Below are 56,293 nucleotides of genomic sequence, written 5' to 3'. Positions count from 1 at the left end.
GCTTCTGCTCTTCGTCATAGCGGACTTCGGTGTAACCGGTGGTCGGGAAGTCCTTGCGTAGCGGGTGGCCACGGAAACCGTAGTCAGTCAGCAGGCGGCGCAGGTCGGGGTGACCAGAGAACAGGATCCCGAACATGTCGAAGACTTCACGCTCGAACCAGTTCGCGCTGGGATGCACCGGCGTGATCGAGGGCACAACGTCCTCTTCACGGGTCGCAACACGCACACGGATGCGGTGGTTCTCGTACATCGACAGGAAGTGGTAGACCACGTCGAAGCGCTTGGCGCGCTCGGGGTAGTCCACAGCCGTGATGTCGACCAGCGAGTTGAATTTGCAGGTCGCGTCAGTCTTGAGCCAGTCAACGAAAGCGACGATGTTCGACAGCGCCACATCAACGTTCAGCTCGCCGTAAGCGACATCCCAATCGAGAACACAGTCAGGACGCTGCATTTCGATGTGCGCACCAAGTTCTTTCAAAGCGTCGGACATGGGGCCTTACCTTTCGATCGTACCGGTGCGGCGGATTTTGCGCTGCAGCTGCAGGATGCCGTAAACGAGCGCCTCTGCGGTCGGAGGGCACCCGGGAACATAGACGTCCACAGGCACAACACGGTCACAGCCACGCACAACCGAATAGCTGTAGTGATAGTAGCCGCCACCGTTCGCGCAGGAGCCCATCGAGATCACGTAACGCGGCTCGGGCATCTGGTCGTAAACCTTGCGAAGCGCGGGCGCCATCTTGTTGGTCAGGGTGCCGGCCACAATCATCAGATCCGACTGGCGCGGGGATGCGCGGGGCGCAGTACCGAAACGTTCCAGATCGTAGCGGGGCATCGAGGTGTGCATCATCTCGACCGCGCAGCACGCCAGACCAAAGGTCATCCAGTGCAGCGAACCGGTACGGGCCCAGTTGATGATATCCTCGGTAGAGGTCAGCAGGAACCCTTTGTCCTGCAGCTCTTTGTTCAACTGCTGGGTTGCGACTTCACGGTCGAAACCTGCGGTGTTGGCTCCGGTCATCACTCCCATTCGAGTGCTCCCTTCTTCCATTCATAGGCAAAGCCGACGGTCAGCACGCCAAGGAACAACATCATGGACCAGAAGCCGACCATGCTGATGTCCTTGAAGGCGACGGCCCAAGGGAACAGGAAGGCGATTTCGAGGTCGAAAATGATGAACAGGATCGACACGAGGTAGAACCGGACGTCGAACTTCATGCGCGCATCGTCAAAGGCGTTGAAGCCACACTCGTATGCACTGACCTTTTCGGGGTCGGGGTTGCGGACTGCGATAATGGCTGCGGCTAGGATCAACACGATCCCGAGGCCGATTGCGACCGCCAGAAAGATGATAATGGGGAGATATTCCCGTAGCATCTCTTCCACGCGTGGCTCCTTTCCTGCGATAAACGCATTCACTGGCTGCTATGCTTGCTCAGTACTTACGCCTGAGCCCACAAAGGGTCAACAGAGACAGCCACTTATTCACGAATAGGAATGTGGGAAAAAGCCTTTGTGTACAGGTGTACACCGGAATTAATCTAGCCACTGGCAAAGGGTGTCATTTTGTCCAAGCCGCCGGACGCTTATCAAAGAAGGCGGCGATTCCCTCGGACGACTCAGTTCCGGCCCAAACCTCAGCTAATGCGGCCACTGAAGCATCCACCTGCGTCTGATCTGCTCCGCCTCCCAATTCGCGAACCAACGCCTTGGCTTTTGCGACTGCGCCTGGGGCAGCTGACAGATAGGGCGCAACCTCGGCTTCGACCGCCTCTTCCAGAGTATCGAGGGGGACTTCGCGCGCCAAAAGGCCCAAACGCACGGCCTCCTGAGCGTCAAAGACGCGCCCTTGAAAGAAAACCCGACGCGCACGCGCGGCGCCCATGCGCGCAATCACATAGGGACCGATGGTCGCGGGGATAAGCCCCAGCTTGACTTCTGTAAGACCCATATGAATGTGATCCGCCCCGATGGCGCAGTCGCAAACAGAGGCCAGACCGACCCCACCCCCAAACGCATTCCCTTGCAATCGGCCAATGAGCGGCTTCGGCAGGCGGTCCAAGGCCATCAACATATCCGCTAACCTGCGAGCTTCGCGAAGTCTTGTCGCAGCATCCGCGTCGAATTGATCGCGCATCCAGTCCAAATCACCGCCCGCACAGAAGCTTTTTCCCTCGGCCGAGAGAATCACGACACGCACAGAATTATCGTCACCAAGTGACGTGGCCGCATGGTGCAATTCATCCATCATGAGAGCCGACATGGCATTATGCTTTCCAGTTCGCGTCAGCCAGATGGTGGCCACCCCTCGGTCGTCTTGATCAATGCGGATCGTTTCAGGCATGTGTTGCCCCCCTGATCTGGTGCGCAAACTGCGCGGCTTGGTCGATGATGTCGGGGTTCAGGCCGGTGTGCACCCCCAGTTCAGTCAAACGCCGCTGAACGGCCTCGGTGGCGACATTTCCCGCGGCGCCCGGAGCATAGGGGCATCCCCCCAGACCGCCGACCGCCGCGTCGAACACCCGCAACCCTTTGTCCAAAGACAGCTCGATATTTCGGAGCGCCCTGCCCCCGGTATCATGGTAATGCCCTGCGAGTTTGTTCGCTGGGGTCACAGTGAGAACTGCGTCCAGCATCAGGGCCAAGCGCTCTGGTTTTGCCTGCCCAATCGTGTCACCGAGCGAGACCTCGTAACAGCCCAAGGTCAAAAGTCGCTCGGTCACGCGCGCCACAGCGGCAGGGTCAATTTGTCCGTCATAAGGGCAGTCGGTCACGCAGCTGACATAGCCTCGTACCGGCAGTCTGGCCCCCCGCGCGGCTTCCGCAACGGGGGCAAAACGGTCAAAGCTTTCGTCGATGGTGCAATTCAGGTTGGCCTTCGAAAACCCCTCGGATGCCGAGGCGAAAATCGCGATCTCATCTGCTTTGGCTGCGATCGCACCTTCTAATCCCCGCATGTTCGGGGTCAATGCGGCATAGGAAATCCCCTGCCCTCGCCTGATCCCCGCCAGCACATCAGCGCTGTCCGCCATCTGCGGCACCCATTTGGGACTGACGAAGCTGGCGACTTCGATCCTCCGGAACCCGGCGGTGCTCAGCAAATCGACCAGCGCAACTTTGTCCGCTGTCGGGATCAATCGCTTTTCGTTTTGCAGACCGTCCCTTGGGCCGACCTCAAAAATCTCTACCTGTTCCATACTGCCACCTCCCCGAGCGGTCCGGATCGGCTGAATTGAACAGATGTTCACTTAAGGCCGCAACCCCCTTTCTGACAGGCACAGAACATTCTCGACTTTACCGATATACATTCATATGTATTTATTTGTTTCGGGAGGATTTCACATGATCAGATTTTTCACCGCCGCGCTTCTAAGTGCGAGCGCCACCTTTGCCACAGCGAGCGAAGACATCCTGGACCAGTATCCGCAATCCGAACTTTACGCCAAACCGGTCGAAGTCATCCCACATGTCTTTTCCGCCATCGGCGCGACCGCTCCGCCGACCTATGAAAACTCCGGCCACAACAACAACCTGTCTTTCATTGTGACAGACGAAGGCGTGGTGGTGATCAATGGTGGCGCGTCCTATCGGCTGGCGGCAGCCCTGCACGAAGAAATCACGGCCGTTACGGACCAACCCGTTGTTCTGGTGATCAACGAGAATGGCCAAGGGCACGCGATGCTCGGCAATTCCTATTGGGCGGAGCAAGGCGTCGAGATTTTGGCCCATGTGGACGCGATTGCAGCATTTGAGGCAGAGGCCGATTTCATCCTTCAGGGAATGCAGCGGTACAATCAGGACAAAGCCGAAGGCACTACAATCGCCCTGCCCACGCGCAGCTTTTCGGACAATGAAACCGTGTCCTTGGGCGGCGTCGACATTCAGGTTCTGCATCTGGGCCCTGCGCACGATCCGGGTGACACACAAGTCTGGATTCCCCAGTGGGGCATAATGATCGCGGGCGACATCGCGTTCCATGAGCGCATGCTGCCGATTTTCCAAGGCACTTGCACCAAATGCTGGATCGAAACGTGGGACGAAAAGCTGGAGCCGCTGGCGCCAACCTACGTAATCCCCGGTCATGGGCACCCGACCAACTTTGACCAAGTGCGCCGCTACACCCGCGATTATCTGGTCGACCTGCGGGACAAGATCGGTGCGCATATAGATGAGGGCGGCGATTTGGCGGGCGCCTACTACGTGGATCAGGAGCGGTGGAAGCACCTCGACACGTTCGAAGAGCTCGCCACCAAGAACGCGGGCCGCGTCTATGAGGAGATGGAGTGGGAATAACCCACTCCTTTATCCTTTGGCGATCACGCCTGCGGCGGCGGCAACCGCTCCGCCCGTATGGGGGATTTGCAGGGCCTGTAGGCCCGCTTCCATCACACCAATCACACCCATCATGCCGTGAGCGTTCAGGTGACCCATGTGGCCGACGCGGAAAAATCCGTGCCATGCGGGATCACCCATCTCGACCATCCCAAGGCCGATCCCCAGCGTCACCCCCGCATTCGCGGAGACCCAGTCGCGCAGTGCGGTCGCATTCGGGCTTTCCAACCGCAATGACGTCACCGCGCGGCTCCGGCACACGGGGTCCGCGATGTTCAGCTCCATTGGACCATCCTGCCCCCAGACATCCGCGGCCGCCCACAGGGCGCGGGCCAGAACATCGTGACGCTTCCAAATCGCCTCGAGCCCCTCTTCACGCATCATGTTCAACGCTTCGCGCAGGGCAAACAGGTGGTGCGTCGGCGCGGTGCCCCCAAAGAATTCATAGAACATCTGCGGGAAGGCGCGCGCGTTCCAGTCCCAGTGGGGCGAGACCATCTTCATCCCCTCGCGGGCGGCCTGCGCCTTGGGCGAGAAGAAGATGAAAGCCATACCGGGCGGGGTCATCAGGCCTTTCTGGCTGGCGGTGATGGCCAGATCGACGCCCCAAGCGTCCATCTCGAACCGGTCACAGCCCATAGAGGCCACACAATCGGCCCAGAGCATCGCCGGATGGCCCAGATCGTCCATTAGTTTGCGCAGAGCCGGAATGTCGTTCAGCACCGAGGACGAGGTGTCCACGTGGGTCGCCAGAACGGCTTTGATCTTGTGACCCTTGTCCGCCTCGAGCGCGCGGCCCACGATCTCTAGGTCCATAGGCGCACGTTTGCCGAAATCGATCAACTCGACCTCGATCCCCATCCGTTTGGCGAATTCTGCCCATCCGTGACCGAACCGGCCACAGGACGGCACCAGTACCTTTTCCCCCGGCGCGACAGTATTCGCCAGCGCGGCCTCCCAAACGCCGTGCCCGTTACATATGTACATGGCGACGTGGTGCTCTGTGCCTGCGACCCATTTCAGATCTGGGACCAATCCGGCGGTCAGCTCGACCAAAGCGCCTTCGTAGATATTCGGAGCAGGTTGGTGCATCGCCTGCAGCACGCGGTCCGGCATGATCGAGGGACCGGGGATAGCTAGATGGGAACGACCGTTCGCAAGACTCATGACAGGCTCCGTTAAAGATGTCCCGCGACCTTAGTCCCAGAAGTGACAACGTCAATTCCCCCCAACCTCTTGCCTCGACACAGGTAAGGCGATAGGGCAACGTGGCTTGAAATTCAGGACGGTAAAGAATGTTGAAAAAGATCAAAGACTGGATCTTCGACCTCGAGGTGCGGTTCCGCAATTCCTTTGGGGACGACATCTCGACGCCGTACAAGCGGTTCACGGCGCACATGCACTTGCAGTTCATTGACCATATGTTCCTGCGTTACCTGTGGACCAACGAGTTCGAAATCGCCCCGGGTGTTTGGCGCTCGAACCAGCCGGACCCTTACCGCCTGAAGAAGTTCAAAAAGCGCGGCATTAATACGGTGCTGAACCTGCGCGGCGTGGACACCTACGCCCACTACCTGTTCGAAAAAGAGGCAACGGACAAGTTGGGGATGACCCTGATCGACCGCAAACTCTATGCCCGCAAGGCCCCCCGCCCCGAGCGGATCATGGAAGTTCTAGAAACCTTTGACACGATAGAAAAGCCGTTTGTCATGCACTGCAAATCCGGTGCGGACCGCGCAGGCTTTGCCAGTGCGATCTACCTGTTGGATCAGGAAAACGCGCCCGTCGCCGACGCCAAAAAGATGCTGGCTTGGAAATACTTCCACCAGCGCTATACCAAAACCGGCGTTCTGGATCATTTGCTGGATGCCTACGAAGAACGTCTGAACACGAAAGGCCACATTGCCTTTCGCGATTGGGTCCAGACCGAGTACGATTACAAAGGCTTGCAAAAGAAGTTCAACGCGACCCCAATGTTCGAACGCTAGGGGCTTTTCCTCGGGGCGCTTTGTGCCTACCTCTGGCGCAAAGGAGTTTCCATGCCAGAGCACGCCCGCAAGATTTTTGAAATCACAGGCCCCGACGCCCGCGACTTTTTGCAGAACATTGTGACAAACGATATGGCCCGTCTGAAAGACGGTGCGATGTACACCGCTATTCTGACCCCTCAGGGAAAATATCTTGCCGACTTCCTGCTGGTGCCGCATGGGGATGCAATCCTACTGGATGTTGTAGAACCCTTGGCCGCTGGTCTGGTGCAGCGTTTAAACATGTACAAACTGCGTGCCGATGCGCAGATCACCGAAAGCGATCTGAAATTGCAGCGTGGCACTGGCGATGCGCCAGAGGGCGCCGTCGAGGATCCCCGTCACCCTGCCCTTGGCTGGCGTCTTTACGGCGAGACCGAAGGCGACGACGGCTCTGACTGGGACGCAATCCGCGTGGCGCATTGCATTCCCGAAAGCGGGATTGAGCTGACCGGTGATACTTTCATCCTCGAAGCGGGTTTCGAACGGCTGAACGGCGTCGACTTCAAAAAGGGCTGCTATGTGGGCCAAGAGGTCACCGCCCGCATGAAGCACAAGACAGAACTCCGCAAAGGTCTGGTGACAGTGGCGATTGAGGGCGACGCTCCGACAGGCACCGAAATCACGACCGAAGACGGTAAAGCTGCGGGGACGCTCTTCACGCAGTCAGGCAGCCAAGCCATCGCATTTCTGCGGTTTGACCGAGCAAATGGCCCTCTGAACGCCCAAACCGCTCGGATTTCTATGCCACAGTCTGCGGGATAAAGTTCGCGGCGGTTGTTCCTGTGTCTTAAGTCACTATAACGCGCGGCAAGTGCCTTGGCCCGTTAGCGCCAATCAACTGCCACCGTTCTGGCCCCCGCAGCGGGGCCGGACCAGAACAATCGGACACGAGATGAACTTGACCGCCTATCGCCAGCAATGGTTCGGCAATGTGCGCGCCGACCTTTTGTCGGGCCTTGTCGTTGCCCTTGCGCTGATCCCCGAAGCCATCGCCTTTTCCATTATCGCAGGTGTCGACCCCAAAGTGGGTCTCTATGCCTCTTTCTCGATCGCCGTTCTGACCGCCATCGTCGGCGGGCGCCCCGGCATGATCAGCGCCGCCACCGCCGCGACTGCGGTTCTGATGGTTACGCTGGTTCGCGATCACGGTCTCGAGTACCTGCTGGCCGCAACAATCTTGGCCGGTGTTCTACAGGTGGTCGCAGGCTTTGCCCGACTTGGTTTCGTGATGCGGTTCGTGTCACGGTCCGTCATGACGGGCTTTGTGAATGCGCTGGCGATCCTGATTTTCCTCGCGCAGTTGCCGGAGTTGGATCCGTCTAACGTGCCGTTCCTGACCTTCCCGCTGGTCGTTGCGGGCCTCGCGATCATCTACCTGTTCCCCTATGTGACCAAGGCTGTGCCATCGCCGCTGGTGAACATTCTGGTGCTGACAGCAGCCGCGATCCTCTTTGGATGGGACGTGCGTACCGTGTCCGACATGGGCGCCCTGCCCGACACGCTGCCCGTCTTCCTGCTACCTGATGTTCCGCTGAACCTGGAAACCCTGCAGATCGTGTTCCCCTATGCAGCCGCAGTGGCGGCTGTGGGTCTACTGGAATCGCTCATGACCCAGAACTTGGTGGATGATCTGACCGACACCACCTCGGACCGCAATCAGGAATGCATCGGCCAAGGCGTCGCGAACTTCTGCACCGGCTTTATCGGCGGCATGGCGGGCTGCGCAATGATCGGTCAGTCGATGATCAACGTCAAATCCGGTGGTCGTGGCCGTCTGTCCTGTGCCTTTGCCGGTGTGATGCTGCTGATCTTCTGTGTGGTGCTTGGCGACTGGGTCGGCCTGATCCCGATGCCCGCCCTCGTGGCGATCATGATCATGGTGTCCGTCGGTACATTCAGCTGGTCCTCGCTCAAGGATCTGCGGGAACACCCTGCCTCATCCTCGATCGTGATGGTTGCAACCGTTGTTGTCGTGGTCTGGACCCACAACCTAGCGATTGGCGTGCTGACCGGTGTGCTGCTGTCGGGCATCTTCTTTGCGTGGAAGATTTCGCAGCTGTTCCGCGTTCGCTCCGAGCTGTCCGCAGATGGCCGCGCCCGCACCTACCACGTCGAAGGACAGCTGTTCTTTGCCTCTGCCGAAGACTTCATGAAGGCGTTCGACTTCCGAGAAGCGCTGGAAAAAGTCACCATCGACGTCACACATGCCCACATCTGGGACATTTCGTCGGTTGCGGTGCTGGACATGGCTGTGCTCAAGTTCCGCCGTGAGGGCGCAGAGGTCGAAATCCTTGGCCTGAATGACGCCTCGCAAACCATCGTTGACCGTCTGGCGCTGCACGACAAACCGGGCGGCATGGACAAGTTGATGTCGCACTAAGGAGCGGACCAGATGAGCAATTCAAACATCCTCGCCCTGATCGACGGCTCTGCCTATTCCGAGAGTCTGTGCCATTATGTGGGTTGGATCGCAGCCCGCAGCGCGGCCTCGGTCGAACTGACACACGTGCTTGGCCGCCGCGAGGGCGGCGCCGAGCAGGACCTGTCCGGCTCGATCCGTCTGGGGGCCCGCACTGCCCTGCTCGAAGAGCTGAGCTCACTGGACGCGCAGCGCAACAAGCTGGCGCAAGCCACGGGCCGCGCCATCCTAGAGGACGGCAAAGCCATCGTGGAACAGCACGGTGAAATCACAGTCAGCACCCGCCTGCGTAGTGGTGACCTGATCGATACTGTCTCAGAGCGCGAGGCCAGCGCCTCAATGCTGGCGATCGGCAAACGCGGAGAGGCCGCAGATTTCGCCAAACTGCACCTTGGCTCGAACCTAGAGCGGATCGTGCGTGCGACCTCGAAGCCCGTTTTCGTCGCCAACCGCGCCTACACAGAGCCCAAGAAGGTCCTCATTGCCTATGATGGCGGCGTTTCCTCGATGAAGGCGATTGACACAGTTGCGCGCGACCCGCTGTTTGCGGGCCTCGACGTGACCGTCGTGACTGTCGGCACCGAGAGCGATAGCCTGCGCGCCGATCTGGACAGCGCTGCGGCCACACTGGCCGCTGGTGGCCACACAGCGACCACCAAGATCGTGCAGGGCAGCCCTGACCACGTGCTTGGCGATATGACCGACCACGAGGGCTACGATCTGCTGGTAATGGGCGCCTATGGCCACTCGCGCATTCGCAGCATGATCATTGGCTCGACCACCACCGAAATGATCCGCAGCTGCAAAGTGCCGATCGTTCTGATGAAATAAGAAAGACCCGCCTGAGCACTTCAGGCGGGTCTCACTTATCTAAATGCGTTCAGAGCGGCCCCGAAACGGGCCGCTTTTCTTATGCGCGTTCGACGTATTCAAAGGTCTCGGTGTTGACGATGATGTCTTCGTCCTGACCAACGAAGGGGGGCACCATCACCTTGACGCCATTGTCGAGGATCGCAGGCTTGAAGCTGTTCGCAGCTGTCTGGCCTTTGACGACCGGCTCGGTCTCAACGATTTTGCACTGGACCTTCTGGGGCACAGTCGCGTTCAGCGCTTCGCTTTCGTAGAATTCTACAACGATGGTCATGCCATCCTGAAGGAAGGGACGACGATCCCCCAGCAGGTCTGCGGGCAGTTCAATCTGGTCATAGGTCTCGGCGTCCATGAACACCAACATGCCGTCGGACTCATACAAGAACTGCTGGTCTTTCTGCTCCAGGCGCACGCGCTCGACCTTGTCGGCGCTGCGGAAACGTTCATTCAGCTTAGAGCCGTTGCGCAGGTTCTTCATCTCGACCTGAGCGAATGCGCCGCCCTTGCCGGGTTTGACGTGATCGACTTTGACAGCGCCCCAGAGGCCGCCGTTGTGTTCCAGAACATAGCCGGGACGGATTTCGTTACCGTTGATCTTGGGCATAAGACTACCTTGCAGGACGGTTGATATTAGGATTTCGATCCCTATATCTGGGGCTCAAGACCAAAGCAAGCGTAGTAGCAGCGCCATACCCATGTTGAAGCTATGCATTAAATGCATAGCAGGCATTCAAAAACAGGTTGCCAGAATCGACATAATTACGTCATAAAGCGCGCCACGCCCCAAGACGCAAGATCGAAACAACAAGGACGAATCATGAAAGATTTCGTTGACGGCACGGCCTACAGTAATGAACAGGGCAACCGTGCACGCAAACTTTTTGCCGCTGTTGTGTTGGCGGCTCTAGATGATGCCATCGCCGATGATAAAAAATACGGCAATGGGCCCGAGCAAATCGCACGTTGGGCACGTTCGCGTGATGGGCGCGAAGTTCTGTCCTGCGCAGGGATCGACCCCAGCGAACGTGTCGTCTCTGGTCTGATGGACTTCGTTGCCAAGGGTGTTCGCACCTCTGTTGCGCTGTCGCGCGAAGAGAGCGAGCGTCGCAACGCCTCCATGCTTCATCTGGACGCCGCATAAGACGGCTTTCGGAACCTCTGATTAAAAAAGGGTGCGCACCGGGCGCGCCCTTTTTTGTTTTTGTGCCCTACCCTCTGACCACGGGACAATAAAAAAGAGCGCCGGAGCGCTCTTGATCATCATCCAGACAAGGAAACTTCAGGCGAGGTCTTGAATGGCCAGGGCCCGGTTGATTTCACGTCGGATCAGCTTGCGAACATTGCGCGTGATCCGTTCCCCCATTTCACCCTGAAGCTCTTCGCGTACGATCTGCACGACCATAGCGCGCAACATGTCCTCATTGATCGCTGTTTGCCCTACTTCCTCAACGGGCTGGTCATCCAACATGTCATCGTTAATCGCTTCACCGTTCAAATATGCGTCCTCCGCATCGTCGGTGTCGCCCGACAAAGGGTCATTGGGATGACTTTCGGCCCAAGGCAGAGGCGTGCGGCCAACACCACCAAACACATCCCCTTCTTCGGGCTCGTAATCGTCAACACTGCGGTTCACAGCAGCGCTAAGTTCAGAAATCTTTTGTTCGATCGGGCGCGCAAAACCAAAGCTGCGCTTCGAATTCAGCGGCGCGGCGTCGTCTTCATGCACAGGTGCTGCGTTGTCGGCAGGCACGGCATCTGATGTGTCAGCGGTCTCTGTCCCGGTCACACGCAGCGCTGGCGTCAAAACCAAGCGATCAGCGGCGCTTGCGGGGGAAACCTGATCCAACACGGCATCATGCGCCTCCTCGGACACGAGGCGGCGGATCGATGTCAGCACATCTTCGATATCAACACTGGTGGTTGGTTCAGACATTGCAACCCTCACGGACTAATAGGCCAAGGGTACCCGCTGGCAGGCGATCTCACAACCGTCTGCCAGCAAAGATATTAATTTTTGCCGATTGCGCGCAACACGTCATCCAGCTTCTCGCCACGGGTATTCAGAATGGCAGGCGCTGATTTGACAGTGTTATAATAGGCTTCGGGGTCATAGGTGGGTACGTTCAGCTTCAAGTACTCCACATTCAGAAGACCCATCGCAGAGAGCAAAGAGTAGGCAGCAATGTACTCGTTGGCCGCCGCTGTGATGCTGGACGCGCGCGCGTCGAGCAAATCCTGCTCTGCATCGAGGACGTCAAGCGTGGTACGCGCACCGAGAGACGCTTCCTCCCGGACACCGCTATATGCGACGTTGTTTGCGCGGATCGATTCCTCGGCTGCGCCACGGGCAGCACGCGCCTGTGTCAGGGCGGAATAGGCAACGCGAACCGCCTCTTCGACATCCAGTTTGGTCTGCAACAGCTCTGCGCGTGACGCGTCACGGGTCGCCATGGCCTGACGTACAGCAGAGCTGATTGCACCGCCGTAATAGATCGGGCCATTTACTTCCACGCCGACGGTCGCACCGTTGGTGTAGTTACCTTCGTTCAGAGTGGTATCTTCGGCCAGATAGCGCGTGTGTCCAATCGATGCACCGACAGTCACTTCTGGCTTACGAGCAGCCTGCGCAATCTTGACCCCCAGTTCCGCCTGAGACACCGCATGCTGTGCCGCCAACAATTCAGGGTGCCCGCGCATCGCAAAACGCAGTGCTTCTTCGACCGAGTTCACGGCGACAGGAAGAGCGCTGGGTGTAGACACGCTCCCAGCGGCCTCACCGACTGCGGTAATGTAGGCCGCGCGGGAATCCGCCAAATCGCCCTGCGCCGCAACGAGATCGCTATTCGAGCTGGCGCGCGCCGCTTCGGACAAGGCCACATCGGTGCGGGTGATCTCACCAACGTCAAAGCGTTCACGGGCCGCACGAAGCTGTTCGCTCAGGACCCGCAGGTTGTTCTGCTGAAGGCTGACGATCTGGCCAGACGCGACAACGCTCATGTAGGCCGAAACCGCGTTCAAAAGTACAGTCTGCTCCGCCGAGCGCAGGGTCTGGCGTGTCGCCAAGACAGCCTCTTTCGCGACATCGATCCCCATACGCGAGGCACCGCCATCATACAGCAGCATGCTCGCGGTCAGTTCCAATGTCCCGACGGTGGTTTCATCGATGCCATCAATCCGGTTCTGCGAGCTGCCCGAAACCGAATAGTTCCGGTTCATTGTCACACCGGCAGAATATGCGAGGATCGGGCGAAGCTCTGCCACCGCACCAGCGACATCTTCGTCAGCTGCACGCAGAAGCGCCCGGTTTTGTTCAAGCAAGCCGCTGTTCTTGTAAGCTTTCGCAAGAGCGTCACCCAAGGTATCCGCGCCTGCAGGCAAAACCGCTGCAACACTCAGAGCGACAGCGGCAACACCACTGCGCAGGTACTTTTTAAAATTCGCCATTTTCAAACTCCTTCGCCCCGAACGCATGGGACCTCTTCTTTAAAACCACCCATGCTTCCGCGATCAGAGCGCAAAGCTTGGTTGTTTTGCAAATCCTTTCAGCACTGGCGCACCTGCATTGAATGCAAAACGCCAGTTGATCAGGCCATCCAACTTATAGCCAACCTTAACGGTGCCCAAAGCTCCCTCTTGGAAGATACATGCGATTCGACCGCCTTCTTTCAGCTGATCCGCGATCGCGGTAGGAAGCTCTTCAATGCCCCCTTCGATGACGATTACGTCGTAGGGACCGTGTTGTGCAGCACCGGCCGTCAGATCGCCTTCGACAATCGCGACATTATCAACCCCATGCTGTGCAAGGTTCGCTTCTGCTTCGCCTGCAAAATCGGCAATATCAACTGCGATAACGGCTTCGGCCAGATGAGCGATCACTGCGGCCGAATAACCGTAGCCGCACCCCAGGTCCAACACGAGTTCGTCGGGCTGTATATCCAGCGCATCCAGAAGTTTGCCGGTTGTCCGAGGCTCAAGAATGACGCGATCGTCAGAAAGATCGATGTTTTCGCCCATATAGGCCGCTTCTTTGCGCGATTCAGGGACATATGCCTCGCGTGGCACCGCCAGCATCGCCTCGATCACATTAAACTTGGTTACGTCCGAGGGGCGGACCTGCGTATCCACCATCATTGTGCGGCGTTGTGCGAAATCAGTCATAGACTAAACTCTCTCGTTCAGTGCGGTCTTTGGCGTCATGCCACATTACCACAGACACGGCAACGGTGGTATCACCGTTTCGGGGTAGAAGAGGGCTTGCAGCCCCCGATGGGATCAGCTAATCACCCTTCACCACACCACGGCGGCGAGTTGGCGGAGTGGTGACGCAGCGGATTGCAAATCCGTGTACACCGGTTCGATTCCGGTACTCGCCTCCACTTTTTCCAGACAGTATGCACTATCCAATTTAGCGGCCGCAGCTCTAGTCGTTGACTGCTGTTTCATGGACAGTGTGTCTCTGCTGGGTTTGCGGCAGTTTTAACACCAATCAAATTTCAAAACGCCGCACTGTTTTGCAAAGCGCAACAGCTATCCTTGCCTTTAGAAATAATATCCTCAGTATAGAAACAGCCGCGCCCTAGAGTAAAGATTGTCTCCGACAAGACAGGGCGCTCTCTCATGGCGGGAGCCCTTGATCGATCCGAATCTGGGATAAGAATCACGAAGCCCTGATGCAAAATGACGGTGGTTTTGACGGCGATCTGCACAAAAAATGTGAGCTCGGCAGCTTTTCGGCGGTGCACAAAAAATTGACCTAGTGCAACAGAGTGACAACGCGCGCTATCTGCAACGCAGCATGAGCGTCAGAATGACTTACATAAACAGCGACTGCTCCCCAAGGCCAACGTCTCCAAAGGGTCTCAAAATCTCAGGAAACCCTTATAAACCTTGGAGATTAAAGAATAAACTTTGCCACCCTTTTAAGCACAGCAGCTAAGAGATCACTCTATCATCGGGAGTGATGCCGCTTTGTGCAAATCCGCCGATAAGCAAAATTCTGCCATGCAGCGACAACTTTATCTCTTGCGAACAGTGCGCCGTTATTAAAATAAGGGAAGCAGTACTAACCCTGTTTTTTGCTGGAGTCGCTATTGTTTAAGATGCAGCAGCTTACTACCCCTTTCCACCAAGACCGCGTGTTCAACCGGCGCTCTTTCCTAGCCGGCCTTGCATGCTCTGCTGCCGCTTTTGCATTGACATCTGCAACCTATGCGAATGCACAGGAAGCCTTGGGTGAACCCTTCTCTTTCGACATCCTTTCGGAGCGTATGAAAGAGGCCGCCCAATCGCCTCTTCCCGAACCGGAAACAATCGGGGGCTTTCTGGCGGACCTGAACTACGATGCTTATCAGCGCATCCGCTTCCTGCCGGAGCGCGCACGCTGGCATGATCAGGGCCAGCATTTCCGGATGCACGCTTTCCATTTGGGGTGGTTGTTCAAGCAGCCCGTCCACATCAACGAAGTGGTGGCTGGCGAAGCCCGCCCCATGACCTTCTCGACCCGGGATTTCTACTACCCCGAGAGCCTTGGTGTGCCCGAAAATGCAGAGATGCCCGGTATCGCCGGTTTCCGCATCCACGCACCGATGAACCGTGCAGATATCTTTGATGAGCTGATCGTGTTCCTCGGCGCGAGTTATTTCCGCGCATTGGGACGTGATAACGTCTATGGTCTGAGCGCTCGCGGCTTGGCCGTGAACACCGGCCTGTCTGGCTCCGAAGAATTCCCGCGCTTCTCCGAGTTTTGGCTCGAACGCCCCGAACCCTATTCCGACACAGTGACCATCTGCGCGGCTCTGACCAGCAAATCCGTGACAGGCGCCTATCGCTTTGTCGTGAACCCCGGTGATGCAACCGTGGTCGATGTGACGGCACGGCTGTATATGCGCAACGATGTCGAGCAACTTGGTATTGCGCCCCTGACATCAATGTTCCTTTTTGCGGGGAACGACAAAGGTGACTTCGATGATTTTCGCGCTGCGGTGCACGACAGCGAAGCGCTGGTGCTGAACACCCGCAGCGGCGAGACTTTCTATCGCCCGCTCAAGAACCCAATGCGCTTGGCCAGCTCCTACCTTGGCGCAGAGAACCCCAAATCCTTTGGCCTCGTACAACGCAGCCGCGACTTCGACAGCTATCTCGATGCGCAGGCACACTACGAGAAACGCCCCTCGCTTATGATCGAACCCTTGGGCGATTGGGGCAAAGGCTCGGTTCGTTTGGTCGAAATCCCCTCGGATATGGAGACCAACGACAATATCGTGGCATTCTGGATCCCCGAGGCTCCGGCCAAGGCGGGTCAATCCATTGAACTTTCCTACCGGATGCACTGGGGCTTTACCCCCGAAGGTGACGGGTCTGCGACCCGTGCCCGGGTTGTGCGGACCCGTGTGGGCGAAGGCGGCGTCGCTGGCGTCGAAGAAAAAGCCGACACCCGTAAGTTCGTCGTCGATTTTCAGGGCGGCACCTTGTCGGAACTTCCAGCGGATGCAGACGTTGAACCTGCAGTCACAGTGAACCGAGGCGAAGTCGCCGAAGCCATCCTGAGCAAGATTAGCGGAACGGATATCTGGCGTTTGGTGATTGAAGTCAAAGCGACCTCGGACTCTGTCGTTGAATTGAAGGCAGCCGTTGAGGGCTACGAGCAAACTCTGACCGAAACATGGCTATATCAATGGATGAAGGAATGACCACTCAGACCCGCACCATGACCTCCCCTGACGCAACCGCCATGGGTATGGACAACTTCGCAGCGCCCCCTTCTGCACCTCTGGACATGCCCCAGCAGGTTTTGGAAACCCGCACCCAAGGCTTTTTTATTTTCAACATGATCCGCCTTCTGGTCCCGCGCCAGTGGGCCTGACCCTTCACACCTGACACATTATGAAACGCCTGCCACCGTTAGACAGTCGCACAGTTCTGTACCGTATCGCGACACTGGCGTTCGCCGCCGCAGCGGCAACAATCGCCACAGTGCTGATGGTGGACGCAACCATACAGGACGGCTTCGACATATGGGACGTGCTCAGGGGTTTTCTGATCCTGATCACGACCGCATGGTTGGCGTGGGGTGCAGCACAGGCCTGCTTGGGCCTAGGGGCGCGTCGGCGCCCTCTTCCCGCTCCTGATCTAGCATTGCCAGCACCTGCAACAGTGGTGCTGGTGCCCATCTGCAACGAAGATCCCGTCTCGACCTTTGCGCGCATTGCTGCAATGGACAGATCCTTGGCTGCTGCGGATATGCCTGCGGATATCGCCATCCTGTCGGACACCCGCGACCCTGAAAACGCGAGGATCGAAGAGCAGGTCTACTTGCGGCTCCTCGAGGAAACGGATGGTCGAGGTCGCATCTTCTACCGTCGCCGCGAGGACAACCGAGGTCGCAAAGCCGGCAATATCGAAGATTTCATCCGAAAATCGGGTGGCGCCTACGAGCTGGCCGTCATTCTGGACGCCGATAGCCTGATGGAAGGTGCCACGATCCGACGGATGGTCGCGCGAATGCAGGCGGACACGGATATCGGCCTACTTCAAACGCTTCCCAAGATTATTAACGGAAACTCTTTTTTCGGCCGCGCGATGCAGTTTGCGGCCAGTTTTCACAGCCCGATTTTCAGCCGAGGGCTCGCGCGGATGCAGGGCTCAACTGGACCGTTCTGGGGTCATAACGCGATCATTCGCGTCCAAGCTTTTGCCGAAAGCTGCGGACTGCCGGAACTTGCGGGCCCTCCGCCCTTCGGGGGTCACATCCTGAGTCACGACTATGTCGAGGCCGCGCTACTCGCGCGCAACGGTTGGAAGGTGTTGGTGGATGAAACCATCGAAGGTTCGTTCGAAGAGGGACCGGAAAACATCCTCTCCTATGCCCGCCGCGACCGCCGTTGGTGTCAGGGTAACCTACAGCATAGCCGCCTACTTCTTGCCCCCGGCTTGGCAGGGTGGAGCCGCTTTGTCTTCTTGCAAGGCATCTTTGCCTACATCGTCTCGCTCATCTGGGCCTGCTTTCTGGTGGCATCTGTGCTGGCCACGATCATGGCCCCCCTGCCCGACTACTTCCCAGAGGCCTATCAGCTCTTCCCGGTTTTTCCGGACGACCGGACCAAGGAAATCACCGCCCTGTTTCTGGGGATTGTCGGTCTGCTGATCGTGCCCAAGTTCCTGATCCTCACCTCGGTGGTGCGTGAAAACCGGATCGAAGGGTTTGGCGGGACCGTGCGCGCGGCCTTCTCGGTCGCAACAGAAATTTTGCTCTCCTCATTCCTTGCCCCGCTGATGTTGATGTACCAAAGCCGCGCCGTTGTGCAGGTCTTGCTTGGCAAAGACGGCGGATGGCCCGCCAACCAACGCGGTGAAGGCAAACTGACCCTCTGGCAGGGCATCGGAGCAGGCATGTGGATCACTGGCACAGGTGCGATTGCCCTGACCGTTGTGCATTACATCGCGCCTGATCTGACACTGTGGCTTCTGCCGGTTTGCGTGCCCATGCTCTTGGCACCTGCGCTGATCGCAATCACCTCACGGCCTTTGACGAATGCCCTATTCGTCACCCCCGAAGAGCGCGCCCCTTCACCCGTGGTGAGCGCCTATCATTCTATTCACGCCCGCTGGCAGCACGAGAACGTCTTTGACGTCGCCGCCCGCGAAGGAAAACCGGAACATGCCCCAGCCTGAAGCCAAGCTCGTGCCTTTCCCAAAGGCATCGGCCAGCCAAATTGCATCCGGCGCACGCCGTCCCCGCGACCCAAGACTCGACGTCTTTCGCGGTCTCGCGCTTGTGATGATTTTTATCAACCATGTGCCCGGCAACCCCTTCGAAGACTACACGAACCGCAACTTTGGGTTCTCCGACGCGGCAGAATCGTTCTTTGTTCTATCTGGCATGGCGGCAGGCTTGGCTTATTCGGGGCGGTTCATGGCCGCACAACGCGAGTCTAGCGGGCTCTGGTCCGCTGTGCGTCCAATGTGGGCGCGGGCATGGACACTGTACATGACGCAAATCCTGCTGACCGCGTGGGCGATCGCAATCTTTAGTGCGGGCGCCTTATGGTTCGGTGTCCCTGAAATGGTGACCAAGATTAACCTGACCCGCGTGTTCGGGCAGACGGCAGAGGCGTTGGTTGGTCTGCCGACGCTGGGGCACCAGTTGGGCTATGTGAATATCCTGCCAGCCTACTCGGTCCTCTTGATCACTGCCCCGATCGCAATCCTTGTGGGCTTGCGCAGCCCGGGACTGATGATGGCGTTGTCCGTTGGCTTCTGGTTCCTGACTGGTCTCTACCGATGGAATTTGCCCGCCTTTCCGAACCCTGGTGGTTGGTTCTTTAACCCGTTGGCATGGCAAGTTCTTTTTGTTGCGGGCCTGATGACCGGACTAAGCAAACGTCAGGGCAAACAGTTCATACCCTACAAGCCCATCCTGTTCTGGGGCTGCATCGTGTTCCTGCTCTTTGTGCTGGCATGGATGAAGATCCCGCCCCTTGGCACGACGATGAACAAAATGATGCTGATCATGGGGCGTGCAGGTGCGCCATTCCATCTGGTTGCACATGACAAAACCTTCGTATCTTTACCGCGCATGCTGCACATTATGGCGTTGGCCTATGTTCTATCTCATGCACGAATAGTCCTGACGCTCTGTGCACAAAACTGGACCCGACCGCTCGCTCTCATGGGCCGCCAGGGTCTGCTGGTCTTCGCATCAGGCACCCTGATGTCGTTGTCAGCTCAGGTCATCATGACAGCGATGGACAAGCCAGAGTGGCTGGGTTGGACCCTGCCGCCGCTCGGGATCGCGCTCATGATCTTGATTGCTTGGATCGCAGAGGCGATCAGTGGTCGTCCCAAGAGCCCCGGTGGCGTTGCCTCTGCACCACAAGAGCCGTCTCCAAAAGCTGAACCACCTGCGTCCAAAACCACCTCTGCAACCTGACTTTCCAGAGCGCTGCCCGCAATTGGATCGAAATCCATACTTACGTGTGTCCATCCCATACTTGCATCCCCGAATTGCTTAGGCGATTAGCCCAGAGGACACCTCCTTAATTGCAATCATCTCTGGCAGGACTGGGACATCGCCGAAAGGCACCCTTTCCAATGGATGGCCGACTTGCACCTGCCGCAGTGTCTCGAATTTTCGCAACCACAGCTTCCGGCCTACGTGGCGATCGGAACGCTTGCGGGCGTGTGTCTTGCCGGTCTTTGGGTGCTGAGCAGACGCAAGTTTCACGGTCAGTCTTTTTTCCTGATCGGCTATCTGGCGACGCAAGGCTGGCTGCTTTTTGTCCTCATGGAGCTGCTCAGTAGCACCGCAGCCTGCAAAATGTGGTGGGCTGAGGTCAGTTTCATCTTCATCACGACGCTGGCGACGGCGTGGTGCTACTTTCTATACGATTTCGCTCATGCACGGTCGGTCACGATCAGCTTGCCGCGATTGGCGTCTCTTTTGATATCGCCGACGGTGATCGTGTTGATGAGCACCACGAACAAGTACCACGGCTTGTTCTACCTGCCCGAGACAGGGTTTATCGACACGCCCCAAGGGCCTGCACTGAAATACGCCCATGGCCCCCTATTCTATGTTGCGGCATCCTATCTCTATGCTTTCATGGCAGGGGGTATCGTGATCGCAGCCCGCAGTGTGTTGCGTGCGCGCGCAGCCTATCGCGGGTTCTTTCTGACGCTTTTGCTGATTACGATCATCCCGTCCGCAGGCAATATCGCCTATGTGGTGTTCGGGATCGCCTTTTTTGGCTTTGATCCCACGCCGTTCATGTTTTCGTTTACCATCCTGTTGATTGTCCGAATGATCTTGTCCAACCGGATGTTCGACGTGGCCTCTGTGGCCAAAGGCGCGCTCTTTTTCGACGCCGAGCAGCCCGTCGCGGTCATTGACGAGACTGGCGAATTCACAATCACCAACCCCTCGTTCCAACAACTTCTCAAGGAAAGTGGCAATGATGGCGCAACGCGCCTGGCAGACTGGGAGGAGCTGAACACTCTGGCGTTTGACGCCACCCAGCCCAGTGGCACCCTCCTCGAAGTCTCGGGCCGCGCTTTTGAACTCCGGGTCATTCCCATCGACAAGCCGCTGCAAGGGGCAACAACCTGCATGGGGTGGACGCTGGTTCTCAAGGATGTGACAGAGATCCGCAGCTACAATGCCGAACTCAGCCGTGCTGTGCACAAGGCCGAAAGCGCCAACCGGATGAAGTCCCAGTTCATTGCCAATATGAGCCACGAAATCCGGACGCCACTGAATGGTATTCTGGGCATGGCCGAAGTTCTCTCCCACGAGGTCACCTCTCCCCGTCATGCCGAAATGGTCGAGACTATTCGCCAATCCGGCGACGTGCTCTTGAACGTGCTGAACGACATTCTGGACCTCTCCAAGATCGAAGCAGGCAAGCTGGCCCTGATGCCAGAGGATTTCGACCTGAACGAGATCATTCGCCGTGCCTCTGGTCTGCACCGCCTCGCGGCAGAGGCCAAACACATTGACCTGATTGTCGACACCAAAGGGTCCGGCCCTCTGCGCGTGGGTGATCCCATGCGGTTGATACAGGTGCTAAACAATCTGCTCAGCAACGCGATCAAGTTCACTGAAACCGGCAGCGTTACTCTAAAAATGTCTAACCCTGACGACGGTGATGTGGTCTTTTCCATCATCGATACGGGCATCGGCATGAACGAAGAGCAGGTGCAACGCATCTTCGAAGATTTCGAACAGGCAGATGGTGCAATCACGCGCCGCTACGGTGGTACCGGGCTGGGAATGTCGATCGTCCGCCGTTTGGTTTCGATGATGAATGGCAAGATTACCGTCACCAGCCGCAAAGGCGCCGGGACGCGGGTCGAATTACGCCTGCCCCTGCCCGTGGTCGTACAAGAGGCCGCTGTGGACAACCCACCGTCTAACAACGAGCCTCAAAAACCCGCTTCGGCGCTTGCTGGGTTGCGGGTGTTGGCGGCAGATGACAATGGCACCAACCGTTTGGTTCTGGGTAGCTTGCTCAAACGTGCCGGGATCAAGGCAGTTATGGTTCCCAATGGCCGCGAAGCTGTCGAACGTTTCTCCGAAATGGAGTGGGATGCGGTCTTGCTGGACATCTCCATGCCCGAAATGGACGGGCTGGCAGCCTTGGGCGCGATCGACGCCATCTCGCGCAAGACAGGCAAGACTCGTCCCCCGTGCATCGTTATTTCCGCCAATGTGATGGCCGATCAAGTCCGCGAATACCGTGCTGCAGGTTTCGACGCTTGCATCGGAAAACCCTTCCGAGGCACCGACGTTCTGCACACCCTGTCCAAAGAACTGGGCATCCCGACTTAATATGGCATCTCTTCTTTGATCGGGAGCCGGATTTCAAAGGTGGTTCCGCGCCCCTCTTTGCTATCGACTGTGATGGCCCCTCCTGCTCTTCGCAGAATATCACGGGTGATCGACAAGCCCAGCCCCGTCCCTTTGGCCCCTTTGGTCGAGAAAAAGGGATCAAAGATCTTGGCCTGCACTTCGTCCGACATTCCACTCCCGCTATCAGTGACCTCGATCACGATCATCGGGCGCGCCCATCCGTCATCGCGATGACTGCGCACTTGGATCACCCCGCCAGAGGGCATCGCCTGAACGCTATTTGTAATCAGGTTGACGATGACTTGCTGAAGTTCGGTCTCGTTCATCGCGACCTCCCCATCGGATTTTAGATCCAGATGCAAACGGACCTCGGATCGTGACAGTAGATGATCCACCAAAGGGACACTGGCGTGAATGACGTCATCCGGATTTGCACCGCCAAGGGGCTGATCGAATTCTTCGGGGCGCGAGAAACTAAGCAGCTTGGTCACCAGAATGCTGATCGCCTGAATTTGCTCTTGGATCAGCTTGAATTCGGTCCGGTATTCCAATGCCCTCTCGCCCATTAGGTCCTGAATGACGTCCAGATTGCCTTGGATCACGGCTAGGGGATTGTTGATCTCGTGGGCAACACCGGCGGTGATCTCGCCCAATGCGGCCAGCTTTTCGGACAGGATCAACTGGCGTGTCGTGATTTCCAGCTGGCGGTTCACCTCTTGCAGGTCAGAGGTCCGCGCGGTCACGCGTGTCTCGAGCTCTTCGGCCCAGTTGCGCAAACGGCGGTCCCGCTCTTGGATCTGGTCAAGCAGGCTATCAAGGTGGGCCGCCAACCGCGCAATCTCGTCATCCCTGCCCGAAATCTCGGACCGCGCACTGAGATCACCGCCTTCGACGCGGGCAATGGCATGGTTCATCCGTTCAAGGGGTACAAAGATCGAGCGCGCAAAAAAGAGCAGAACCGGCACAGTGACCGCGATGACCGCCAAGAAGCTAAACCAGATCACCATCTGGGTGCGCTGCTCGGCTTGGCGAAAGGGCTGTTCTAAGAAGCCAACATAAAGCATTCCGATCCGCCGATTGAAGCTGTCGCGGATCGGCTCGTAGGCCGAAATATACCAATCGTTCACCACAAAGGCGCGGGCCGTCCAAACATCCCCCGTTTGCAAGACGCGGTCGCGGACTTCGGCGGAGACGCGGGTACCAAGGGCGCGCTGCCCTTCGAACAGGCGCACATTGGTGCTGACCCGCACGTCGTCCAGAAACAGCGTGGCCGTACCGTCAGTGCCCCCTGTCAGGCTGCCCTCTGGGTAGACCAAATCGTTGATATCGTCGATGAACCCGAGGTTGCGGTTCAACAGAACACCGCCCACCAAGGCCCCACCCGGCGCGGGCGCCGCCGCGTGCACCACCATCCCGCGGGATTCAACCGCGCGATCCGAAGGAACAGCGCCTTGGGTCGGCAGTAGTTCAATGCGGGCCCGTGCAGCAAGATCGGGGGACAAGGACGCCAGATCGCTCTCTGCAAAGACGTCAATGGCCGCCCCGCTGCGCCCGTTCAATGCCGCGTTCACCACGGGCCAGTTGCGCGGGTCGGCAACCCCGCCGCTGCCGCCCGCCATAATCACATAGGCCCGCGGGGTAACGTAGTACAGGAAGTCGAGCCCCATTTGCCGCCGCTGACGTTCCAGAAAATCTGCCATATCCGTGCGGGCCTGATCGCGAAACAGGGCCGACCGACCCAACGCGTCAATGGCCGCGCTGCGATCCTCGACCAGCCCTTCCAGATGTTGACGGGCCACGGTCAATTCGCCAGACACTTTGGCGATCAGCACTTCATTCAATCGGTCGGACCAACTTTTGACCGCAGTGACCAAGAGCAAAGGCAGCAGGATCAGAATAGGCAACAGCGCGATCACCAAGAGGCGCGCGCGCACTGTGTTACGTAGGCTTACCGGAGTTGTGAGTCTGTCAGACATTCCACATGCTGCATTTACGGTCGATCGTCTTGCGGCTGACCCCAAGACGCCGCGCCGCCTCGGCACGGTTGCCGCCACAGGCTTCCAGCACGCTCAGGATGTGCCGACGTTCGACCGCATGCAAGCTTTCAACAGGCTCATTGTCGCTGTCTTCGGTGTTGCCTGCGAATTCCGGAGGAAATTCTCCAAGGATGAGAGAGCGTTCGATCAAGTTCTTCAGTTCTCTGACGTTGCCCTGCCAATCGTAGCGGGCCATATTGAGCAGAACGTGATCCGTCAGCACCAGCGGCTCCACCCCCAGCTGCCGCGAGAATTTGCCCATAAATAGCTCCGCTAATTCTGGGATATCTCCGACCCGTTCGCGCAAGGGGGGCATCTGAATGTTGACCACGTTGATCCGGTGATACAGGTCGCGGCGGAAGCGCCCGTCGTCCATCGCCTTGTCCAGATCGGCGTTGGTCGCAAAAACAAACCGCAGATTCAGGGGCATCTCTCGCTCTGACCCGTGGGGGCGTAGGCTGCCATCCTCTAGCACACGCAGAAGCTCGCCCTGCATCGGCAGGGGCAGCTCGGCCACTTCATCAAGGAAAATCGTGCCGCCGGACGCATGGACCAACAGACCATCTGATCCGGGCTGGTTCGGATCACCGAACAGGTCCTGCGACAGACGATCCGGTGAAATGCTGGCGCAGTTGATCGGGACAAAGGGCGCGTTGGCGCGGTCCGACATGGCGTGCAGCGTGCGGGCGCAGATTTCCTTGCCTGTACCGCTTTCGCCCGTGAACAGGACAGGCGTGGGCATCGGGGCGACCCGCTCCAGCGTCTTGCGCACGCTTTCGATCCCCGGAGAGGTGCCGATCAGACGTCCACGGGCGGCCAGACTATCGGCCTGCAGTTCGTACTTCAGCAGGAAGTTTTCACGGCGCAGGTACTTTTGCACCATGCAGCGATTGACCGCATTCAGAATTTGATTGGACCGGAACGGCTTCAAAACGAAATCCGAGGCCCCCACCCGCATCGCGTGGATGGCCGTTTCCAAATCGGCGTAGGCGGTCATCAGGATCGCTTCGGCGAACAGGCCGACACGGCGCTGTTCGGCCAACCAATCCAAACCAGATTGCCCAGGCATCACGTTGTCCAAGAGCACCAGATCGAAGTGATGCGCATCCAGCAATGCGCTCGCCTCTTCTGCGCTGGCGGCGGCCATGACTTTCTTGCAGCGGGGTTCCAGCGTGCGGGTCAGATAATTCCGCATCCCCGGCTCGTCGTCCACGACCAGAATGGACACGTGACGGATCGCTCGGTCGATATGAGACTGTGCAGCCCCCTCGGTGGGGGGCTGCACGGTGGGTTGAAGATTGCTGGTCATCTCTATCCGCTCTGACTGTTCGGCTTAGTCTAACCGAACCGACGGGGCAGACGTAACCTCGTCAATCGCGAAACCGGCGCGGTGCAGGACCTGATCCGCCACAATGGCAATCACGAAGATCCCGACAAAGGCAATGAACATCGCTTTCATACTGTGTGCTCCTTGCTCTTATTCCGCCGGATGGGCGTCTTTGTAGGCGGGCTTGCCGGTGACTTCTTCGTACCACAGGCCATGGTGTTCCTTGGCCCATTGTTCGTCCACCTGACCGCTGCCCATAGCGTCAAACGCACCTTCCATACCGATCGAACCGATATAGATGTGACCGATGATCAGCGCCATAAACAGGAAGCCAACGATCGCATGCCATGTCTGTGACAGCTGCATTTCCGTATGCGGCGCCAGATCGGTAGGCAGAGCCTCCATTCCGATCAGCTGCGGCAGGCCCAGATCGTTCATATGGGCAAAGGTGGCCGCGAACATGGACAATTCGAACGGGAACAGCAGCGACAGACCAGACACAGAGATCGAGACACCAAGGAAGATGACGCCCCAGAAGATGATCTTCTGACCGGCATTGAACTTCTTCGCGGGCGGGTGCACGCCCTTGGAGAAGAGACCGCCGCCAACCGCGAACCACTTGAGGTCCAACTTGTTGGGGATGTTATGTTTGACCCACATGACGGTGACCATCACTAGACCCAGCATGAATGCCCAAGAGACATTGTTGTGGATCCACTTGCCGCCAATCGCGACGGGGGCAAAGGCCTCGTGTCCAATGAGCGGGATGATGAAGAAACGGCCGAACAACTGCACCAGCCCCGTGATCGCCAACAGAACAAAGCTGCCCGCAAGGGTCCAGTGGGCGAACCGCTCGATCCCTTTGAAGCGCGTGATGGTTTTGCCCGACTTCTCGCCGTCAATCATGATACGACCGCGGAACAAGAAGAACACAGCGAGGATCGCATTAGTCCCCAAGAGCAGGTAGCCGCCGTAGTTTTTCAACGGTCCAGCACGGAAGTTGAGCCAGGTCATGCCGGTGTCCTGAATGACAACCTGTGTGACCGAGGTATCGCCCGACGGCCCCTTGGCCGAGGCACTGACATCCCCAAGCTCGTCCAGTTCGTTATAGCGGTAGGCCCGCCAGAATTCTGCGTCCGACACACCGCCCAAAGTGCCGAGCTGCCCAGTGGTGGGCGCAGCAGCATCTGGATTGCCGATGGCTTCACTGCGGAAGCTGTCGTCCATCTTTTGGTTTTCCTGCCGACGCAGGATGTCTTCTAGGGTCTGGGCCCCGCCTGTTTCGGCGCGGGGCTCTCCCTCTGCCGGTACGGTCTGGGCCGAAGCCGCGCTGGACAGCGCGATGAATGCCGCCGCCAGCAGGGTTAGAAATCTCGTAGAAATGCGCGCCATTCCCGAAGGTCCCTGATATGAGAAATGCGCCCGCAGACTTGGATGGTCCGCGGGCACCTTGTTTGCTATGCCGCGCCCGACTTGTACGGGCGCGGGCCATTAAGGATCAGTTCGCTTTCTGCTCGTAGGCGGTGCCCCAGCCCCAAGCGCCCGAACCGAAGCCACGTGCCACTACCCGCTCTCGGTAGATCGCCGACACGATGTCGCCGTCGCCTGCCAGCAGTGCCTTGGTCGAGCACATTTCGGCGCAGATCGGCAGCTTGCCTTCGGCGATACGGTTGCGACCGTATTTCTGGAACTCCTCGACCGAGTTGTCGGCCTCGGGGCCACCGGCGCAGAAGGTACACTTGTCCATCTTGCCGCGTGTGCCAAAGTTGCCTGCTTGCGGGTACTGCGGCGCGCCGAAGGGGCACGCGTAGAAGCAGTAGCCACAGCCGATGCACAGGTCCTTGGAGTGCAGCACCACACCGTCTTCGGTCTGGTAGAAGCAATCGGTCGGGCAAACGGCCATACAAGGCGCGTCCGAGCAGTGCATACAAGCGACCGAGATCGAACGCTCGCCGGGTTTGCCGTCGTTGATGGTGATCACACGGCGGCGGTTGATGCCCCACGGCACTTCGTGCTCGTTCTTACAGGCGGTGACGCAGGCGTTACACTCGATGCAGCGCTCGGCGTCGCAGAGAAATTTTGCTCTTGCCATATCCTTGTCTCCTTAGGCTGCGCTGATCTTGCAGAGGGTGGCTTTGGTTTCCTGCATGAGGGTCACCGAGTCATAGCCATAGGTCTGCGCGGTGTTGGTCGATTCACCCAAGACATAGGGGTCTGCACCATCGGGATATTTGTCCCGCAGATCCTCGCCTTGGAAGTGACCGCCAAAGTGGAACGGCATGAACGCCACGCCACTGCCCACACGTTCGGTGATCATGGCTTTCACCTTGACCTTGCCGCCTTCGGGGCCTTCGACCCAGACCATGCTGCCGTCCCGTACACCAAGGTTGTTGGCATCGCGCGGGTTCATTTCGACAAACATTTCCTGCTGAAGTTCAGCCAACCACGGGTTCGAGCGTGTCTCGTCGCCGCCACCTTCGTATTCGACCAGTCGGCCCGAGGTCAGAATGATCGGATAATCATTGCTGAAGTCGTTCTTCTGGATCGACGCATACATGGTCGGCAGACGGTACAGCTTGCGGTCTTCGTAGGTCGGATAGTCTTCGACCAGATCGCGGCGGTTGGTATAGAGCGGCTCGCGGTGGAGCGGCACCGGATCCGGGAAAGTCCAGACCACAGCACGGGCCTTGGCGTTCCCATAGGGTGCGCAACCATGCTTGATCGCGACGCGCTGGATACCACCCGATAGGTCGGTCTTCCAGTTCGTGCCCGGACCAGCCACAGCGTCGATGGACGCGCGCTCTTCGTCGGTCAGATCGCTATCCCACCCCAGATCCATCAGCATCTGCATGGTGAACTCGGGATAACCGTCCTGAATGTCCGCACCGGGGTTCGATACACCTTCGGCCAAGAGATTGTCACCGTTCCGCTCGACACCATAGCGCGCACGGAAGGGTAGACCGCCATCCGCCACAGGCTTGTTGATGTCATAGAGGTTGGGCGAGCCGGGATGCTTCATCTCGGGGGTGCCCCAGCAGGGCCACGGCATACCGTAGTAATCCCCGTCTGCGGGTCCACCAACAGCCTTGAGCGTCGTTTTGTCAAAGGTGTGCTGGTTCGCCATGTGCAGCTTGATGCGCTCGGGCGACTGGCCGGTGTAGCCAACAGTCCACATACCAGCGTTGAACTCGCGGGTGATGCTTTCGATGTTGGGCGTTTCCGCGTCTTCCATCTCGATGTTGCGGAACAGACGGTCGGCAAAGCCGAACTTGTTCGCGAATTTTGCGATGATGACGTGGTCGGGCTTCGATTCAAAAAGCGGGTCCACAACCTGATCGCGCCACTGGATCGAGCGGTTCGAGGCCGTCACAGAGCCACGGGTTTCGAACTGCGTGGTCGCGGGCAGCAGGTAGACGCCATCGGTGCGGTCATGCAGCACAGCCGAAACGGTGGGGAACGGGTCGATCACGACAAGCATGTCGAGCTTTTCCATCGCCGTTTTCATCTCGGTCATACGGGTCTGCGAGTTGGGCGCGTGGCCCCACAAAACCATGGCACGCACGTTGTCGGGCTGGTCGATATTTTCGGCATCTTCGAGAACACCGTCGATCCAGCGGGACACCGGAATACCGGTCCGCTCCATCAGGTTGACCTCTTTGCCGTCGGCATCGGTCTCGGACTGGAATTGGCCCTTGAGCCAGTCCATATCCTCGCCCCAGACACGGCCCCAGTGCGCCCATGCGCCCGAAGACAGGCCGTAATAGCCCGGCAGCGTGTGCGAGAGAACGCCAAGGTCGGTCGCGCCCTGCACATTGTCGTGGCCGCGGAAGATGTTGGTGCCGCCACCCGAGACGCCCATGTTGCCAAGGGCAAGCTGCAGAATGCAGTAGGCGCGCGTGTTGTTGTTACCGTTGGTGTGCTGAGTACCACCCATGCACCAGATCACGGTGCCGGGACGGCTGTTGACCAGCGTGCGAGCCACGCGTTCCAGCTGCGCACCGGGCGCGCCGGTGACACGCTCTGTCTCTTCGGGGTTCCACTTGGCGACTTCTTCCTTGATCTGGTCCATGCCCCAGACACGGGTACGGATGAACTCTTTGTCCTCCCAACCATTTTCAAAGATGTGCCACAGGATGCCCCAGACCAACGCAACGTCGGTGCCGGGACGGAAACGCACATATTCGTCCGCGTGGGCCGCAGTTCGGGTGAAGCGCGGATCGCAGACGATCAGGGGCGCGTTGTTTTCCTCTTTGGCCTTCAGCACGTGCAACAGCGAAACGGGGTGCGCCTCGGCGGGGTTGCCGCCGATGATGAAGATCGCCTTGGAGTTATGGATGTCGTTGTAGCTGTTGGTCATGGCGCCGTAGCCCCATGTGTTCGCAACGCCCGCAACGGTGGTCGAGTGACAGATACGTGCCTGGTGATCGACGTTGTTGGTGCCCCAGTAGGCCGCAAACTTGCGGAACAGGTAGGCCTGTTCATTGTTATGCTTGGCCGAACCCAGCCAGTAGACGCTGTCGGGGCCGCTTTCGTCGCGGATCGACATCATCTTGTCGCCGATCTCATCGATGGCCTGCTCCCAAGAGATGCGGGTCCACTCGCCGTTGACCTTCTTCATGGGGTACTTCAGGCGGCGTTCACCATGGGCGTGCTCGCGCACAGCCGCGCCTTTGGCACAGTGCGAGCCAAGGTTGAACGGGCTGTCATAACCGGGCTCCTGACCGATCCAGACGCCATTGTCCACTTCGGCCACGACGGTACAACCGACCGAGCAGTGGGTGCATACGGACTTCACGGTATCGACCGCACGCGCCACGCTCTCTTGCGCTTCGGCTTTGGTCACAGTGCCGCCGGTGACACCCAAGGCGGTCAGACCGCCGATCGCCAGACCAGACCCACGCAGGAATGCGCGGCGGTCGACGGATTTCTCCGCTGCTGCGGACAGGAGTGATGCGCGCTGTGTAGAGCGGGCGACTCCGTTCGTCTTTTTTCTTAGCATTTTTGCCTCCCCTTGCTTGCTAGGGCCGATGGCCCGTCGCTTGTGCTAGGTATTTCCAATCCGTTTAGACGGACCGTCCTTAGAAGCGGGCGGTCTGGTAATAAGCGCGGGTCTGCGCCGTATCTTTCATGCCCGAAGCGGGCTTGGCATCCGTGGCGGCCTCTGCGCTGGTTGCGCTCGTTGCCACGACGGCCACGGCAGCAGGCGCGCTGGTCGCTGCCAGTTTCAGAAAGTCTCGACGGCTGGACCCTTGGTCCTTGCGCGTGTCTGACATCGTTGGTGTCCTCCTGTTTCGCGGCCCCGTGGGGCCAGATGATGCCGCGGGCCCACATGGCCCGAAGCGATGGTCTCGAAGCTCAGTTTCCGGCGAGCCGGAACGCCTCGGTTTCAATTTGCATAAACACTTTGCCCACGGTCCCGACCGGCGCGTAGAGCACCGAGTTCTGAGCCTTTTCCAGATCCGCAAAGAACAGCGAAGCCCAGGGCGCGATGTGGCGATTAAAGAACGTCTGCTGCTGGCCAATGCTAGCGGGCGCGCCAAAGCGACCTTCGATCAGGCCTGCCATCATCTCCATTAGGCTGGCGATATTGTCCTCGGGTTCGTACACGTTGGGCGCACGGCGGATCTGCTGTTCAGCCATATCGCGGCGCAGACTGGCCAGCGGCTTTTCATTCAAAAAACCTGTCATGTAGTAGCTGGCATAAGGCAGAAGCTCGCCGCGACCGATGCCGATAAACAGGGTGTTGAACTCGCGCTCCGCAGCCTTTGCGTTGGTCTTGCCTGCCAGAGTGGCCAGCGTCTGGATGCCCTGCCCCAAATCGGTCTCGTCACCGGTCAGCTTCGCAGTATTGCGCAGCAGCCCTTCGGTCGGTGGGTTCGCCAGCAATGCAGCGAGAAAGTCATACAGTTCCGCCCGAAGCTTATCCTCGGGTGTGATCTGCGGGGTTTGTACAGCGGCCTGCGTCATGAGCGTCCTCAGTGGCTATCGGCAAAAACAAAGCGCATGTGACGCCGCGGCATCGGCTGCGCGCCGTCGTCGTGCGTGTCGTCTGGTGTGGTGTCCGGCGTCTCGGCGCGTGTTTCGAGTTGCTCGTCTTTGGCCGCGTCTGCTGACACGGCCTCTTCGACAGGCGCCTCGTCGGTGTTGGCGACCTCTTCGGGCATTTCACGCACACCGGCCAAGGCTTCGGCCTCGGCAGCCAGCTTCTGAACGTGGGCCATCATGCCCTTGCCGACCTGATAAGCGGTCTTCAGGTCAGGGATCACAACGGCAGAGTCACGAAAGTCGTCTGCGTAGTCGACCATGCCATCCACGTTGGCGAGCAGCGGATTCGACACCCACAGTTTTCGCAGCGCGCGTGTCCGCAAACGCTGAGGGACGGCTTTGGACATAAATGCCGAGAAGTCATCGCCCTGCTCCATGCTGTCCGGATCCGGCAGACCCAGTTCAGCAAGCAACTCTTCGTCCGTCTTGTCCGCTTCGCGCTTGGCGCGCGCTTCGGCCTCTTGCGCTTCGGTCAGACGCTGGCTCTCCAGCACCTCGGCCTCAGCTTCGGCCTGCACGGCAGCGCGGCGGCGGCTCCAGAAATCACGGGCCATCAGTTCACCCTCCCCGACGAATTACGAGGCGCACGGAACACGTCAGAGGTCTGGCGGATGCGGATATCGCCCTTGCCGTCCTCGACCAGATCAATCCGCTTTTTATCGCGGCGGCGTTTGATGAACTCTTCTTCGACGTGATGCTTTTCAATGAAATCGCGCAGCCATGCGATCATCGGCACAGGCATCGGGACCAGTTCCACCAAGCCTTCGCCGCTTTCGTTGTACCCTTGCCCCTCGAACGCGTTCACTGTGATCAGCTTGGGGGTCCAAGGGCATCCATTCACCGGATCCGCCGCATCGCTCATTACGACATACAGGCTTGGCGCGCGCGAGTTCAGGGTCGCGCGGTACGCGTCTGTGTCTGATGAGTAGATCGTCAGGTTCAGGGTCGCTGCATGATATTCCACAATATCACCGTCGCGGCGCAACTCACGCCACTCCGCCTCACCAGCGCCAGGGATCAGCCCGACAGGCTGCCATATCCACTTGACCCAGCGCGTAACGCCAGGCTGCTTACGAATGATCAGGCCGACAGGCATGGTGTCAGTGATCAGTGCCATCGCGGATATGTTCCCCCCTTCGTGTCGGTGTACCATCGCACACTCTTGCTTATTTGATGCCTTTGCTGGTCCGGTGCTGTCCAACCCAAACCGCATTCGGCACATCGCTTTTCAGTTTCGAGATAGCGCTAGGGACAAAATGTCCAGTTTCCCCAAAAGGTCGAAATTTTAGCCTAGACGATTTGTCCAGATTTACCTTTCCGTCTTTTTTAGTCGGGAATTTTGATGTGGAAATCCGCGCGAATCACTTCATTTCACGCTTTACGTTTGCGGGGGAAACATGCCTAGCTGCCCCCTGCGCCGACAGGCCGCGCCACCCAGCCAGTATCAGCCCGGGGAGAGGATGATGACTAAGCAACTGATTTTGTGCGATTGTTCAGGATCTCAGAAGATTGATCCGTCACGTATCGAAGGCGCGACCGGCCTGACATGTTCCAAGATCCATACGGCACTCTGCACCAAAGAGACTGAAAGCGCGGCCAAGGCCATTTCGTCCGGCAATGCCATCATCGCCTGTCAGCAAGAGGCCCAAAGGTTCGAAGAACTGGCAACTGAATTGTCAGCCGAGGTGCCACTTTTCATCGACATTCGCGACCGCGCGGGCTGGAATGATGAAAAAGACGCCAGCCCCAAAATGGCCGCCCTGGTGGCAGAGGCCCTACTGCCCGCCCCCGCAACCAAGACCATTGATGTGACGTCAGAGGGCATGTGTCTGATCATTGGCGCGGGCGCCGTGGCCTTGCCTGCGGCGGACAAGCTGTCCGAGACCTTGGCCGTGACTGTTCTGCTGACCGATGATGCGGAACTGCCGCTAACACGCGCCTATGAAGTTGTACGGGGCAAACTGGCCAAAGCGACTGGCAGCTTTGGCGACTTCAAGCTGCGGATTGATCAGTTTCAGATGATCGACCCATCGGGCCGTGGCGGCTTTGCCCTGACGGCGCCGCGCGACGGTGCTGAGACTCAGTGCGATGTGATCGTCGACCTTAGCGGTCAGACGTCGCTCTTTCCCGCGCCGCATAAACGCGATGGCTACCTGCGCGCTGATCCGGGCAGCCAACCTGCGGTGGCAGAGGTCGTGACGCAGGCACGCGATCTAGTCGGCACCTTTGAAAAAACACTCTACTTGTCGCTAGAGCCCCATCTGTGCGCCCACTCCCGCGCCGAGCAAACGGGCTGCACCCGCTGCTTGGATATCTGCCCGACTGGCGCAATCTTTCCTGCAGGCGAGCATGTAGACGTAGACCCGATGGTCTGCGCGGGATGCGGCGCCTGTGCGTCCCTGTGCCCATCCGGAGCGATCAAGTACGACGCCCCGCCTGTCAGCCACATTCTGACCCGCGTCCGCACGCTGGCCGAAACCTATGCCAAGGCAGGTGGCAAAGCGCCCCGCCTACTGGTCCATGATGATACCCACGGGGCCGAGATGATCAGTCTCGCTGCGCGGTTTGACCGTGGCCTGCCTGCTGACGTGATCCCCCTTTCGATTGCCGCGCTGGCCGAGTTTGGACACGCGGAAATGCTGGCCGCGCTGGTGAGCGGATTTGCGAGCGTTCAGATCCTGCCAAGCCCTCGTACCGAGCGTGATCCCATCGCGCGCGAGATCGCATTGGCGAACGCCATGGGCGGTGAGGATCGTCTCTCTATGATTGATGCAGATACACCGGACGACCTGAGCAGTGCCCTCTATGGCTCTGAAATCACACCCCTAGATGTCGCGCCAAAGTTGATGATGGGCGACCGCCGCCAGGTCGCGCGCGTGGCCGCGAAATCCCTACTGGACGGCGACGCGCCGGTCGCCTTGCCCGCCGGAGCGCCCTATGGCGCGACCGTCGTGAACAAGGACGCCTGTACCCTGTGCCTGTCCTGCGTCTCGCTCTGCCCTTCGGGCGCACTGGTGGACAACCCTGACAAACCCGAGCTGCGTTTCCAAGAGGACGCCTGCCTGCAATGCGGCATCTGCGCTACCATTTGCCCCGAGCAGGCGATCACGCTAGAGCCGCGCTTCAATCCTTCGGACGAGGCGATGAAGCTGGTCACCCTGAACGAAGAAGAGCCGTTCTGCTGCATTGAGTGCAACAAGCCCTTTGGCGTGAAATCCACGGTCGAAAAGATCATGCAAAAGCTCGAAGGCAAGCATTCTATGTTCGAAGGCAATGGCGCGGGACGCCTGATCCAGATGTGTGACACCTGCCGCATTCAGGCCCAGTATCACAACAAGTCAAATCCCTTTGCCTCGGCAGAGCGCCCACGCGTTCGCACGACTGACGACTACCTGAAGCGCCGCGATCACTGATGCGCCACCTCTGCCCCAAGGTCTGCAGGCGCGACGCTCTGCACATAGGCCAACAGGTCGTTCAACTCGTCCACGGTCATCTCGACCGGGACGAGCGACGGCGGCCTGCGCGGGTCAAACGGGGCGGTCATATCCTCGATCTGGATAAAGGACGGATGCGGGTTCAGCAGGTAGAACTGCGCAAACCGATCCGCCCAATCCGGGATCGCTTTCAGCGCCATGAAGGACGGCGTGGACCCAATTGTGCTCCGATCCTCGGGGGACACTTTGTGGCAACGGGTGCAATGGGCCGCAGCAACCACATGGCCTGCGTCGGCATCTCCTTCGAAGTAAATCACATCGGCCGCGACCTCTTGGTTTACGGCTGCAAAAGGTTCACCGCTTTGCTCGGCATAGGTCAGAATGGCCTTCTTTCCGACCTCGGACGTCAACCAATCCACAAATCGCGCGGCAGGATCGCTACCGGTCATCATCTCGATGCCGTAAATCGCATCACCATATTGGAAAATGGGTGCGCCTTGGCCCACCCCCAAGGCCACATCGGGGGCCAAGTCGGGGTCAACGCGCCTTCCGGTCTTGAGGGCAAAGCGCGGCAAGATATAGTCAAGCAAACCCGAGGTCTGCAGCGCCGTGTCGGCTTGCAAACCAAAGGTCCGCACCTCTTGGGCCATGGCGGGGCGCACCATCAGCGCCGCGAGCATCAGGCCAGCCAGTATACCAGTGGTCCGTTCCATGGACCAAGTATGGACCGCCGCGCCCTTGGGTCAACGGAAATTGAAACGAACAGGAGACGCCAATGGATGACGATCTGAACATGTCGATCCGCAAATTTCTCAAGCAGGTCGGTGTGACCTCGCAGCAGGCCATCGAAGAAGCCCTGCGCGCCGAGGGCGTAGATCCGTCAAAGGCACTGCAGATCAAGGTGGTCATGACCATCGAAGATCTGGGTGTTGAACATGTTGTCACTGGCGAAATCAAAGGAAAACAAGCATGAGCGTGACCCGCGAGGACGTTCTGAACGCCCTGAAAACCGTCAAAGATCCGGTCACTGGCAACGATCTGGTGGCCGCAGGTCTGGTCCGCGCGCTAACCGTGGACGATAACGGCGTACGCTTTGTCATGGAAATTGACCCCGCCAAAGCCGACCCAATGGAAAAGGCTCGGGCCGAAGCCGAGGCCAAACTGAAATCGCTGGGAATCGACAAGGTATCGGTCGCAATGACCGCCCACTCGGCCGCGCCGAAGCCGCCAGAACTCAAGGGCACCGCCCGTCCCAAACCCGCAGGTCCCGAACCCGTGCCCGGTGTGGCGCGCATCATCGCCATCGCCTCGGGCAAAGGCGGCGTGGGCAAATCCACCGTGTCCGCCAACATCGCCACCGCTCTGGCCGCCGAAGGGCGCAAAGTCGGGCTCTTGGATGCCGACGTCTATGGTCCCAGCCAGCCGCGGATGCTGGGGGTCACGGGCCGTCCGGCCTCGCCCGACAACAAAACCATCCTGCCCCTGCGCAACCACGGCGTCACCATGATGTCGCTGGGTCTGATGACCCAAGAGGACGAAGCCGTTGTCTGGCGTGGTCCGATGCTGATGGGCGCACTACAGCAGATGTTGTTCCAAGTGCAGTGGGGTGCCTTGGACGTCCTGATCGTGGACCTGCCACCGGGCACTGGTGACGTGCAAATGACCCTCGCGCAGAAGACGCATCTAAACGGCGCGATCATCGTCTCGACCCCACAAGACATTGCGCTGCTCGACGCCCGCAAGGGGATCGACATGTTCAACAAGCTGAACACGCCGATCTATGGCTTGATCGAGAATATGAGCACACACATCTGTTCGAACTGCGGCCACGAAGAGCACATCTTTGGCCATGGCGGCGTTGCCAAGCAAGCCGAGAAGATGGGCGTGCCCCTGCTGGCCGAAGTGCCGCTTCATCTCGACATCCGGACGGCCTCTGATGGCGGCGCTCCGATTGTGGTCAGCCAGCCCGACAGCCCGCAGGCCCAAGTCTTCCGCGGCATTGCCAAGCAACTGATTGCGGACGGCAACGCATGATCCGCGTCGCGCCTCAGTTTCCGCCACTGATCAAGGGGATGGCCGCAGGTCCGGCCAACCCTCTGACCATTGCCAGCGCCGAGGCGCAGCGCGGCACCGATGCGGGCCTTTTGGTTTGGTCATTGACAGATGACCGAATGCGGGCCGCGCTGGTGCTGGCCCCCGAAACGCCCCTGTCCCATGCCGCGTCCGCGCTGGTCGCTTGCGGCGTGGGTCTGCAAAATGCCCTTGGCGTGTTGGTCCCACCGGAAACCGCTGTCCATCTGGAGTGGGCGGGCGGCATCCGTCTTAACGGCGGGCACGCGGGCGGCATGCGACTCTATTCCAGCACTTTAAATGCCGACGACGTTCCCGACTGGATGATCGTCTCGCTCGAACTCACTCTCCGCCTGCCCGACAAGGCAGAGATAGAGCCTGGAGAAACACCGGACTGGACGGCCCTGGACCAAGAAGGCGCTGGAGAGGTTGATGCCATGGACCTGCTCGAAGGATGGTCCAAGCACGCGCTCCTTTGGCTTGGAGAGCTTGAACACCCGAACGGTTTGGCCACGCTCTACCGCGAATGGCGCGGGTTGGTCTGGCAGCTTGGCGAAGATACCGCCGTGACCCTGCCCGGAGAACGTATTGGCGGTCGTTTCCTTGGCGTTGATGAAAAATTCGGGATGATCCTGAAAGCAGGCGAAGACACCCGCCTGATCCCCCTGACCACACTGGCCGAAAGGGTTTAAAATGCACCTCGCTCGCGCGATCCACTTTGATGAAAGCGACCGCAACGTGTTCCATTCGCCCGCCCGTACCGGAGAATGGTGCATCTCGGGGGGCTTTGAGTTCTCGAACTGGGGCGAAGGCGATCTGGTCGGCAAAGCCCGCCAAGCCTTTGCCAACGGCTGGTTGGGGCTCGAGACGTATGGCCGTGTCACCTTTGTCGCCGTGACCCAGATAGAGCCGTCCGAATACGACGCCCTTTGCCAATCTTTGGCGCAGCATTTCGTGCAGGTGTATGGCGCACCTAGCGTCGAGGCCGCCTTGCCCGTCGCCCAAGAAGAGCTGGCCCAGATGGCAGAGCTTTGCGCCGATCATAGCCCGAATATCGTTCTGACGGTGGCGCGCTCCCTGACCGATGCGGGCGTGCGCGAAGAGTTCCGGTTCATCGAACCCAGTGATGCGGGGCTAGAGCAGTTCGCGATCCACGGCTCTTTGGATGACGACCACGGGCACAGCCACTAACGGCGGCGCAGGCAAGGTCGCCTGCTAATTTCCCCACACCTCCTCAGAGCCGAACACGGTACCGTTCGCATTCGCACAATAACTTTGGGAACAAATGCTGCGTGTGCACTGTTGCTTTATCTGAATGAACAACAGATCGGAGTACAGATGCCCCTTCAGGACACCCCCAGCCGATATGGCTTGATCTCGCGCGCCCTCCATTGGGGCATGGCCTTGCTTTTCTTGGCCCAATTCGCTTCTGCCGCAGTTCATTGGGCTTTGCCACGCGAAAACGCCCTGCGGGAAACGCTGTGGAGCTATCACGTCGATCTTGGGATTACGTTGTTCGTGCTTGTGCTCTTGCGCGGTATCTGGGGGCTGATCAATCTACAACGCCGTCCCGCGCACAGCGGCGCCCTGGGCGCTGCGGCTCAGGCAGGACACGCAGCACTGTACGCCCTGATGATTGTCGTGCCCGGCACGCGCATTCTGGCGGCGGCAGGCAGCGATCGTGGCCTAAGCTATTTGGGCATGACCGTCTTTGCCCCCCGCGAAGCTGAGATTGCTTGGATGCAGGCGCCGTCCGAGTGGCATGGCGAGCTGGGTTGGATTTTGGCGCTGATCATTCTGGGCCACATCGCGATGGCCGTGGGCTGGCACCATTTGATCCAACGCGACGGACAGTTGCAGCGGATGACCAGCTAAGTTTACACGCAAAAGCAGCGCCCACTGAGGCGCTGCTATCCTTTCCAGACCTGAACAGAGATCAATCGGCCGCGTTGTAGACGAACAGCTGCTGGCCTTCGATGGTGTAGGCGTTGATCAGCTCTGCCGCCTCATCGCTCAGCAACCATGCCTCAAGTTGGTTGACGAGGTCAGTTTTTACGTGCGGGTGCTTCTCAGGGTTCACAGGCAGATAGGCGTACTGATTGAACAGCACCGGATCGCCCTCAAAGACGATGCCCAGATCGCCCTTGTTCGCGAACTTCAGCCAGCTGGCGCGGTCCGACATGATGTAGGCGTTCATGCCTGATGCAGTGTTCAGCGCCGCGCCCATGCCTTGCCCCACCGCTTTGTACCAGTCGCCCTCGGGGGTCACGTCCGCGGCTTTCCACAAACGCAACTCCATTTTGTGGGTGCCGCTGTCATCGCCGCGGCTGACAAACGCGGCTTCTGCCCCAGCAATCGCTTGCAACGCCCCAGTCGCAGCCTCTGCCCCGCCAGCTTTGGCAGGGTCCGCCTGCGGGCCGACAAAGACAAAATCGTTATACATGATCTCGGTCCGGTGGGTGCCGTTGCCCGCAGCCAACCACTTTTCCTCGGCCGCTTTGGAGTGGACCAGAACCGCGTCCACATCACCCGCCGCGCCCAAAGCCAGCGCCTGACCCGTGCCGACGATCAAGAGCTGCACGTCGATGCCGGTATCTTCTTTGATCTCGGGCAGCAAAACATCCGCGAGACCAGAGTTCGCAAAGGACGTGGTCACCGCCATTTTCATCTCTTCGGCCATTGCGGCGGTCGAGGTCATCAGAGCGGCAACCGCCCCCAAAACGACTGTTTTGAATGTCATAGTAGGATCTCTCCCTTAAGATAGGCCTTTGCCTCGGCCGTTTGCGGGGCGCCAAAAAAGTCGTCCCCAATTGCTTGTTCCACCAACTTGCCCGCATGCAGGAACAGGACACTGTCCGCGAGCCGTCGTGCCTGTCCCAGATCGTGGGTGGACATCAGAATGCGGGTGCCGCTGGCTTTGATCCGCAGCAGGATCTCTTCGATTTCCTTGACCGAGCGGCCATCCAGATTGGCGCAGGGCTCGTCCAGAAACAGGATGCGCGGACGGCGCATCAGCGCGCGGGCCAAGGCCATCTTTTGCTTCTCTCCGCCCGACAGGAACATCACCGCCTGATCAAGATTGACGTTCAGCCCCACTTCATTGGCACGTGCGCGGGCCTGTTCGCGGGCCGCAGCCCGTTTCACTCCATCCAGCAACAGCGGATACGCGATGCAGTCCAGCACTGAGCGGCGCATCAACACGGGCGTCTGAAACACAAAACCTTGGTTCCGCCCCTCGGCGTCCTTTGGATCGGTCCAATGGATATCTCCGGTGCTCACACGCTCCAGCCCATGCAGGGCGCGCAGCAAAGTTGTCTTGCCCGCCCCGTTCGGCCCCATCAGGATCGACAGACCGCCCCCGTTCAGAGAGGCATCCAGCGGCCCCAGAATAGTCCGGCCACGGCGGCGCACAGACACGCCGCTCAGGGTCACCCAGCCACTCACCACCGTGCCCCCCGTTCTGTACGGCTGATAAAGTGCAGCCCCAAATTCACAAGGATCGCGAGCCCGATCAGCACAAAGCCCAAGGCCAGCGCCATATCGAACTCCCCTTTGCCGGTCTCCAACGCGATGGCAGTGGTCAGGACCCGTGTGGCATGGTCGATGTTCCCACCGACGATCATGATCGCCCCGACCTCTCCGATCGCGCGGCCAAATCCAGCCAATGACGCGGTCATCAAGGCGCGGCGCCCGTCCCAGAGCAGGGTTTTGATCCGCTGCAACCGCGTCGCCTGAAGCGAGATCAGCAAGTCATGATAATCCGCCCAAAGCTCGCGGATCGCCTGGTGCGCGACAGAGGCAATAATTGGCGTTATGATAATGACTTGCGCAATGACCATCGCGGTCGGCGTGAACAGCAGGCCCAGAACACCGAATGGCCCAGAGCGCGAGAAAAGCACGTAGACCATCAGGCCTACCACCACTGGCGGCAGTCCCATGAGCGCATTCAGGATCGCGATCACAATGCGGCGGGCGGGAAAGCGGTTCACCGCAAGCCACGCCCCCAGCGGTAGCCCAATCAAAGACGCAATGACTGTCGCGCCCAACGAGACGCGCAAGGACAGCGCCGTAATCTCGACCAGATCAGGGTCGAACGTCGCAACGAGTCGCGCCGCTTGCCACAATCCATCTCCGATCGAATTCATCTTGGGTCACACCGTGTCTGTTAAGTCAGGACGGGGTAACATCCCGCAAAACCGCGCTAAATGGACAAATTGGGGTTTCTGGAAAATCAGGTGGACAATTTGTCCACCCTAGCCGTCGATCTGGGTCCGCACCCAATCCATGACCGTCTCTGGCTCTGCGGGCAGTTCCTGCCCGAAGTCATCGGCAAAAGCGCGAAATCCCTTCACATTGCCGGGTGCGACGGCGGTCAGGACGGGGATACCACGCCCCAAAGCCTCTCCGATAACGGGGCGAAATCCGCGGCCGTCCAGCTCTTGTTTTCCGAATTTATTCAGGATCATCACCTGCGGGTCGGCCTCTAGCGCACTGGCCACAAGGCCCACTGCGCGCTCCAGCCCCTCGGGGTCCAGACGGCACCCCTGCGAGAGGGTCCCAAGGTCCTGAGAAATCCGTACAACGTCCGCACCCGTCAGAATATGCAGGTCCATCTGGCATTTGTAGGCGGGATCGGTCTCGATATTGAACTGCACCGCACCAGCCATGGTAACCCCTGCCTCGCGCAGCATCTCGGACACTTTGACCAGACAGCGATCCGCGTCCCCGCGCCCCTGACCGACAACATATCCCAGCATGCAGACCTCCCCCTTGCAAAACTTCGGTGCGGCATAAATGATGCCCCGAAATCAAAAAAAGCAACCACTTGCTGCGGAACCTCGCCCAATGGACCACGATCCCATACTGCCGAACCCATCGGACCCGCGCCTGACGCGGCGCGTGACGGGGCACGATCACACAGGGGCCGAGGTCGACGTCTCGGTTGTCGAGGAGCGCCCCCTGACCATCTACTTGAACAGTCAGGAAATCGTCACCGCCATGACCATCGGGGACTACCCCGAATATTTGGCGCTGGGCTTTCTACGCAATCAGGGGATGCTGCGGGATGACGACGTGGTCACCGGTATCGACTACGAGGAAGACATCGAAACGGTCGTGGTCCGCACCACCCGCCAGACCAGCTACGAGGAGAAGGTCAAGAAAAAGACCCGCACCTCTGGTTGCGCCGTGGGCACAGTGTTCGGTGACATGATGGAGGGGCTCGAGGGGCTGACCCTGCCTGCAACCCCAGTCCGCACCTCTTGGCTCTACTCACTGGCCAAAGAGATCAACACAACGCCTTCGCTATACCTAGAGGCTGGCGCGATCCACGGCACAGTCCTGTGCTGCGGCGACAAGCCCTTGGTGTATATGGAGGATGTGGGCCGCCACAACGCTGTCGACAAAATCTCGGGCTACATGTTCCAGCACGGCGTTTCGCCTGATGACAAAATCCTGTACACCACGGGCCGCCTGACCTCTGAAATGGTGATCAAGACCGCGATGATGGGCATTCCAGTGCTGGCGTCGCGCTCTGGTTTTACCGCGTGGGGCGTCGAGATCGCCCGCCAAGTAGGCCTGACCGTGATTGGCCGGATGCGCGGTCAGCGCTTTGTCTGCCTCTCGGGCGAGGAACGCCTGATCCGCGATGCCGATGTCTCTGTCGTGGGCGACGAGGACCGCAAGCACCGCCGCAAGGGAGTTGACCATGACTAAGCCCCCCGCAGTGATCCTTGCTGGCGGCAAAGCCACGCGCATGGGCGGCGGTGACAAGGGCCTGCGCACCATTGGCGGCAAGCCCCTGCTGGACCACGTTCTGGATCGTATGCGCCCCCAGTCTGGCCCGATCGCCCTGAACGCCAACGGAGATCCCGAGCGGTTTGTAGGCTACGGCCTGACTGTTCTTCCCGACACCTTGCCCGACCACCCCGGTCCCTTGGCGGGCGTTCTCGCGGGCCTCGACTGGGCCGCTGCAAATGGGCACGACGCGATCGTGACCGCCGCCGCAGATACGCCTTTCTTCCCCGCCGATCTGGTGGACCGCCTTCAGCAGGCTGCAGGCCCGAGTGGCCTCGCCCTTGCCGCCACCCGCGAAGGCGAGAAAATCTGGCGTCAGCCGACCTTTGGCCTCTGGCCGGTGGCCCTGCGGGGCGACCTGCGCGACGCCCTGCAAAACGGGCTCCGCAAGATCGTGATGTGGACCGATCAGCACGATGCGGGCCTTGCCATTTTTGACACCGATCCTGTTGATCCCTTTTTCAACGTTAACACCCCCGACGACATTACCGAGGCCGAACGCCTCTTGGAGGCCTTGTGAAAGTTTACGGCGTAACCGGTTGGAAGAATTCTGGAAAAACCGGATTGATGGAGCGTCTCGTGGCCGAATTCACCGCCCGAGGCTACCGTGTCTCGACCATCAAGCACGCCCATCACACCACTGATGTGGACCAACCGGGCCGCGACAGTTTCCGCCACCGAGAGGCCGGCGCGACCGAGGTCATGCTTGCCTCGCCCAACCGCTGGGCCCTGATGCACGAGCTGCGGGACGAGGGCGAGCCGCCCCTCCACGAGCTCTTGGCGCGCATGTCCCCCGTGGACCTGATCCTGATCGAAGGCTTCAAGCGCGACGCACACCCAAAGGTCGAGTGCGTCCGCGCCGAAACGGGCCGTGCGCCGCTTGCGCCCGACAGCACTACGATCCACGCGATTGCGACCGACACGCCGCTGGACATCGACAAACCCCAGTTCGACCTGAACGACACCGCCGCGATCGCCGACTTTATCGCCGCTGAAACAGGGCTGTAACCATGTTTGACCGCATCGCCATTCTGGACTGGTCCGCCGCTGGAACGCCAAAAACCGGCAAGGATAGCATCTGGCTGGCGATTGCGGATGGCTCTGGCGTGCGGTCCGAGAATATCCCCACGCGGATGCAGGCCGAAGCGCGTCTGAACGCGCTGATGGCAGAGGGTGACCGTCTGCTGATCGGCGTGGATTTCTCGCTTTCATTGCCTGCTGCGGCGCTGGAACGGCTGGGGGTGGATGCTGCCGGACTCTGGCGCCATCTTGCGACCAACCACACGGACACGGCGAAAAACCTGTCTAATTACCGGAACGTGGCGGCCGAACTTAACCAACGGTTCGAGGACGACGGTCTCTTTTGGGGCAATGGGGCAAAGGCGGACACTCCGCATTTGCCGCGCACCAAGCCTACCAGCGCTTTACCCGAATGGCGCGCCTGCGAAGAGGTTGCGCAATCCAATGGACTGAGCCCGAAATCCTGCTGGCAACTGGCTGGGGCGGGCGCGGTCGGGGCGCAATCCTTGACAGGAATGCCCATGGTCCACCGCTTGCGCGAACGGGGCGCGACCGTCTGGCCTCTTGATCCGATCAGCCGCGTGACAATCGCCGAGGTTTACCCCTCGATCCTGAGCGCCGAGGTCCGCGCGCACCTGTCCCGACATCCCGATATGGTGCCCGATCAGGCGCAGGTCGAACTACTGGCGCAAGCCTTGTGGGTGTTAAATGCGGGCGGAACGCTGCCCCCATTGTTCGATGTGGAGCCGACCCAAGAGGGCCATATCCTTGGCCTGAACCACGAACTAAGCCTGCGTGCGGCGGTGCCCTCTGCCATCCTGCCGCCCCGCCTACGGAACGACTGTTTCGCCATGCCCCAAGGGGTGAACTGGGTGCCCGTCGACGCCGCCTTGGACAAGCTGAAACAGGCGCTCCATCCGATCAAGGGCGTCGGGACAATCAACAGCCACAAGGCACAGGGCCGCATTCTGGCCGCTGATGCTGTGGCCCGCCGATCCAACCCGCCCCGCCCCAATTCCGCCGTGGACGGCTATGGCTTCGCGTACGAAGCCACGGGTGACTACCCACAGAAATTGCCCCTGCTTCGGGGCCGCGCCGCTGCTGGTCAACCCTTTGATGGCGCTGTGCCTCATGGCGCGGCCGTTCGCATCCTGACGGGCGCCATCCTGCCCGATGGCGTGGACACGGTGGTGCTGGAGGAAGACTGCGCCCTCGACGGTGCCTCGGTAGTCTTTGACGGACCGGTCAAGCCCCGCGCCAACACCCGTAAAGCGGGCGAGGATGTGGAGGCCGGCCAAACCGCCATCCACGCGGGCCAGATTCTGCGCGCGCCGGACATAGCGCTGCTCTCAGCCCTCGGGATCGCCGAAGTGCAGGTCTATGAGCCCCTGCGCGTCGGCGTGCTGTCTACGGGGGACGAGATTATCGCCCGCCCCGACATGGATGCCCTGCCCCACCAGATTTTCGACGCGAACCGCCCGATGCTTCTCAGCCTGCTGAACGGGTGGGGGTATGAGCCCGTCGATCTGGGCCACTGCAAGGACGACCCGAAACTGATTGAACGCACTCTGGACCGGGCGAACGTCGACGTCATCCTGACCTCCGGCGGTGCGTCTGCGGGGGACGAGGATCACGTCTCGCATCTGCTAAGGACCAAGGGCACCCTGTCCAGCTGGCGCATTGCCCTGAAACCGGGTCGCCCGCTGGCGCTGGCGATGTGGGACGGCACGCCCGTGTTCGGCCTGCCCGGAAACCCCGTGGCGGCGCTGGTCTGTGCGCTGGTCTTTGCGCGCCCTGCTTTGTCTTTGATGGCGGGCAGCGGATGGGCAGAGCCCGTCGGCTTCACCGTCCCCGCAGCGTTCGAGAAACGCAAGAAGGCGGGCCGCCGCGAATACCTGCGGGCGCGGCTGAACGATCAAGGCATGGCAGAGGTCTTCAAATCCGAAGGCTCGGGCCGGATCAGCGGGCTGTCGTGGGCGGATGGGCTGGTGGAACTGCCCGATGAGGCCGCGGAAATTACCAACGGCACGCCCGTGAAATACATCCCCTACGCGATGCTTGGCCTGCGTTAGACCTTGCGGATCAGGTAGATCTGGGTCTCGCCCTCGTCCGACTGGCTGATGAGTTCATTCCCACTCTCGAAGCAGAAATGGGGCACGTCCACAACAGCCGCCGGATCGGTCGCAATCAAACGCAAGACCTGCCCCGAAGTCATTGACTTCAGGCGCTTACGTGCCTTGAGCACGGGCAAAGGGCAGAGCATCCCAATCGCATCAATTTCTTCGTTCCATTCCATATGTGTCGATTTAGGGCCCACTTATGTCGGTGTCCATCTTTATATCGCCGCCGATATGATAGTGTGCGCATGCAAACTCCAAATAAATTGTGAGTTGATTTTCTGCCCCCATTTGTGGGCACTTGCGTCGGAAACCCACCGGCTTCGGGAAGGCAAATTAGATGGCTCTGGATCACAAAGACGTCCCGTGGACGTCAGGCCGCAGCGGCAAGAAGGGACGCGCCCACACCAAGGGACGTCCGCTGGATGAACAAGCATGGACCGAGGTCGAAGATCTCTTGGGGGATCGCCCCCGCCGCCGTGACCTGCTGATCGAGCATCTACATCTGATTCAGGACCGCTATGGCCACCTGTCCGCGCCCCATCTGCGCGCATTGGCCGAGGAGATGCGCCTGTCCATGGCCGAGGTTTGGGAGGTGGCCAGCTTCTATGCGCACTTCGATCTGGTAAAAGAGGGCGAAACCCCGCCCCCAGATTTGACCATCCGCGTGTGCGACTCCTTATCTTGCGAATTGGCAGGATCAGAGGCTCTGATTACCGCGCTGGAGTCTGGCATGGACCCCGCCAAGGTCCGAGTACTGCGCGCACCTTGTATGGGCCGCTGTGACACCGCACCGGTGGTCGAACTGGGCCACCGCCATTTGGACAATGCCACCCCTGCCCTGATCGAAGACGTGATCGCTGGCGGCGACTTCCATCCCATCATGCCTGAGTACGAAGACCTGCCCGCTTACCAAGCCCGGGGTGGCTACGACAAGCTGGCCCAGTTCCGCGAAGGCGGCGATTGGGAACAGGTACAGGACATGCTGCTGTCCGCCGGTCTGCGCGGCCTAGGCGGTGCTGGCTTTCCGTCCGGAAAAAAGTGGGGCTTTGTCCGTGCCGAAGCAGGCCCCCGTTATCTGGCTGTAAACGGGGACGAAGGCGAGCCTGGTACGTTCAAAGACCGCTACCATCTGGAGCGCGAGCCGCATGTCTTTCTTGAGGGGATGCTGATCGCCGCGTGGGCCGTCGAGGCGGATAAATGCTTTATCTACATGCGCGACGAATACCCCGCCGTGCTGAAGCTGCTGCGCAAAGAGATCGCCGCGCTGGAAGAGGCCGGCATCGTAGAGGCTGGCTATATCGACCTGCGCCGCGGCGCGGGCGCCTATATCTGCGGCGAAGAAAGCGCGATGATCGAGAGCATCGAAGGCAAGCGCGGCATTCCCCGTCTGCGTCCGCCGTACGTGGCGCAGGTCGGGATCTTTAACCGCCCCACCTTGGTGCATAACGTCGAAACCCTGCACTGGGTGGCCATGATCTGCCGCGAAGGCCCCGAAGTCATGAACGCCGTGGTCCACAACGAACGCACCGGCCTGCGGAACTACTCAGTCTCTGGCCGCGTCACCAATCCGGGCGTCTACCTGCTGCCCGCCGGCTCGACCATTCTAGACATCATCGCCGCCGCTGGTGGCATGGCCGACGGGCACACATTCAAAGCCTACCAGCCCGGTGGCCCCTCGTCCGGTCTACTGCCCGCACATATGAACGACGTGCCGCTCGATTTCGACACACTGCAACCCCACGGCACCTTTATCGGGTCCGCCGCTGTGGTCGTTCTGTCGAATCAGGACAGCGCCCGCGATGCTGCCCTGAACATGCTGCGGTTCTTCGAGGCTGAAAGCTGCGGTCAGTGTACCCCCTGCCGTGTTGGCTGCGAAAAGGCCGTGAAGCTGATGCAGGCCGACAGCTGGGACCGCGAACTTCTGACCGATCTGTGCGAAGTCATGACCGACGCGTCGATCTGCGGCCTCGGCCAAGCGGCCCCCAACCCCATCAAGCTAGTGATGCAACATTTCAGCGAGGAGGTGTGATCATGGACGGCAACAACATCGAACAGGTCACCTTTACCCTCGACGGCGAGCAAGTCACCGCCGTGGATGGCGAAACCATCTGGGAGGTCGCGCAGCGCCACGGCAAGACGATCCCACACCTGTGTCATAAGCCGCAGACCGGCTACCGCCCCGACGGCAACTGCCGCGCCTGTGTGGTCGAGATTGATGGCGAGCGGACCTTAGCGGCCTCGTGCTGCCGGAACCCGTCGAACGGCATGAGCGTCAAAACCGACAGCGACCGCGCGGTGAAATCCCGCGCTATGGTGATGGAACTGCTGCTGGCCGACCAGCCCGAGCGCGAGGCCGCCCATGACGCAGGCAGCCACCTGTGGGACATGGCCGACGCACAAGGCGTGACCGAGAGCCGTTTTCCGACGCTGGATGTGGACCGCATCCCCCTGCTTGATGACAGCCATGTGGCCATGCGCGTGAACCTTGACGCCTGCATCCAGTGCGGTCTCTGCGTTCGTGCCTGCCGCGAAGTGCAGGTGAACGATGTGATCGGCATGGGCGGTCGTGGGCACGACGCCTTTCCCGTGTTCGATCTGGATGATGATATGGGCGCCAGTTCCTGTGTGGCCTGCGGCGAATGCGTGCAGGCCTGCCCAACGGGCGCGCTCATGCCCTCGACCGTTCTCGGCGCGGACCAGCAGGGCGATAGCACCGATTACGACAACGAAGTGCAGTCCGTCTGCCCTTTCTGCGGGGTCGGCTGTCAGGTCAGCCTGAAGCTCAAGGACGGCAAGGTAAAGTATGTCGAGGGCATCAACGGCCCCGCTAACGAAGGCCGCCTGTGTGTGAAGGGCCGCTTTGGCTACGACTACATCCACCACCCCCACCGCTTGACCAAACCGCTGATCCGGCTGGAAAACGCACCCAAAGAGATGGCCGTGGACCCTGCGAACCCCTTTACCCACTTCCGCGAGGCCACGTGGGAAGAGGCGCTGGACGCCGCCGCGAACGGCCTCGGCGGTCTTCGCGATGCCAGCGGCGGCCGCAGCGTCGCCGGTTTCGGCAGCGCCAAATGCACCAACGAAGAGGCCTATCTGTTCCAGAAGCTGATCCGTCAGGGCTTTGGGCACAATAACGTGGACCACTGCACGCGCCTGTGCCACGCCAGTTCCGTGGCCGCGCTGATGGAGAACGTGGGCAGCGGCGCTGTGACCGCGACCTTTAACGAGATCGAGAATGCGGATGTGGCGATCGTCATCGGGGCCAACCCCAGCGAAAACCACCCTGTGGCTGCGACCTACTTCAAGCAGTTCGCCAAGCGCGGCGGCAAGCTGATCATCATGGACCCGCGTGGCACCGCAATGAAGCGCCACGCCGAACACATGATCCAGTTCCGCCCCGGCACCGACGTGGCCTTGCTCAATGCGATCATGTCCGTGATCGTCGAAGAGGGACTGTACGACCAATCCTACATCGACCAGCACACCGAAAACTGGGAGGCCGAGAAGCAGCACCTCGCTGGCTTTGCCCCCGAAAAGATGGCCGAGATCTGCGGCATTGATGCCGAGACCATCCGCGCCGTGGCCCGCGATTTCGCATCGGCCGAAGCGGGCATGATTTTCTGGGGTATGGGCGTGTCGCAGCACATCCACGGCACGGACAACTCGCGCTGTCTAATTTCGCTGGCCCTGATGACCGGCAACGTGGGCAAACCGGGCGCTGGCCTGCACCCCCTGCGCGGTCAGAACAACGTGCAGGGCGCGTCCGACGCGGGCCTGATCCCGATGTTCCTGCCCGACTATCAAAGCGTCACCGACGACAAGATCCGCGGCCATTTCAACAAGATTTGGGGGACCGAGGATTTCAGCGCCGAAAAGGGTCTGACCGTGACCGAGATTCTGGATGCGGTCCATGCGGGTGACATCAAGGGGATGTATGTGCTGGGGGAAAACCCCGCCATGTCCGACCCCGACGTGACCCATGCCCGCGAGGCGCTGGCCAAGCTGGAGTGTCTGGTCGTTCAGGATATCTTCCTGACCGAAACGGCGAACTATGCGGATGTGGTCCTGCCCGCCGCAGCATTCTACGAAAAGAACGGCACGGTCACGAACACCAACCGTCAGGTCCAGATGGGCCGCGCGGCCGCGACGCCTCCGGGTGAAGCGCGCGAGGATTGGGCGATCACCGTTGCCTTGGCGCAGAAGCTGGGGCTGGACTGGACCTATACTCATCCCAGTCAGGTCTTTGCCGAGATGAAGGAGGGGATGCCCAGCCTCGACAACATCACGTGGGACCGTCTGGAAGGCGAGAATGCCGTCACCTACCCGTCCCTGTCGCCCAAAGACCCCGGTCAGGCGATTGTCTTCGGCGACGAATTCCCGCGGGCGGGCGGACGGGCGAAGTTTACGCCTGCCGACGTGATCCCGCCGGACGAGGCCCCCGATGCCGACTACCCGATGATAATGACCACGGGCCGCCAGCTAGAGCATTGGCACACAGGCTCAATGACCCGCCGCAGCACCGTCTTGGACGCGATCGAGCCAGAAGCGAACTGTTCCCTGCACCCGTCCACCCTGCGCAAGCTGGGGGTCAAGGTCGGCGATAAGGTCAAGCTGGAAACCCGCCGTGGCAATATCACCCTGCTGGCCCGAGAGGACCGCGCGGTGTCGCCTGACATGGTGTTCGTACCCTTTGCCTACGTTGAGGCGGCGGCCAACGTGCTGACAAACCCTGCCCTCGATCCCTATGGTAAGATCCCCGAATTCAAATTCGCGGCGGTCAAGGTTTCGGCGCTCTAACAAGCGCCGACATTCTCAAAATCAAAAGGCAGCGCAGGATGGGGGTCCTGCGCTGCCTTCTCTCGGCTCAGCCCAAAGGGTGGGGGTTTGGGCCTAGCCCAGATTGAATTCGAAAGTTTCGGTCTTCTTTTCGCGTTTGTCTTGGACAGGCGCGCTGTCTTCAGCCAATGCGTCGGCTGCTACCGCCGCTTCGGGAACGAAGTCAGACACATCTGCGGGCGCTGTGGCGGATTTTGTATCCTGTGCACGAACCCATTCAGCACCATCCGCCATCACGTCATCCTCACCCGTCTGGAAGAAAGAGATCGCATCCGCGAGTTGCTCTGCCTGACTGGAAAGTTCGGTCGCAGCAGAGGACATCTGTTCAGAAGCCGAGCTTGTATTCTGAGTGATTCTGTCAAGCTGTTGTACCGAACCTGCGATATTCCGCGACCCGCCTGCCAATTCACGCGAGGCCAAGGTGATCTGGGTCACGAGCTCTGAGGTCCGGCCAATGTCCGGAACCAATTCTTCAAGCATCTTGCCCGCAGCCGCAGCCGACTGGACAGTGTTCGCTGACAGAGCCGAAATTTCCGAAGCTGCTTTCTGGCTGTTCTCGGCCAGTTTGCGCACTTCGGAAGCCACAACCGCAAAGCCGCGACCATGTTCGCCGGCTCGCGCCGCTTCGACCGCAGCGTTCAGAGCCAGCAGATCGGTCTGACGCGCGATTTCCTGCACCACGTTGATACGCTCTGCGATGGCACGCATTGCTTTCACGGCATCCGCAACCACTTTGCCGGATTCAGCGGCGTCTTTGGCAACTTTGGTGGCGATCTCTTCGGTCAGACCTGCGTTTTCCGACGTGCTTTCGATGTTGCCGGACATTTGGTCAACTGCGGTCGAGACGCGCTCGGTCGAGGCGGACTGATTGTTCGAGTCGGTGGCCAGTTGCTCTGAGGTGTTCGCCATCTGGTTTGCGCCCGCCGCAACATTGCGTACGGCAGAAGCGACGTTGCTCACGGTGCCGCGCAACTTCAGGACCATGTCGTTCTGGGCATGAAGAACATCGCCGACTTCATCATCGCGCTTAAAGGTCGCGATCGCCCGAAGATCACCCTCTGACACTCTGCGTGCTTGATCCACTGCTTTGCGCAGACCCCGGTTGAGCGACGAAATAATAAAGAATGCGCAGATCGTACCGATCAGAATGCTGGCAGCGCCAACCGTAATCAGAACTGTGACCGCTCTATCATACACTGCCTGCGCTGCGGCCACCGACTGCTCCATGCGCTCCAGCAGATAGGTCCGCAGTTCTTCTGTGGTTGCTACGACCGCGTCAGTCGCGGCCTTGGCATCGGTGTGAAAACTCACATTGGCCATGCTGTCGCCCTGCAACTCGTAGGCAACGGTGGCGTAGTTCACGACCATGGCATCATTGTGGGCCTTGATAAGATTGGCGTACATGAGAAATTCATCGTTGCCCGCGTCTGCCGACAGAGCATTCACGTTGTCGGAGATGCTTTTGGATAGGGCTTTAATCTCGTTTCGCAGCGCAACGATACGCTCTTCCCCAGTGCCATCCAAACCAACCAGCGCTTCGCCAACCTTGGACCGAATGCCGACCTCTGCCTCAGCAATGGCACTGATTGCACGAATGTCGACTTCCTGCTCTTGGATCACCCTGCTGAACGAGTCATTCACGCGCTGAAAATCATTCAAAGCAAGCGTCAAAGAGCCCGCGGACATCGCGAATACCGCGCCGAAGGTTAGGATGAGTTTAGACTTTAAGGTGAAGCGCATGGCGGTCCCTGATGAAAAATGGCGCGCTGCTGTACCCCCCATGAATACAGGCACTGCGACCACGGTTTCCGAGACAATAAACCTCTGAGAAGAGCGCGCGTAGTGGCCCCACGGCAAAGGGATGCCAAACCTATACCGGATGACGTAACCGCTAGACTCTTGGCGAAATGGCAAAGATCAAATTACATCGAGAAATCCGAGTGTTCTTGGCGCCATCGGATCAATCATTTTCCCTGTGTTCTCTGCACCTTACGCCTCTCGGCGCTACCCGAAGACGTTCTGGCCCGTGGTCAGAGGTTGTGTAAGCCAGTCTGCCAACCGGTTCGCTGACGGGGGCGCATCAGGATGTATCCGAACGTAGAAGTCTTTGGGGGTGGCGATTCCCTCGGGCACGAGTGGCACCAATTTACCGGTCGCCATCCGGTCTCCAAGGAGTTCGGTCCAGCCCAGAACAGCCCCCATGTCGTCCTGCGCAGCCCCTAGCGCGACCACGTAGTTGTTCACCCAAAACCCCCGCCCCTCTTCGTAGTCGGTATTCAGGGATTCGAACCAGTCCGACCACTTGGTCCAATCCCGATCTTCGGCCGTCAGATGGATCAGGGGAACGTGCGCCAGATCCTCGAGCGTTTCGATTCGGTTCTGCTCTTTGAACGCGGGACTGCCCAAAGCCAAAATTTGGCCATTGAACAGGGGCCGAATGCTGTCGGGCACGTCGTCTGGCAGGGGGCCATATTCGATACTCAGATCACAATTGCTGGTGGCAACAGGCTCGTCACTGACGTGTTGCGATACAATGGTTTCAGGGTGATGCTTCCAGAACGTCGCGAGCCGCGGGGTCAACCACAGGGCGCTGACCGCCGTGCTGGCGTGGACGACCACATCGGTCCGCTCGGCGCGAATGCGCAGCTGGCTGACAGAGTCAGAGATTCCCTCGAAACCTCGCTGCACTGCGATGAATAAATAAGCGCCACTCTCACTTAATTCGACACCGCGATGATGCCTTCGGAACAGTTGGCGCCCCAGATCCCGCTCCAGTCCCTTGATCTGATGCGACACGGCGGCGGGGGTCACATTCAGCTCTGCTGCAGCCAATTTGAAGCTCTGATGTCTCGCCGCCGACTCAAAACAGGCCAAAGACGTCATCGAGGGCATGTCGTAGGGGCGTTTTGCCATAGACCATCTGTTCCAAAATACGGGAATGTGCATGCCTGTCAGGGCCATGACAAAGCTACAGATGAATTCATTTCACCTCAAGCTGAGAATTATTGGCGTTGTCTTGGAGGCAGGATATGAAAAACGGTCACTCCATAATACAGGTTTATCCGCACACAGGACCCCTCCCATGGACGGCTCTCTCAACATCACCGACCTGCTGGCCCGCCGCCGCTCCGGTTATTCGCTCGAACGCCCGTTTTACACCGCACCAGAGATTTTCGATCTGGACATGCAGAACATCTTTTACCGCGAGTGGCTGTTTGCCATCCCTGCGGCGCAGCTGACCAAAGGTGGCAGCTATGTGGTGCACACCGTCGGCGACTACAGCGTCATCATCATCCGCGGTCAGGACGGCGTGATCCGCGCAATGCACAACTCTTGCCGCCATCGCGGCTCTGTTCTGTGCAAGGTTGCCTCGGGCCACGTGCCCAAGTTGGTCTGCCCCTATCACCAGTGGACCTACGAGCTGGACGGCAAGCTGCTGTACGCCCGCGATATGGGTGCAGATTTCGACGCCAGCCAGCACGGGCTGAAGCCGGTGCACTGTCGCGAACTCTGCGGTCTGGTCTATATCTGTCTGGCAGACGAAGCGCCTGATTTCGACGAGTTCGCGGCTGTTGCCCGCCCCTATCTGGAAGTGCACGACTTGACCGACGCCAAAGTCGCCCACGTGTCGAGCATCACTGAGAATGGCAACTGGAAACTGGTCTGGGAAAACAACCGCGAGTGCTATCACTGCAGCGGCAACCACCCTTCCCTGTGCCGCTCCTTCCCGCTAGATCCCGACGTCGCAGGCATCTTGCCCGACGGCAGCGTTCCCCCGCGTCTGCAAGCCCACTATGACCGTTGCGAGGCCGCAGGCGCGCCGTCGCAGTTCAAAATCTCGGACAATGGCCAGTATCGTCTGGCGCGTCAGCCCCTGCAAGAGGGCGCGGTCAGCTATACCATGGACACCAAACCCGCTGTGGCCAAAAATCTGGGCCGCGTCGCGCTGCAAGATGCGGGCACCCTGCTGAAGTTCCACTACCCCACAACGTGGAACCACTTCCTGCCGGATCACTCGATCACCTTCCGCGTGACGCCTGTCAGCCCCACCGAGACCCAAGTCACCACCACATGGCTGGTGCACAAAGATGCGGTCGAAGGTGTTGATTACGACCTGAAGCGTCTGACCGAGGTTTGGGAGCACACCAACGACGAAGACCGCGTTGTGGTTGAAAACAACCAAAAGGGCATCAACTCGCCCGTTTACCAACCCGGTCCCTACTCGCCGATCGAAGAGACAGGCGTGGCGCAGTTCGTCGATTGGTACGCCGAAACGCTGGAGCGTTCCCTGACCCCCACCCGACTGGCAGCGGAGTAATCTATGGCCCTTCCCGACAAACCGACATTCTGGACGGATAAAGAGCCCCTTGAGTGCGTCTCGGTCTTGGCCGAGACCCGCGATGTGGTCACGTTCTGCTTCCAAGCACCTTCGGGCGCGTTGTTTCGCTTTGATCCGGGCCAGTTCCTGACCTTGGAATTGCCGGTACCGGGGGGGCCGCTCTATCGGACTTACACCATCTCGTCCTCGCCCTCGCGCCCCATGTCGATCACGGTCACGGTCAAAGCGCAGGACAACTCCATCGGCACCCGCTGGATGCTGGACAATCTGACCGTGGGCACACAGGTCAAAGCGACTGGCCCCGGCGGGACATTTACCAATGCGGGCAAGCCAGACGGCAAGCTGCTGTTCATCTCGGCGGGCACAGGCATCACTCCGATGATGTCAATGACCACCTATCTGTATGACTTGGGCCGCGCCCCCGACATCATTTTCGTGAACTGCGCGCGCCGCCCGTCGGACATCATCTTTCGCGAGCGGCTAGAGCACATGGCCAGCCGCGCCAACGGAATCGACCTGAAATGGGTTGTGTCCGGATCGGACCGTTATCGCCCTTGGACCGGCTACCAAGGCCGCTTCAACCAGCTGATGTTGGGTCTGATGGCCCCCGACTATCTGGAACGGGACGTGTATTGCTGTGGCCCCGAAGCCTTCATGACATCTGTTCGCGAGGCATTGGCCGGTCTGGGCTTCGACATGTCGCGCTATTTCCAAGAGAGCTTCCATGCGCCTCTGCCCGAAGTCGAGGATGTCCCCGAGGACGCCGTCCCCGAAGAGGACGCGAAGTCCGAAATCGTCTTTGTCGGATCTGGCGAGCGCGTCAAATGCCAAGAGACCGACACCGTTCTGGCCGTCGCCCGTCAGGCGGGGCACAACATTCCATCGGGCTGTAGCTTTGGCGTGTGTGGCACCTGCAAGACCAAGAAGGTCTCTGGCGATGTGCACATGGTCCACAACGGCGGCATCACCGAAGAGGACATCGCAGAGGGCTATATTCTAGCCTGCTGTTCGCATCCTATCGGGACGGTGGAGATCGAAGCTTAGAAGGCCAGAGCTGGTCGGCATCAGAGAAGACAGAGGGGGCGCTGCCCCCTCTTGCCGTTTTGAGGAACGGCAATTCACCCCGGGGTATGTGAACGGCGGAGCAATACTCGGCCACGGTAGCGACGGCATAGTGTTGTCGCGGGCGGCGTAAAAGTCGTCCACTTTTGCCCTTTCGGATTTCGGGAGGGCTTGGGGATATACACCGTGGACTTGTATTTGAAGGTGC

At 59.5% G+C, this 56,293-nt stretch carries 52 protein-coding genes, 1 tRNA gene and 1 pseudogene (1 of these 54 cut by a window edge); 26 read left to right on the top strand and 28 right to left on the bottom strand.

Translation table 11 applies throughout. The features are described 5' to 3' along the window. The 5 genes from AB9K37_RS07535 to AB9K37_RS07515 all read right to left on the bottom strand — a co-directional run. A protein-coding gene (locus tag AB9K37_RS07535; RefSeq protein ID WP_369836687.1) for an NADH-quinone oxidoreductase subunit C crosses the window boundary here: on the bottom strand, positions 1 to 490 show its 5' portion. Its footprint begins 119 nt before the window's first position; only the first 490 of its 609 coding nucleotides appear in the window; it begins with the start codon at positions 488 to 490; the stop codon falls past the left edge of the window. Positions 491 to 496: 6 nt separating this feature from the next. Continuing rightward, positions 497 to 1,030: an NADH-quinone oxidoreductase subunit B family protein gene (locus AB9K37_RS07530; RefSeq protein ID WP_177218551.1), complete on the bottom strand. Its 534-nt coding sequence runs from the start codon at positions 1,028 to 1,030 to the stop codon at positions 497 to 499. After that, complete coding sequence (locus AB9K37_RS07525) at positions 1,021 to 1,386, bottom strand: NADH-quinone oxidoreductase subunit A (RefSeq protein ID WP_072706085.1); 366 nt, start codon at positions 1,384 to 1,386, stop codon at positions 1,021 to 1,023. Before AB9K37_RS07525 ends, AB9K37_RS07530 begins: the two co-directional genes overlap by 10 nt. Before the next feature lie 175 nt (positions 1,387 to 1,561). Next, positions 1,562 to 2,344 (bottom strand): crotonase/enoyl-CoA hydratase family protein, encoded by a 783-nt coding sequence (locus AB9K37_RS07520; RefSeq protein WP_369836681.1) that lies wholly within the window; start codon positions 2,342 to 2,344, stop codon positions 1,562 to 1,564. After that, complete coding sequence (locus AB9K37_RS07515; RefSeq protein WP_369836678.1) at positions 2,337 to 3,197, bottom strand: hydroxymethylglutaryl-CoA lyase; 861 nt, start codon at positions 3,195 to 3,197, stop codon at positions 2,337 to 2,339. The genes AB9K37_RS07520 and AB9K37_RS07515 overlap by 8 nt, the downstream gene beginning before the upstream one ends. Before the next feature lie 145 nt (positions 3,198 to 3,342). Here AB9K37_RS07515 and AB9K37_RS07510 point away from each other — a divergent pair, with 145 nt between their 5' ends. Beyond that, positions 3,343 to 4,293: an MBL fold metallo-hydrolase gene (locus AB9K37_RS07510; protein ID WP_369836675.1), complete on the top strand. Its 951-nt coding sequence runs from the start codon at positions 3,343 to 3,345 to the stop codon at positions 4,291 to 4,293. A gap of 9 nt (positions 4,294 to 4,302) precedes the next feature. Here AB9K37_RS07510 and AB9K37_RS07505 read toward each other — a convergent pair whose 3' ends face one another. Further along, on the bottom strand, positions 4,303 to 5,499 hold the full coding sequence (locus AB9K37_RS07505; RefSeq protein ID WP_369836673.1) for an alanine--glyoxylate aminotransferase family protein: 1,197 nt from the start codon (positions 5,497 to 5,499) through the stop codon (positions 4,303 to 4,305). A gap of 128 nt (positions 5,500 to 5,627) precedes the next feature. On the opposite strand from AB9K37_RS07505, the gene AB9K37_RS07500 reads away from it, so the two are divergent. The 4 genes and pseudogenes from AB9K37_RS07500 (at position 5,628) to AB9K37_RS07485 (ending at position 9,612) form a co-directional block, all read left to right on the top strand. After that, positions 5,628 to 6,320 (top strand): tyrosine-protein phosphatase, encoded by a 693-nt coding sequence (locus tag AB9K37_RS07500; RefSeq protein WP_369836670.1) that lies wholly within the window; start codon positions 5,628 to 5,630, stop codon positions 6,318 to 6,320. 45 nt (positions 6,321 to 6,365) lie between these two features. Further along, a pseudogene (locus AB9K37_RS07495) lies at positions 6,366 to 7,124 on the top strand (folate-binding protein YgfZ); the annotation flags it as partial. A 130-nt stretch (positions 7,125 to 7,254) separates the two neighbouring features. Continuing rightward, positions 7,255 to 8,742 (top strand): SulP family inorganic anion transporter, encoded by a 1,488-nt coding sequence (locus AB9K37_RS07490; protein ID WP_369836668.1) that lies wholly within the window; start codon positions 7,255 to 7,257, stop codon positions 8,740 to 8,742. A gap of 12 nt (positions 8,743 to 8,754) precedes the next feature. Then, a complete protein-coding gene (locus AB9K37_RS07485; RefSeq protein ID WP_369836665.1) occupies positions 8,755 to 9,612 on the top strand; it encodes a universal stress protein in 858 nt (285 codons plus the stop codon). 79 nt (positions 9,613 to 9,691) lie between these two features. On the opposite strand, the gene efp is transcribed toward AB9K37_RS07485, so the two are convergent. After that, a complete protein-coding gene (gene efp, locus AB9K37_RS07480) occupies positions 9,692 to 10,255 on the bottom strand; it encodes an elongation factor P (RefSeq protein WP_293707982.1) in 564 nt (187 codons plus the stop codon). Between the two features lie 213 nt (positions 10,256 to 10,468). On the opposite strand from efp, the gene AB9K37_RS07475 reads away from it, so the two are divergent. Continuing rightward, on the top strand, positions 10,469 to 10,792 hold the full coding sequence (locus tag AB9K37_RS07475) for a DUF6280 family protein (protein WP_369836661.1): 324 nt from the start codon (positions 10,469 to 10,471) through the stop codon (positions 10,790 to 10,792). 138 nt (positions 10,793 to 10,930) lie between these two features. Here AB9K37_RS07475 and AB9K37_RS07470 read toward each other — a convergent pair whose 3' ends face one another. The 3 genes from AB9K37_RS07470 to AB9K37_RS07460 form a co-directional block, all read right to left on the bottom strand. Continuing rightward, on the bottom strand, positions 10,931 to 11,584 hold the full coding sequence (locus AB9K37_RS07470; RefSeq protein ID WP_369836659.1) for a hypothetical protein: 654 nt from the start codon (positions 11,582 to 11,584) through the stop codon (positions 10,931 to 10,933). 74 nt (positions 11,585 to 11,658) lie between these two features. Beyond that, complete coding sequence (locus AB9K37_RS07465) at positions 11,659 to 13,095, bottom strand: TolC family outer membrane protein (RefSeq protein WP_369836656.1); 1,437 nt, start codon at positions 13,093 to 13,095, stop codon at positions 11,659 to 11,661. 63 nt (positions 13,096 to 13,158) lie between these two features. Continuing rightward, a complete protein-coding gene (locus AB9K37_RS07460; RefSeq protein WP_369836654.1) occupies positions 13,159 to 13,809 on the bottom strand; it encodes a protein-L-isoaspartate O-methyltransferase in 651 nt (216 codons plus the stop codon). A gap of 144 nt (positions 13,810 to 13,953) precedes the next feature. Here AB9K37_RS07460 and AB9K37_RS07455 point away from each other — a divergent pair. From AB9K37_RS07455 to AB9K37_RS07430, 6 genes are all read left to right on the top strand, one after another. Then, a tRNA-Cys gene (locus AB9K37_RS07455) sits at positions 13,954 to 14,027 on the top strand. Between the two features lie 723 nt (positions 14,028 to 14,750). After that, positions 14,751 to 16,340 carry a glucan biosynthesis protein gene (locus AB9K37_RS07450; RefSeq protein WP_369836651.1) on the top strand — a complete coding sequence of 530 codons (1,590 nt, stop codon included), beginning with the start codon at positions 14,751 to 14,753 and terminating at the stop codon, positions 16,338 to 16,340. Beyond that, the gene (locus tag AB9K37_RS07445) at positions 16,337 to 16,513 is read left to right on the top strand and encodes a hypothetical protein (protein WP_369836648.1); all 177 of its coding nucleotides are present in this window, start codon (positions 16,337 to 16,339) and stop codon (positions 16,511 to 16,513) included. The genes AB9K37_RS07450 and AB9K37_RS07445 overlap by 4 nt, the downstream gene beginning before the upstream one ends. Positions 16,514 to 16,533: 20 nt before the next feature. Next, entirely contained in the window at positions 16,534 to 18,321 is a 1,788-nt protein-coding gene (mdoH, locus tag AB9K37_RS07440) for a glucans biosynthesis glucosyltransferase MdoH (RefSeq protein ID WP_369836646.1), read from the top strand. Next, on the top strand, positions 18,308 to 19,579 hold the full coding sequence (locus AB9K37_RS07435; RefSeq protein ID WP_369836643.1) for an OpgC family protein: 1,272 nt from the start codon (positions 18,308 to 18,310) through the stop codon (positions 19,577 to 19,579). Before mdoH ends, AB9K37_RS07435 begins: the two co-directional genes overlap by 14 nt. A 165-nt stretch (positions 19,580 to 19,744) precedes the next feature. Continuing rightward, the gene (locus tag AB9K37_RS07430; protein WP_369836641.1) at positions 19,745 to 21,976 is read left to right on the top strand and encodes a histidine kinase N-terminal 7TM domain-containing protein; all 2,232 of its coding nucleotides are present in this window, start codon (positions 19,745 to 19,747) and stop codon (positions 21,974 to 21,976) included. Here the strand turns inward: AB9K37_RS07430 and AB9K37_RS07425 are convergent. From AB9K37_RS07425 to AB9K37_RS07380, 10 genes are all read right to left on the bottom strand, one after another. Then, on the bottom strand, positions 21,973 to 23,973 hold the full coding sequence (locus AB9K37_RS07425) for a cache domain-containing protein (RefSeq protein WP_369836638.1): 2,001 nt from the start codon (positions 23,971 to 23,973) through the stop codon (positions 21,973 to 21,975). The two genes, AB9K37_RS07430 and AB9K37_RS07425, sit on opposite strands and share 4 nt — an antisense overlap. After that, complete coding sequence (locus AB9K37_RS07420; RefSeq protein WP_303964943.1) at positions 23,966 to 25,342, bottom strand: sigma-54 dependent transcriptional regulator; 1,377 nt, start codon at positions 25,340 to 25,342, stop codon at positions 23,966 to 23,968. Before AB9K37_RS07420 ends, AB9K37_RS07425 begins: the two co-directional genes overlap by 8 nt. Before the next feature lie 24 nt (positions 25,343 to 25,366). Further along, positions 25,367 to 25,492, bottom strand: a complete 126-nt coding sequence (locus AB9K37_RS07415; RefSeq protein ID WP_369836634.1) for a hypothetical protein — start codon at positions 25,490 to 25,492, stop codon at positions 25,367 to 25,369. An 18-nt stretch (positions 25,493 to 25,510) separates the two neighbouring features. Continuing rightward, positions 25,511 to 26,752 (bottom strand): formate dehydrogenase subunit gamma, encoded by a 1,242-nt coding sequence (locus AB9K37_RS07410; protein WP_369836631.1) that lies wholly within the window; start codon positions 26,750 to 26,752, stop codon positions 25,511 to 25,513. 106 nt (positions 26,753 to 26,858) lie between these two features. Beyond that, positions 26,859 to 27,452 (bottom strand): formate dehydrogenase FDH3 subunit beta, encoded by a 594-nt coding sequence (fdh3B, locus tag AB9K37_RS07405; RefSeq protein WP_293713061.1) that lies wholly within the window; start codon positions 27,450 to 27,452, stop codon positions 26,859 to 26,861. Positions 27,453 to 27,464: 12 nt separating this feature from the next. Then, entirely contained in the window at positions 27,465 to 30,359 is a 2,895-nt protein-coding gene (locus AB9K37_RS07400; protein WP_369836627.1) for a formate dehydrogenase subunit alpha, read from the bottom strand. Positions 30,360 to 30,438: 79 nt separating this feature from the next. Further along, positions 30,439 to 30,633 carry a twin-arginine translocation signal domain-containing protein gene (locus tag AB9K37_RS07395; protein WP_072706063.1) on the bottom strand — a complete coding sequence of 65 codons (195 nt, stop codon included), beginning with the start codon at positions 30,631 to 30,633 and terminating at the stop codon, positions 30,439 to 30,441. A gap of 82 nt (positions 30,634 to 30,715) precedes the next feature. Next, on the bottom strand, positions 30,716 to 31,327 hold the full coding sequence (locus AB9K37_RS07390; RefSeq protein WP_369836624.1) for a molecular chaperone: 612 nt from the start codon (positions 31,325 to 31,327) through the stop codon (positions 30,716 to 30,718). Between the two features lie 8 nt (positions 31,328 to 31,335). Next, entirely contained in the window at positions 31,336 to 31,959 is a 624-nt protein-coding gene (locus tag AB9K37_RS07385) for a DUF3306 domain-containing protein (protein WP_369836621.1), read from the bottom strand. After that, positions 31,959 to 32,522 carry a DUF3305 domain-containing protein gene (locus AB9K37_RS07380; protein WP_369836619.1) on the bottom strand — a complete coding sequence of 188 codons (564 nt, stop codon included), beginning with the start codon at positions 32,520 to 32,522 and terminating at the stop codon, positions 31,959 to 31,961. Before AB9K37_RS07380 ends, AB9K37_RS07385 begins: the two co-directional genes overlap by 1 nt. A gap of 346 nt (positions 32,523 to 32,868) precedes the next feature. On the opposite strand from AB9K37_RS07380, the gene AB9K37_RS07375 reads away from it, so the two are divergent. Then, positions 32,869 to 34,818, top strand: a complete 1,950-nt coding sequence (locus AB9K37_RS07375) for a 4Fe-4S binding protein (RefSeq protein ID WP_369836616.1) — start codon at positions 32,869 to 32,871, stop codon at positions 34,816 to 34,818. Here AB9K37_RS07375 and AB9K37_RS07370 read toward each other — a convergent pair. After that, positions 34,812 to 35,552, bottom strand: coding sequence for a c-type cytochrome (locus AB9K37_RS07370; RefSeq protein ID WP_369836614.1), 741 nt, complete (start codon positions 35,550 to 35,552; stop codon positions 34,812 to 34,814). The two genes, AB9K37_RS07375 and AB9K37_RS07370, sit on opposite strands and share 7 nt — an antisense overlap. 62 nt (positions 35,553 to 35,614) lie before the next feature. Between AB9K37_RS07370 and AB9K37_RS07365 the strand changes: the two genes are divergently transcribed. From AB9K37_RS07365 to AB9K37_RS07345, 5 genes are all read left to right on the top strand, one after another. Next, positions 35,615 to 35,812: a DUF6494 family protein gene (locus AB9K37_RS07365; protein ID WP_369836611.1), complete on the top strand. Its 198-nt coding sequence runs from the start codon at positions 35,615 to 35,617 to the stop codon at positions 35,810 to 35,812. Then, complete coding sequence (gene apbC / locus AB9K37_RS07360; RefSeq protein WP_369836609.1) at positions 35,809 to 36,873, top strand: iron-sulfur cluster carrier protein ApbC; 1,065 nt, start codon at positions 35,809 to 35,811, stop codon at positions 36,871 to 36,873. Before AB9K37_RS07365 ends, apbC begins: the two co-directional genes overlap by 4 nt. Next, entirely contained in the window at positions 36,870 to 37,601 is a 732-nt protein-coding gene (locus tag AB9K37_RS07355; protein WP_369836606.1) for a DUF4444 domain-containing protein, read from the top strand. Before apbC ends, AB9K37_RS07355 begins: the two co-directional genes overlap by 4 nt. Before the next feature lies 1 nt (position 37,602). Next, positions 37,603 to 38,100, top strand: a complete 498-nt coding sequence (locus AB9K37_RS07350) for a DUF6505 family protein (protein WP_369836603.1) — start codon at positions 37,603 to 37,605, stop codon at positions 38,098 to 38,100. Between the two features lie 147 nt (positions 38,101 to 38,247). Continuing rightward, on the top strand, positions 38,248 to 38,784 hold the full coding sequence (locus AB9K37_RS07345) for a cytochrome b (RefSeq protein WP_369836600.1): 537 nt from the start codon (positions 38,248 to 38,250) through the stop codon (positions 38,782 to 38,784). A gap of 61 nt (positions 38,785 to 38,845) precedes the next feature. Here the strand turns inward: AB9K37_RS07345 and AB9K37_RS07340 are convergent, their stop codons facing one another. The 4 genes from AB9K37_RS07340 to AB9K37_RS07325 form a co-directional block, all read right to left on the bottom strand. After that, a complete protein-coding gene (locus AB9K37_RS07340) occupies positions 38,846 to 39,649 on the bottom strand; it encodes a substrate-binding domain-containing protein (protein ID WP_369836597.1) in 804 nt (267 codons plus the stop codon). Further along, entirely contained in the window at positions 39,646 to 40,353 is a 708-nt protein-coding gene (locus tag AB9K37_RS07335; RefSeq protein WP_369836594.1) for an ATP-binding cassette domain-containing protein, read from the bottom strand. Before AB9K37_RS07335 ends, AB9K37_RS07340 begins: the two co-directional genes overlap by 4 nt. After that, positions 40,350 to 41,054, bottom strand: a complete 705-nt coding sequence (locus AB9K37_RS07330) for an ABC transporter permease (protein WP_369836591.1) — start codon at positions 41,052 to 41,054, stop codon at positions 40,350 to 40,352. The genes AB9K37_RS07335 and AB9K37_RS07330 overlap by 4 nt, the downstream gene beginning before the upstream one ends. Before the next feature lie 108 nt (positions 41,055 to 41,162). Then, positions 41,163 to 41,666, bottom strand: coding sequence for a DUF2478 domain-containing protein (locus AB9K37_RS07325; protein WP_369836588.1), 504 nt, complete (start codon positions 41,664 to 41,666; stop codon positions 41,163 to 41,165). An 88-nt stretch (positions 41,667 to 41,754) separates the two neighbouring features. Between AB9K37_RS07325 and AB9K37_RS07320 the strand changes: the two genes are divergently transcribed. From AB9K37_RS07320 to AB9K37_RS07305, 4 genes are read left to right on the top strand one after another with little or no spacing between them, the layout of a single operon-like run. After that, the gene (locus AB9K37_RS07320; protein WP_369836586.1) at positions 41,755 to 42,624 is read left to right on the top strand and encodes a formate dehydrogenase accessory sulfurtransferase FdhD; all 870 of its coding nucleotides are present in this window, start codon (positions 41,755 to 41,757) and stop codon (positions 42,622 to 42,624) included. Further along, positions 42,617 to 43,225 carry a molybdenum cofactor guanylyltransferase MobA gene (mobA, locus tag AB9K37_RS07315; RefSeq protein WP_369836583.1) on the top strand — a complete coding sequence of 203 codons (609 nt, stop codon included), beginning with the start codon at positions 42,617 to 42,619 and terminating at the stop codon, positions 43,223 to 43,225. The genes AB9K37_RS07320 and mobA overlap by 8 nt, the downstream gene beginning before the upstream one ends. Then, positions 43,222 to 43,713, top strand: coding sequence for a molybdopterin-guanine dinucleotide biosynthesis protein B (gene mobB, locus AB9K37_RS07310; RefSeq protein ID WP_369836581.1), 492 nt, complete (start codon positions 43,222 to 43,224; stop codon positions 43,711 to 43,713). The genes mobA and mobB overlap by 4 nt, the downstream gene beginning before the upstream one ends. Positions 43,714 to 43,715: 2 nt before the next feature. Beyond that, positions 43,716 to 45,797: a molybdopterin-binding protein gene (locus tag AB9K37_RS07305; RefSeq protein WP_369836578.1), complete on the top strand. Its 2,082-nt coding sequence runs from the start codon at positions 43,716 to 43,718 to the stop codon at positions 45,795 to 45,797. Here AB9K37_RS07305 and AB9K37_RS07300 read toward each other — a convergent pair. Further along, positions 45,794 to 46,021, bottom strand: coding sequence for a sulfurtransferase TusA family protein (locus tag AB9K37_RS07300; protein WP_369836576.1), 228 nt, complete (start codon positions 46,019 to 46,021; stop codon positions 45,794 to 45,796). The genes AB9K37_RS07305 and AB9K37_RS07300 overlap by 4 nt on opposite strands. Positions 46,022 to 46,182: 161 nt before the next feature. On the opposite strand from AB9K37_RS07300, the gene AB9K37_RS07295 reads away from it, so the two are divergent. Together AB9K37_RS07295 and fdhF are read left to right on the top strand one after the other, a co-directional pair. Then, a complete protein-coding gene (locus AB9K37_RS07295; protein WP_369836574.1) occupies positions 46,183 to 47,874 on the top strand; it encodes an NAD(P)H-dependent oxidoreductase subunit E in 1,692 nt (563 codons plus the stop codon). A gap of 2 nt (positions 47,875 to 47,876) precedes the next feature. Continuing rightward, a complete protein-coding gene (gene fdhF, locus AB9K37_RS07290; protein WP_369836572.1) occupies positions 47,877 to 50,645 on the top strand; it encodes a formate dehydrogenase subunit alpha in 2,769 nt (922 codons plus the stop codon). Between the two features lie 93 nt (positions 50,646 to 50,738). Here the strand turns inward: fdhF and AB9K37_RS07285 are convergent, their stop codons facing one another. Next, entirely contained in the window at positions 50,739 to 52,424 is a 1,686-nt protein-coding gene (locus AB9K37_RS07285) for a methyl-accepting chemotaxis protein (protein ID WP_369836569.1), read from the bottom strand. A 264-nt stretch (positions 52,425 to 52,688) separates the two neighbouring features. Continuing rightward, a complete protein-coding gene (locus AB9K37_RS07280) occupies positions 52,689 to 53,597 on the bottom strand; it encodes a LysR family transcriptional regulator (RefSeq protein WP_369836567.1) in 909 nt (302 codons plus the stop codon). A gap of 169 nt (positions 53,598 to 53,766) precedes the next feature. Between AB9K37_RS07280 and AB9K37_RS07275 the strand changes: the two genes are divergently transcribed. Then, on the top strand, positions 53,767 to 55,002 hold the full coding sequence (locus AB9K37_RS07275) for an aromatic ring-hydroxylating dioxygenase subunit alpha (RefSeq protein ID WP_072706040.1): 1,236 nt from the start codon (positions 53,767 to 53,769) through the stop codon (positions 55,000 to 55,002). Positions 55,003 to 55,005: 3 nt separating this feature from the next. Beyond that, positions 55,006 to 56,067: a 2Fe-2S iron-sulfur cluster-binding protein gene (locus AB9K37_RS07270; protein ID WP_369836564.1), complete on the top strand. Its 1,062-nt coding sequence runs from the start codon at positions 55,006 to 55,008 to the stop codon at positions 56,065 to 56,067. Positions 56,068 to 56,293 lie beyond the last annotated feature (226 nt).

It is taken from the genome of Donghicola sp. XS_ASV15 (assembly GCF_041224595.1).
In the GTDB taxonomy this organism is placed as follows: domain Bacteria; phylum Pseudomonadota; class Alphaproteobacteria; order Rhodobacterales; family Rhodobacteraceae; genus Donghicola.
This window is presented reverse-complemented; position numbering and strand designations above follow the sequence as displayed.

Bases quoted from the DNA above. Each gene is read 5' to 3' on its own strand.
- AB9K37_RS07530 (WP_177218551.1), bottom strand. From the start codon at position 1,030: ATGGGAGTGATGACCGGAGCCAACACCGCAGGTTTCGACCGTGAAGTC.
- AB9K37_RS07520 (WP_369836681.1), bottom strand. From the start codon at position 2,344: ATGCCTGAAACGATCCGCATTGATCAAGACGACCGAGGGGTGGCCACC.
- AB9K37_RS07515 (WP_369836678.1), bottom strand. From the start codon at position 3,197: ATGGAACAGGTAGAGATTTTTGAGGTCGGCCCAAGGGACGGTCTGCAA.
- AB9K37_RS07510 (WP_369836675.1), top strand. From the start codon at position 3,343: ATGATCAGATTTTTCACCGCCGCGCTTCTAAGTGCGAGCGCCACCTTT.
- AB9K37_RS07505 (WP_369836673.1), bottom strand. From the start codon at position 5,499: ATGAGTCTTGCGAACGGTCGTTCCCATCTAGCTATCCCCGGTCCCTCG.
- AB9K37_RS07500 (WP_369836670.1), top strand. From the start codon at position 5,628: ATGTTGAAAAAGATCAAAGACTGGATCTTCGACCTCGAGGTGCGGTTC.
- AB9K37_RS07490 (WP_369836668.1), top strand. From the start codon at position 7,255: ATGAACTTGACCGCCTATCGCCAGCAATGGTTCGGCAATGTGCGCGCC.
- AB9K37_RS07485 (WP_369836665.1), top strand. From the start codon at position 8,755: ATGAGCAATTCAAACATCCTCGCCCTGATCGACGGCTCTGCCTATTCC.
- efp (WP_293707982.1), bottom strand. From the start codon at position 10,255: ATGCCCAAGATCAACGGTAACGAAATCCGTCCCGGCTATGTTCTGGAA.
- AB9K37_RS07475 (WP_369836661.1), top strand. From the start codon at position 10,469: ATGAAAGATTTCGTTGACGGCACGGCCTACAGTAATGAACAGGGCAAC.
- AB9K37_RS07470 (WP_369836659.1), bottom strand. From the start codon at position 11,584: ATGTCTGAACCAACCACCAGTGTTGATATCGAAGATGTGCTGACATCG.
- AB9K37_RS07465 (WP_369836656.1), bottom strand. From the start codon at position 13,095: ATGGCGAATTTTAAAAAGTACCTGCGCAGTGGTGTTGCCGCTGTCGCT.
- AB9K37_RS07460 (WP_369836654.1), bottom strand. From the start codon at position 13,809: ATGACTGATTTCGCACAACGCCGCACAATGATGGTGGATACGCAGGTC.
- AB9K37_RS07450 (WP_369836651.1), top strand. From the start codon at position 14,751: ATGCAGCAGCTTACTACCCCTTTCCACCAAGACCGCGTGTTCAACCGG.
- AB9K37_RS07445 (WP_369836648.1), top strand. From the start codon at position 16,337: ATGACCACTCAGACCCGCACCATGACCTCCCCTGACGCAACCGCCATG.
- mdoH (WP_369836646.1), top strand. From the start codon at position 16,534: ATGAAACGCCTGCCACCGTTAGACAGTCGCACAGTTCTGTACCGTATC.
- AB9K37_RS07435 (WP_369836643.1), top strand. From the start codon at position 18,308: ATGCCCCAGCCTGAAGCCAAGCTCGTGCCTTTCCCAAAGGCATCGGCC.
- AB9K37_RS07430 (WP_369836641.1), top strand. From the start codon at position 19,745: ATGGCCGACTTGCACCTGCCGCAGTGTCTCGAATTTTCGCAACCACAG.
- AB9K37_RS07425 (WP_369836638.1), bottom strand. From the start codon at position 23,973: ATGTCTGACAGACTCACAACTCCGGTAAGCCTACGTAACACAGTGCGC.
- AB9K37_RS07420 (WP_303964943.1), bottom strand. From the start codon at position 25,342: ATGACCAGCAATCTTCAACCCACCGTGCAGCCCCCCACCGAGGGGGCT.
- AB9K37_RS07415 (WP_369836634.1), bottom strand. From the start codon at position 25,492: ATGAAAGCGATGTTCATTGCCTTTGTCGGGATCTTCGTGATTGCCATT.
- AB9K37_RS07410 (WP_369836631.1), bottom strand. From the start codon at position 26,752: ATGGCGCGCATTTCTACGAGATTTCTAACCCTGCTGGCGGCGGCATTC.
- fdh3B (WP_293713061.1), bottom strand. From the start codon at position 27,452: ATGGCAAGAGCAAAATTTCTCTGCGACGCCGAGCGCTGCATCGAGTGT.
- AB9K37_RS07400 (WP_369836627.1), bottom strand. From the start codon at position 30,359: ATGCTAAGAAAAAAGACGAACGGAGTCGCCCGCTCTACACAGCGCGCA.
- AB9K37_RS07395 (WP_072706063.1), bottom strand. From the start codon at position 30,633: ATGTCAGACACGCGCAAGGACCAAGGGTCCAGCCGTCGAGACTTTCTG.
- AB9K37_RS07390 (WP_369836624.1), bottom strand. From the start codon at position 31,327: ATGACGCAGGCCGCTGTACAAACCCCGCAGATCACACCCGAGGATAAG.
- AB9K37_RS07385 (WP_369836621.1), bottom strand. From the start codon at position 31,959: ATGGCCCGTGATTTCTGGAGCCGCCGCCGCGCTGCCGTGCAGGCCGAA.
- AB9K37_RS07380 (WP_369836619.1), bottom strand. From the start codon at position 32,522: ATGGCACTGATCACTGACACCATGCCTGTCGGCCTGATCATTCGTAAG.
- AB9K37_RS07375 (WP_369836616.1), top strand. From the start codon at position 32,869: ATGACTAAGCAACTGATTTTGTGCGATTGTTCAGGATCTCAGAAGATT.
- AB9K37_RS07370 (WP_369836614.1), bottom strand. From the start codon at position 35,552: ATGGAACGGACCACTGGTATACTGGCTGGCCTGATGCTCGCGGCGCTG.
- AB9K37_RS07365 (WP_369836611.1), top strand. From the start codon at position 35,615: ATGGATGACGATCTGAACATGTCGATCCGCAAATTTCTCAAGCAGGTC.
- apbC (WP_369836609.1), top strand. From the start codon at position 35,809: ATGAGCGTGACCCGCGAGGACGTTCTGAACGCCCTGAAAACCGTCAAA.
- AB9K37_RS07355 (WP_369836606.1), top strand. From the start codon at position 36,870: ATGATCCGCGTCGCGCCTCAGTTTCCGCCACTGATCAAGGGGATGGCC.
- AB9K37_RS07350 (WP_369836603.1), top strand. From the start codon at position 37,603: ATGCACCTCGCTCGCGCGATCCACTTTGATGAAAGCGACCGCAACGTG.
- AB9K37_RS07345 (WP_369836600.1), top strand. From the start codon at position 38,248: ATGCCCCTTCAGGACACCCCCAGCCGATATGGCTTGATCTCGCGCGCC.
- AB9K37_RS07340 (WP_369836597.1), bottom strand. From the start codon at position 39,649: ATGACATTCAAAACAGTCGTTTTGGGGGCGGTTGCCGCTCTGATGACC.
- AB9K37_RS07330 (WP_369836591.1), bottom strand. From the start codon at position 41,054: ATGAATTCGATCGGAGATGGATTGTGGCAAGCGGCGCGACTCGTTGCG.
- AB9K37_RS07325 (WP_369836588.1), bottom strand. From the start codon at position 41,666: ATGCTGGGATATGTTGTCGGTCAGGGGCGCGGGGACGCGGATCGCTGT.
- AB9K37_RS07320 (WP_369836586.1), top strand. From the start codon at position 41,755: ATGGACCACGATCCCATACTGCCGAACCCATCGGACCCGCGCCTGACG.
- mobA (WP_369836583.1), top strand. From the start codon at position 42,617: ATGACTAAGCCCCCCGCAGTGATCCTTGCTGGCGGCAAAGCCACGCGC.
- AB9K37_RS07305 (WP_369836578.1), top strand. From the start codon at position 43,716: ATGTTTGACCGCATCGCCATTCTGGACTGGTCCGCCGCTGGAACGCCA.
- AB9K37_RS07300 (WP_369836576.1), bottom strand. From the start codon at position 46,021: ATGGAATGGAACGAAGAAATTGATGCGATTGGGATGCTCTGCCCTTTG.
- AB9K37_RS07295 (WP_369836574.1), top strand. From the start codon at position 46,183: ATGGCTCTGGATCACAAAGACGTCCCGTGGACGTCAGGCCGCAGCGGC.
- fdhF (WP_369836572.1), top strand. From the start codon at position 47,877: ATGGACGGCAACAACATCGAACAGGTCACCTTTACCCTCGACGGCGAG.
- AB9K37_RS07285 (WP_369836569.1), bottom strand. From the start codon at position 52,424: ATGCGCTTCACCTTAAAGTCTAAACTCATCCTAACCTTCGGCGCGGTA.
- AB9K37_RS07280 (WP_369836567.1), bottom strand. From the start codon at position 53,597: ATGGCAAAACGCCCCTACGACATGCCCTCGATGACGTCTTTGGCCTGT.
- AB9K37_RS07275 (WP_072706040.1), top strand. From the start codon at position 53,767: ATGGACGGCTCTCTCAACATCACCGACCTGCTGGCCCGCCGCCGCTCC.
- AB9K37_RS07270 (WP_369836564.1), top strand. From the start codon at position 55,006: ATGGCCCTTCCCGACAAACCGACATTCTGGACGGATAAAGAGCCCCTT.